The 56360-nt window shown below is 67.1% G+C and carries 52 protein-coding genes (1 of these 52 running past the window's edge); 21 read left to right on the plus strand and 31 right to left on the minus strand.

Annotated elements, in window-relative coordinates:
* Nucleotides 1–381: 381 nt before the first annotated feature.
* The 6 genes from GY40_RS21120 to GY40_RS21145 form a co-directional block, all read right to left on the minus strand.
* Nucleotides 382–1188 carry a class I SAM-dependent methyltransferase gene (locus GY40_RS21120; protein ID WP_038366631.1) on the minus strand — a complete coding sequence of 269 codons (807 nt, stop codon included), beginning with the start codon at nucleotides 1186–1188 and terminating at the stop codon, nucleotides 382–384.
* A gap of 113 nt (nucleotides 1189–1301) precedes the next feature.
* Nucleotides 1302–1751: an NUDIX hydrolase gene (locus GY40_RS21125; RefSeq protein ID WP_038366633.1), complete on the minus strand. Its 450-nt coding sequence runs from the start codon at nucleotides 1749–1751 to the stop codon at nucleotides 1302–1304.
* Nucleotides 1752–1984: 233 nt separating this feature from the next.
* On the minus strand, nucleotides 1985–2398 hold the full coding sequence (locus GY40_RS21130; RefSeq protein ID WP_038366636.1) for a c-type cytochrome: 414 nt from the start codon (nucleotides 2396–2398) through the stop codon (nucleotides 1985–1987).
* 120 nt (nucleotides 2399–2518) lie between these two features.
* A complete protein-coding gene (locus GY40_RS21135; RefSeq protein WP_051988372.1) occupies nucleotides 2519–3334 on the minus strand; it encodes an alpha/beta fold hydrolase in 816 nt (271 codons plus the stop codon).
* Between the two features lie 281 nt (nucleotides 3335–3615).
* Nucleotides 3616–4311 (minus strand): flavin reductase family protein, encoded by a 696-nt coding sequence (locus GY40_RS21140; protein ID WP_197062796.1) that lies wholly within the window; start codon nucleotides 4309–4311, stop codon nucleotides 3616–3618.
* Entirely contained in the window at nucleotides 4308–5015 is a 708-nt protein-coding gene (locus tag GY40_RS21145) for a GntR family transcriptional regulator (protein ID WP_038366639.1), read from the minus strand. The genes GY40_RS21140 and GY40_RS21145 overlap by 4 nt, the downstream gene beginning before the upstream one ends.
* A gap of 242 nt (nucleotides 5016–5257) precedes the next feature.
* Here GY40_RS21145 and GY40_RS21150 point away from each other — a divergent pair, with 242 nt between their 5' ends.
* From GY40_RS21150 to GY40_RS21180, 7 genes are all read left to right on the plus strand, one after another.
* Entirely contained in the window at nucleotides 5258–6826 is a 1569-nt protein-coding gene (locus GY40_RS21150; protein ID WP_038366642.1) for an ABC transporter substrate-binding protein, read from the plus strand.
* Nucleotides 6827–6955: 129 nt separating this feature from the next.
* Complete coding sequence (locus tag GY40_RS21155) at nucleotides 6956–7948, plus strand: ABC transporter permease (RefSeq protein ID WP_038366644.1); 993 nt, start codon at nucleotides 6956–6958, stop codon at nucleotides 7946–7948.
* Nucleotides 7938–8897: an ABC transporter permease gene (locus tag GY40_RS21160; RefSeq protein ID WP_038366647.1), complete on the plus strand. Its 960-nt coding sequence runs from the start codon at nucleotides 7938–7940 to the stop codon at nucleotides 8895–8897. Before GY40_RS21155 ends, GY40_RS21160 begins: the two co-directional genes overlap by 11 nt.
* 26 nt (nucleotides 8898–8923) lie before the next feature.
* Nucleotides 8924–10123 (plus strand): amidohydrolase family protein, encoded by a 1200-nt coding sequence (locus GY40_RS21165; RefSeq protein ID WP_038366650.1) that lies wholly within the window; start codon nucleotides 8924–8926, stop codon nucleotides 10121–10123.
* Between the two features lie 38 nt (nucleotides 10124–10161).
* Nucleotides 10162–11625: an amidohydrolase family protein gene (locus GY40_RS21170; RefSeq protein WP_038366884.1), complete on the plus strand. Its 1464-nt coding sequence runs from the start codon at nucleotides 10162–10164 to the stop codon at nucleotides 11623–11625.
* Nucleotides 11622–12611, plus strand: coding sequence for an ABC transporter ATP-binding protein (locus tag GY40_RS21175; RefSeq protein ID WP_038366652.1), 990 nt, complete (start codon nucleotides 11622–11624; stop codon nucleotides 12609–12611). The genes GY40_RS21170 and GY40_RS21175 overlap by 4 nt, the downstream gene beginning before the upstream one ends.
* Before the next feature lie 64 nt (nucleotides 12612–12675).
* Entirely contained in the window at nucleotides 12676–13638 is a 963-nt protein-coding gene (locus tag GY40_RS21180; RefSeq protein WP_051988396.1) for an ABC transporter ATP-binding protein, read from the plus strand.
* 4 nt (nucleotides 13639–13642) lie between these two features.
* Here GY40_RS21180 and GY40_RS21185 read toward each other — a convergent pair whose 3' ends face one another.
* The 8 genes from GY40_RS21185 to GY40_RS21220 form a co-directional block, all read right to left on the minus strand.
* The gene (locus GY40_RS21185) at nucleotides 13643–14074 is read right to left on the minus strand and encodes an OsmC family protein (RefSeq protein ID WP_038366653.1); all 432 of its coding nucleotides are present in this window, start codon (nucleotides 14072–14074) and stop codon (nucleotides 13643–13645) included.
* Between the two features lie 177 nt (nucleotides 14075–14251).
* Nucleotides 14252–15910, minus strand: coding sequence for an OFA family MFS transporter (locus GY40_RS21190; protein ID WP_038366656.1), 1659 nt, complete (start codon nucleotides 15908–15910; stop codon nucleotides 14252–14254).
* A gap of 95 nt (nucleotides 15911–16005) precedes the next feature.
* Nucleotides 16006–16263 carry a formate dehydrogenase subunit delta gene (locus GY40_RS21195; RefSeq protein ID WP_051988373.1) on the minus strand — a complete coding sequence of 86 codons (258 nt, stop codon included), beginning with the start codon at nucleotides 16261–16263 and terminating at the stop codon, nucleotides 16006–16008.
* Nucleotides 16260–17102, minus strand: coding sequence for a formate dehydrogenase accessory sulfurtransferase FdhD (fdhD, locus tag GY40_RS21200; RefSeq protein ID WP_038366658.1), 843 nt, complete (start codon nucleotides 17100–17102; stop codon nucleotides 16260–16262). The genes GY40_RS21195 and fdhD overlap by 4 nt, the downstream gene beginning before the upstream one ends.
* Nucleotides 17089–19971: a formate dehydrogenase subunit alpha gene (fdhF, locus tag GY40_RS21205; RefSeq protein WP_038366661.1), complete on the minus strand. Its 2883-nt coding sequence runs from the start codon at nucleotides 19969–19971 to the stop codon at nucleotides 17089–17091. The genes fdhD and fdhF overlap by 14 nt, the downstream gene beginning before the upstream one ends.
* Before the next feature lie 10 nt (nucleotides 19972–19981).
* A complete protein-coding gene (locus GY40_RS21210; RefSeq protein WP_038366663.1) occupies nucleotides 19982–21547 on the minus strand; it encodes a formate dehydrogenase beta subunit in 1566 nt (521 codons plus the stop codon).
* A complete protein-coding gene (locus GY40_RS21215) occupies nucleotides 21544–22020 on the minus strand; it encodes an NAD(P)H-dependent oxidoreductase subunit E (RefSeq protein WP_038366665.1) in 477 nt (158 codons plus the stop codon). The genes GY40_RS21210 and GY40_RS21215 overlap by 4 nt, the downstream gene beginning before the upstream one ends.
* A 227-nt stretch (nucleotides 22021–22247) precedes the next feature.
* Nucleotides 22248–23162, minus strand: coding sequence for a LysR family transcriptional regulator (locus tag GY40_RS21220; RefSeq protein WP_248311245.1), 915 nt, complete (start codon nucleotides 23160–23162; stop codon nucleotides 22248–22250).
* A 209-nt stretch (nucleotides 23163–23371) separates the two neighbouring features.
* Here GY40_RS21220 and GY40_RS21225 point away from each other — a divergent pair, with 209 nt between their 5' ends.
* Nucleotides 23372–24403: an LLM class flavin-dependent oxidoreductase gene (locus GY40_RS21225; protein ID WP_038366896.1), complete on the plus strand. Its 1032-nt coding sequence runs from the start codon at nucleotides 23372–23374 to the stop codon at nucleotides 24401–24403.
* A gap of 162 nt (nucleotides 24404–24565) precedes the next feature.
* On the opposite strand, the gene GY40_RS21230 is transcribed toward GY40_RS21225, so the two are convergent.
* Nucleotides 24566–25060: an Lrp/AsnC family transcriptional regulator gene (locus GY40_RS21230; protein WP_038366668.1), complete on the minus strand. Its 495-nt coding sequence runs from the start codon at nucleotides 25058–25060 to the stop codon at nucleotides 24566–24568.
* 227 nt (nucleotides 25061–25287) lie between these two features.
* Between GY40_RS21230 and GY40_RS21235 the strand changes: the two genes are divergently transcribed.
* The 5 genes from GY40_RS21235 (at nucleotide 25288) to GY40_RS21255 (ending at nucleotide 30929) form a co-directional block, all read left to right on the plus strand.
* Nucleotides 25288–26547, plus strand: a complete 1260-nt coding sequence (locus GY40_RS21235) for a 3-methyl-2-oxobutanoate dehydrogenase (2-methylpropanoyl-transferring) subunit alpha (RefSeq protein ID WP_051988398.1) — start codon at nucleotides 25288–25290, stop codon at nucleotides 26545–26547.
* Between the two features lie 4 nt (nucleotides 26548–26551).
* Nucleotides 26552–27568: an alpha-ketoacid dehydrogenase subunit beta gene (locus GY40_RS21240; protein WP_038366670.1), complete on the plus strand. Its 1017-nt coding sequence runs from the start codon at nucleotides 26552–26554 to the stop codon at nucleotides 27566–27568.
* Nucleotides 27568–28869, plus strand: coding sequence for a dihydrolipoamide acetyltransferase family protein (locus tag GY40_RS21245; RefSeq protein ID WP_038366673.1), 1302 nt, complete (start codon nucleotides 27568–27570; stop codon nucleotides 28867–28869). The genes GY40_RS21240 and GY40_RS21245 overlap by 1 nt, the downstream gene beginning before the upstream one ends.
* A gap of 10 nt (nucleotides 28870–28879) precedes the next feature.
* Nucleotides 28880–30277 carry a dihydrolipoyl dehydrogenase gene (lpdA, locus tag GY40_RS21250; protein WP_038366675.1) on the plus strand — a complete coding sequence of 466 codons (1398 nt, stop codon included), beginning with the start codon at nucleotides 28880–28882 and terminating at the stop codon, nucleotides 30275–30277.
* Between the two features lie 247 nt (nucleotides 30278–30524).
* Nucleotides 30525–30929: a DUF983 domain-containing protein gene (locus GY40_RS21255; protein WP_038366678.1), complete on the plus strand. Its 405-nt coding sequence runs from the start codon at nucleotides 30525–30527 to the stop codon at nucleotides 30927–30929.
* An 18-nt stretch (nucleotides 30930–30947) separates the two neighbouring features.
* Here GY40_RS21255 and GY40_RS21260 read toward each other — a convergent pair whose 3' ends face one another.
* Nucleotides 30948–32318: an aminotransferase-like domain-containing protein gene (locus GY40_RS21260; RefSeq protein WP_038366681.1), complete on the minus strand. Its 1371-nt coding sequence runs from the start codon at nucleotides 32316–32318 to the stop codon at nucleotides 30948–30950.
* Nucleotides 32319–32434: 116 nt separating this feature from the next.
* Between GY40_RS21260 and GY40_RS21265 the strand changes: the two genes are divergently transcribed.
* Nucleotides 32435–32818, plus strand: coding sequence for a nuclear transport factor 2 family protein (locus tag GY40_RS21265; protein ID WP_038366684.1), 384 nt, complete (start codon nucleotides 32435–32437; stop codon nucleotides 32816–32818).
* 19 nt (nucleotides 32819–32837) lie between these two features.
* On the opposite strand, the gene GY40_RS21270 is transcribed toward GY40_RS21265, so the two are convergent.
* The 6 genes from GY40_RS21270 to GY40_RS21295 form a co-directional block, all read right to left on the minus strand.
* The gene (locus tag GY40_RS21270) at nucleotides 32838–33569 is read right to left on the minus strand and encodes an amino acid ABC transporter ATP-binding protein (protein ID WP_038366686.1); all 732 of its coding nucleotides are present in this window, start codon (nucleotides 33567–33569) and stop codon (nucleotides 32838–32840) included.
* Nucleotides 33550–34203: an amino acid ABC transporter permease gene (locus tag GY40_RS21275; protein ID WP_038366689.1), complete on the minus strand. Its 654-nt coding sequence runs from the start codon at nucleotides 34201–34203 to the stop codon at nucleotides 33550–33552. Before GY40_RS21275 ends, GY40_RS21270 begins: the two co-directional genes overlap by 20 nt.
* Entirely contained in the window at nucleotides 34203–34895 is a 693-nt protein-coding gene (locus GY40_RS21280) for an amino acid ABC transporter permease (RefSeq protein ID WP_038366692.1), read from the minus strand. Before GY40_RS21280 ends, GY40_RS21275 begins: the two co-directional genes overlap by 1 nt.
* A gap of 81 nt (nucleotides 34896–34976) precedes the next feature.
* On the minus strand, nucleotides 34977–35780 hold the full coding sequence (locus GY40_RS21285) for a transporter substrate-binding domain-containing protein (protein ID WP_038366695.1): 804 nt from the start codon (nucleotides 35778–35780) through the stop codon (nucleotides 34977–34979).
* Nucleotides 35781–35870: 90 nt separating this feature from the next.
* Nucleotides 35871–36848 (minus strand): 2-hydroxyacid dehydrogenase, encoded by a 978-nt coding sequence (locus GY40_RS21290; RefSeq protein ID WP_038366698.1) that lies wholly within the window; start codon nucleotides 36846–36848, stop codon nucleotides 35871–35873.
* Between the two features lie 28 nt (nucleotides 36849–36876).
* Nucleotides 36877–37638, minus strand: coding sequence for a GntR family transcriptional regulator (locus GY40_RS21295; RefSeq protein ID WP_038366701.1), 762 nt, complete (start codon nucleotides 37636–37638; stop codon nucleotides 36877–36879).
* Nucleotides 37639–37820: 182 nt separating this feature from the next.
* On the opposite strand from GY40_RS21295, the gene GY40_RS21300 reads away from it, so the two are divergent.
* From GY40_RS21300 to GY40_RS21310, 3 genes are read left to right on the plus strand one after another with little or no spacing between them, the layout of a single operon-like run.
* Nucleotides 37821–39020 (plus strand): mandelate racemase/muconate lactonizing enzyme family protein, encoded by a 1200-nt coding sequence (locus GY40_RS21300; protein ID WP_038366704.1) that lies wholly within the window; start codon nucleotides 37821–37823, stop codon nucleotides 39018–39020.
* Nucleotides 39021–39031: 11 nt separating this feature from the next.
* Nucleotides 39032–39799: an SDR family oxidoreductase gene (locus GY40_RS21305; RefSeq protein WP_038366707.1), complete on the plus strand. Its 768-nt coding sequence runs from the start codon at nucleotides 39032–39034 to the stop codon at nucleotides 39797–39799.
* Nucleotides 39800–39831: 32 nt separating this feature from the next.
* Entirely contained in the window at nucleotides 39832–40320 is a 489-nt protein-coding gene (locus GY40_RS21310) for an Lrp/AsnC family transcriptional regulator (protein WP_038366710.1), read from the plus strand.
* A 138-nt stretch (nucleotides 40321–40458) separates the two neighbouring features.
* Here the strand turns inward: GY40_RS21310 and mgrA are convergent, their stop codons facing one another.
* From mgrA to GY40_RS21325, 3 genes are all read right to left on the minus strand, one after another.
* Complete coding sequence (gene mgrA, locus GY40_RS21315) at nucleotides 40459–41481, minus strand: L-glyceraldehyde 3-phosphate reductase (RefSeq protein WP_038366713.1); 1023 nt, start codon at nucleotides 41479–41481, stop codon at nucleotides 40459–40461.
* A 95-nt stretch (nucleotides 41482–41576) separates the two neighbouring features.
* Complete coding sequence (locus GY40_RS21320) at nucleotides 41577–43007, minus strand: aldehyde dehydrogenase family protein (RefSeq protein WP_038366716.1); 1431 nt, start codon at nucleotides 43005–43007, stop codon at nucleotides 41577–41579.
* 339 nt (nucleotides 43008–43346) lie between these two features.
* On the minus strand, nucleotides 43347–43784 hold the full coding sequence (locus tag GY40_RS21325; protein WP_038366719.1) for an Lrp/AsnC family transcriptional regulator: 438 nt from the start codon (nucleotides 43782–43784) through the stop codon (nucleotides 43347–43349).
* Nucleotides 43785–43911: 127 nt separating this feature from the next.
* On the opposite strand from GY40_RS21325, the gene GY40_RS21330 reads away from it, so the two are divergent.
* Nucleotides 43912–44970, plus strand: a complete 1059-nt coding sequence (locus GY40_RS21330) for an ornithine cyclodeaminase (RefSeq protein ID WP_038366722.1) — start codon at nucleotides 43912–43914, stop codon at nucleotides 44968–44970.
* 3 nt (nucleotides 44971–44973) lie between these two features.
* On the opposite strand, the gene GY40_RS21335 is transcribed toward GY40_RS21330, so the two are convergent.
* The gene (locus GY40_RS21335; RefSeq protein ID WP_038366725.1) at nucleotides 44974–46203 is read right to left on the minus strand and encodes a GTP-binding protein; all 1230 of its coding nucleotides are present in this window, start codon (nucleotides 46201–46203) and stop codon (nucleotides 44974–44976) included.
* Between the two features lie 121 nt (nucleotides 46204–46324).
* A complete protein-coding gene (locus GY40_RS21340; RefSeq protein WP_038366728.1) occupies nucleotides 46325–47212 on the minus strand; it encodes a LysR family transcriptional regulator in 888 nt (295 codons plus the stop codon).
* Nucleotides 47213–47356: 144 nt separating this feature from the next.
* Between GY40_RS21340 and ahcY the strand changes: the two genes are divergently transcribed.
* The 3 genes from ahcY to tsaE all read left to right on the plus strand — a co-directional run bounded on the left by ahcY (nucleotide 47357) and on the right by tsaE (nucleotide 53203).
* On the plus strand, nucleotides 47357–48775 hold the full coding sequence (gene ahcY, locus GY40_RS21345) for an adenosylhomocysteinase (protein ID WP_248311246.1): 1419 nt from the start codon (nucleotides 47357–47359) through the stop codon (nucleotides 48773–48775).
* 487 nt (nucleotides 48776–49262) lie between these two features.
* Complete coding sequence (locus tag GY40_RS21350) at nucleotides 49263–51647, plus strand: sensor histidine kinase (protein ID WP_248311247.1); 2385 nt, start codon at nucleotides 49263–49265, stop codon at nucleotides 51645–51647.
* Nucleotides 51644–53203 carry a tRNA (adenosine(37)-N6)-threonylcarbamoyltransferase complex ATPase subunit type 1 TsaE gene (gene tsaE / locus GY40_RS21355; RefSeq protein WP_038366734.1) on the plus strand — a complete coding sequence of 520 codons (1560 nt, stop codon included), beginning with the start codon at nucleotides 51644–51646 and terminating at the stop codon, nucleotides 53201–53203. The genes GY40_RS21350 and tsaE overlap by 4 nt, the downstream gene beginning before the upstream one ends.
* Before the next feature lie 150 nt (nucleotides 53204–53353).
* Here the strand turns inward: tsaE and GY40_RS21360 are convergent, their stop codons facing one another.
* The 4 genes from GY40_RS21360 to GY40_RS21375 all read right to left on the minus strand — a co-directional run.
* Nucleotides 53354–53668 carry an HPr family phosphocarrier protein gene (locus GY40_RS21360; RefSeq protein WP_038366736.1) on the minus strand — a complete coding sequence of 105 codons (315 nt, stop codon included), beginning with the start codon at nucleotides 53666–53668 and terminating at the stop codon, nucleotides 53354–53356.
* A 20-nt stretch (nucleotides 53669–53688) separates the two neighbouring features.
* Complete coding sequence (locus GY40_RS21365; protein ID WP_038366739.1) at nucleotides 53689–54090, minus strand: PTS sugar transporter subunit IIA; 402 nt, start codon at nucleotides 54088–54090, stop codon at nucleotides 53689–53691.
* A gap of 112 nt (nucleotides 54091–54202) precedes the next feature.
* Nucleotides 54203–54688, minus strand: a complete 486-nt coding sequence (locus tag GY40_RS21370) for an HPr kinase/phosphorylase (protein ID WP_051988375.1) — start codon at nucleotides 54686–54688, stop codon at nucleotides 54203–54205.
* Nucleotides 54678–56360, minus strand: the 3' portion of a protein-coding gene (locus GY40_RS21375) for a stimulus-sensing domain-containing protein (RefSeq protein ID WP_081925583.1). Its footprint extends 117 nt past the window's final position; 1683 of the gene's 1800 nt are visible here — the last part of the coding sequence; its start codon lies beyond the right edge, outside the window; it ends in the stop codon at nucleotides 54678–54680. The genes GY40_RS21370 and GY40_RS21375 overlap by 11 nt, the downstream gene beginning before the upstream one ends.

A 56360-nucleotide genomic window follows, 5' to 3' on the forward strand; every position in this document is an offset into this window, starting at 1 on the left:
CCTGGGGACACTACGATCCCTGTGCGAGGAGCTCGCTGGGAACGGCCGATGGCATCACGCCTTCGTCCCATGCCCGAGTAGACGCGACAAGGCGCTGAGCCGAACTGGCGTCGAAAGGGCTCGCGGCGAAGGATGGCTGCAGGCCCGGTAAGCGCGGCCCGGAGACTTAAGAACGCCGATAAGCGGAGCGCCACGGGGCGTGCGGAGGGTGGCTCAATCCCTCCGCGCCGCATCCTGGCTCAATGGAAGCGGCCTGATACCCAACCGCGCCTCGCGGCGCTCCGCTGCCCCTCGCTCGCGAACGAACGCCGCAAGGCGGGCGGGGTTTTGGCTCGCGCGGCAGGTTCGGCTTGCGTGGCAGGCATCGGCCATGCCGCCCTCTCAGGGCGAGATGCCCTGCACCGCCCAGGCGCGCGCCTCCAGCGTGATCGTGCCGTCCTCGGCGATCGGCAGCCTGTCCCGCAGCCTCTGCCGCAGGGACTCGCGCGCCGCCGGCGCCAGGCCGGCGTAATAGGCCGCAGCCGGCCCGGTGCCGAGCGCGAAGGGTTGCCAGAAATCCGCGAAGTCGCGGAACACGGTCGGGATCGTGATCGGCGCGCAGGTGACGTCGGTGAGCCCGGCGGCGAGCGCGAGCCCGGTCAGCCCCTCCTGGGTGCAGAAGGGGAAACGCCGGTCCTCGCCGAGATCGGCGGCTTGCGGGTCGAGCGCGGTCGCGGCGCTCCAGAAGGCGCGCAGGAACTGCACCCCGCCGCCCGGATAATCCCAGACATAGAAGCAGATCAGCCCGCGCGGCCGCACCACCCGGCGCATCTCCGCCAGCGCCTTCGCCCGGTCCGGCACGATATCGAGCACCAGCCCGGAGCCGACGGCGTCGCAGCTTGTATTCGCCACCGGCAGGGCCTCGGCGCTGCCCTTGCGGAAGCTGGCGCGGGGATTGGTGATGTGCTCGCGCGCTAGCGCCAGGAGGTCCTCCGAGGGGTCGATCGCGACGACGCTGACCGGCACGGTCAGGCCGAGCAGCGCCTCGGTGAGCGCGCCGCTGCCGCAGCCGACCTCGAGCCATTCGAAGCCGGGCAGGGGGTTCAGCCAGTCGATGAAGCGCGGCGCCAGCTCCCGGCTCCAGCGCGCCATGAAGCGCTCGTCAGTCTCGCCGGCCTGCCATGCGTCATGGCGCGTCTGGTCGGGCATTGCCGGCCTCCGCTTTTCTTTGTTCCGGATGGTGACGCTACGTCATTTTCGTTGAATGCGCCAGTAATCGTCAGGTCTCGGCGCTGTCATTCGGGGGCGATCGCCGCGGGCTTTCATGCCGCCAGGGCAGGCAGCGTCTCCAGCTTGCGGATGGCGGTGCTGAGCTCGGGCTCGTCGACGATGTCGGCGGCGTCGGCGAGCTTGAACCAGTGCAGGTCGCGCTGGTGCTGCTCGCGGAAGCTGCCGAGCTGCTTCTCGACCGTCAGCAGATAGAGCTTCACCTCGCAGAGTGCGAAATGGTCGCTCATCCGCTTCCAGTAGCTGTAGCGCCCGGCCGGCTCATGGCCGATGCGGCCGATCACGCCGGCTTCCTCATAAGCCTCGCGCGCAGCGGCGTCGTGGTCCTTGAGGCCCTTGATCGGCCAGCCCTTCGGCACGATCCAGCGGCGCGTCGTCCGCGAGGTCACGAGCAGGATCTCCATCGAACCGTCGGCGGCGCGGCGGATCGGCACAGCGGCGATCTGCGACCGCTTCTCTCCCGTTTTCCGCTTGGCCTTCTTCATCGGTGCGTGGAGACCTTTCCTAGGCAGCACATTTCTCCGGCTCCCGAATCGCGATGATCCGCCGGAGCGAATAAATATTGCATCCAATCGCGAAAATGGAAGAGGCGTTCTGTCATGGCCGGGGGATTACCGGCCCTGATCTGAGCGCATGCCGTCGTTTTTGTCCGGCGCCGCCTGCCGTGGCGTCGTGCAAGACAGGGGCTGATCGGAGAGCTGTGCGGCGAGGGGCGCCGTCAGAGCTTCTTGCCGTCCTTGTCGAACTGCTTGAGGAAGGCGATCAGGTCCTGGATCTCCTTCTCGCTGCGGATGCCGGCGAAGATCATCTTGGTGCCGGGGATCTTCGCCTTGGGATCCTTGATGTAATCCGCGAAGGTCGCCTCGTCCCAGGTCAGGCCGGAATTCTTGTTGGCGTTGGAGTAGCTGTAGCCCTCGGCCGCGCCGGAATGCCGGCCGATCACGCCGTTGAGCTCGGGCCCGACGAGATTGCGCGCGCCCTCGCCGATCTGGTGGCAGGCCCGGCATTTGTTGAAGGAGCGCTGGCCGGCCTCGAGATCCTGCGCGGCGGCGGGATGGGCGAGGAGCGGCAGGGCCAGAAGCGATGAGGTCAGGAAGGATACAGCGAGGAGGCGGGGCAGAACGGCGCGCATGGGTCTCGTCTTTCGGGGCCCGGCTTGCGGCCCGGGTCTTCCTTGGAACGGTTCCGGTTTAGCGTGGGCCGGCGCCGGGCCGATATGGGTCCTTTCGACGCGGCCGGGCGGGCGGTGCGCTCAGAGCTCGCCGATCCATTCCGCCACGGAGGCGGTGAAGATGTCCGGGCGCGACACCGGGAAGAGATGTCCGCCGGTTTCCATGATCGAGCGGCGGCAGCCGGGCAGGGCGGCGGCCAGCGCCTCCTGATGGTAGACCGGCACGACCATGTCGTCCCGCGCCCCCATCACCAGGATCGGCATCGGCAGGGCTTCGATATCCGCGGTGCCGTCGAAAGCGAGCAGTGCGTCGATGCGTTCGCGCATCACGGTCCGGGCGTGGTCGCTCACCGGCGCGGCCTCGATTGCGTCGTCATAGATGTGCCAGTTCGCCTCGATCCAGCGAGGCTGGTAGGCGCTGAGCACGGACAGGGCGGCGAAGCCCTGCGGAGCGCAGTCGAGGATGGCGCGCCGGGCACCGAACAGGGCGGTCATGTAGCGGCAGGCCTTGAGCCAGCTTCCGCTGAGGATGAGCCCGTCGAACCGGCCGGGCGCAAGCTTTGCCATCCCCTGCGCGATGCAGCCGCCGGTCGAATGGCCGAGCACGACGGCCCGGTCGAGCCCGGCCGCGTCGAGCACGGCGAGGCCGTCGCGGGCGAGCCTCTCGATGTCGCAGGGCGCCTCGCCGCGGCTGCTGCCGCCGATGCCGCGCTGGTCGAAGCGGATGATCTCGAAGGAGCGCCCGAGCGTCGCGGCGATGTTCGTCCAGAATCCGGCGGTGCCGCTGAGGCCGCTGACCAGCAGCAGCGGCTGGCCATGGCCCTCGCGGAAGCAATGGAGCGTGGCTCCGTCATCCGTCTCGGCCCGGAAGTCGATGATCTCGCTTGTCGTCGTCATGTCGTCACCCAACGGGCATGGCCCCGTGCCGCGCAGCAATGGCGCGGCTGCGCCGCCATGGTTCCGCCTTCCCCCTGTCGCGGTGCATCGCCCCGCTGTTCTTCGGCTGCGCTCCGAAGGGCGCTGCCGTCACGTCAGGTCAGGATGACCCATGCGGGCGGAGCCCGCCATGGCGTGAGCGCGAGGGGCGGGATGCGATAAATGCAAGGTCGATAGGTGGAGGACTAACCGTTGCGCGCCTGTTGCATGGCGAAGCTGCGCTTCGCCGCAGCACCGGCAGGTCAGTCTCGTCGATTCGCGGCGTCCGGATCGGTCCGCCAGGTCGCGAGCGGCATGGTCGGCAGATCGAAATAATCCCGCGTCGTCGCGTAGCCATGGCCGCCCATGCGGCCGACGGCGTCGAGCGCGACGGGGTCGACATGCAGGCGTTCGTCGACGGTATCGCCGCGGAAATGCGCATAGACGATCTCGCCCAGGATGATCTCGCGCGAGCTGCCGATGCCGAGCGTGGTGTGGTGGCGGCATTCGAAGGCGGCCGGCGCCTGGCCGATCCAGGGACAGGGCACCTTGATGCCGGGCATGGCGGTGAGGCCGGCCTCGGCGAGTTCGTCCGTGCCGGGCTCGAAGGGCACGGCGCAGATGTTCATGCCGGCGACCAGCGCGTCGGAGACGATGTTGACGGTGAAGGCCAGCGTCTCCCGGATGTTGCGGCCGGTATCCTTCTGCGCGCCGGTCGGGCGGTATTCGACGCCGAGAGCCAGGATCGCAGGATCGGCGGAGAGGCAGTTGAAGAAGGAGAAGGGCGCGGCATTGACCGTGCCCTGCGCATCGACCGTCGTCACCAGCGCGATCGGCCGCGGCACCACGGCGCCGATCAGCAGCTTGTAGCGTTCGCGCGGCGTCAGCTGCGCGAAATCGAAGGTGACGATGCCGGGGGCTTCCTCGGCCCGCGGCTGCACGGCCGGCGTCGCTGTCATGATGGAGTCAGTCCTTCGCTCAGGGCATAGGGGGCGAGCACGTCGCGGATGTCGCGCTCGATGCGGGGTGTCAGCAGCGCGCGGGTGACGACGGCGCGCAGGTGATGGTCCATCAGGTCGGCGGCGCGGGCGGCGTCGCCGTCGCGCAGGGCCTCGATCAGCTGGCGGTGTTCGGAGACGGCGCATTCCGAGGAATGCGGCCGGCCGTAGATCGCCAGGATCAGCGAGCAGCGCGACGAGGATTCCTGCACATAGCGCAGCAGCAGGGCGTTGCCGGTCATCTCGGCGAGCTTGATATGGAACTCGCCGGACAGGCGGATCGATTCCGGCCCGTCCTGCCCATGCGCCTTTTCTTCCTGCCGGACATGAGCTTCCAGCTCGGCCGCCTGCGCGGCGGTCAACCGCCCGGCGAGGTTCTCGGCGACGAGCCGCTCGAGCCCGCGCCGGACCTCGAAGACGTCGCGCGCCTCCTCCAGCGTCGGATAGGCGACGGAGGCGCCCTTGTTCGGCGTAAGCTCGACCAGCCCTTCCACCGAAAGGCGGTTGAAGGCCTCCCGCACCAGCGTGCGGCTGACTCCGAGCTGCTCGCCGATCGAATCCTCGGGCAGCTTCATGCCCGGTTTCAGCGCCTGTTCGATGATCGCGCGCCGAAGCGCCCTGTAGACGGATTGCGCACGCAATCCCGGCAGCCGTGACTCGCCCATATCGGCCTGTCCTCGCTTTGGTCTGACCTTGCTGGGGACCGTCAATGTCACGAGACGGGGCTCCGTTCCAGTTTGCGCTTGTGTTCAATAATCGCATACAATACGATCAAACAATCGTATGCAAGACTGAACATTAATCGCACACGAGATGGCGCGAAAAACGCCACGATGCGCACAGAGGTGGCAGTGACGACCGCGTGGCTTCGTTCCGGGCTGCGCCGAATGAAAAGGGGAGAGTGTCGATGAAGAAGGCCTGGTTGCTGGCGGCTGTTGCCGCTTTCGCGCTGAGCGGCGCGGCGGAGGCGAAGACGCTGAAATGGGGTGCGGGTCGCGAGATCGCCTCGCTCGATCCCTATTCCTTCGGCGAGACCTTCACGCTGTCGGTCCTGAACCACGTCTATGAAGGGTTGGTGCGCTACACCGGCGACCTCAAGATCGAGCCGGCGCTGGCCGAGTCCTGGGAGACGGTGTCGCCGACGGTCTGGCGCTTCCATCTGCGCAAGGGCGTGACCTTTCACAATGGCGACCCCTTCACGGCCGACGACGTCATCGCCTCGCTCGCCCGCGTCTCGGATGCCGCCTCGCCGCTGAAGGGCAATCTGCCGGCCTATAAATCCTCGAAAAAGATCGACGACCACACCGTCGAGATCGAGGTCGACGGTCCCTATCCGCTGCTGCTCAACGACCTCACCAACATCTTCATCTTCGACAAGAAGTGGCTGGAGGAGCACAACGCGCTGAAGCCGACCGATGTCGGCAAGGGCGTCACCGGCTATCCCACCGACCACGCCAACGGCACCGGCCCCTTCTCGATCGAGAGCCGCCAGCCCGACGCCAAGACGATCTTCGTCAGGAATCAGGGCTGGTGGGACAAGCCGCAGCACAATATCGACCGCATCGAGTTCGTCCCGATTGCCTCGGCCTCGACCCGCGTCGCGGCGCTGCTGTCGGGCGAGATCGACTACACCAATGTCGCGCCGCTGCAGGATCTGCCGCGCCTCAAGGCGTCGTCCGACGTCAAGGTGATGCAGACCAACGAATTGCGCTCGGTCTTCTTCGCCTTCAATCTCAAGGACCAGCTCTTCGAGAGCGATGTGAAGGGCAAGAATCCCTTCCAGGACATCCGGGTGCGCGAGGCGCTCTATCGCGCCATCGACATCGATGCGGTCCAGAAGCGCGCCATGCGCGGCCTCTCGCGCAACACCGGCGCGCTCATCGCGCCCGCCATCCCGGGCTATGAGCCGTCGCAGGACGAGCGTCCGCCCTTCGACCTGAACGCCGCCAAGAAGCTGCTCACCGAGGCCGGCTATCCCAACGGCTTCTCCTTCCAGATGAATTGCCAGAGCGATTCGCTGGTCAATGAGGAGGAGTTCTGCCAGGCGGTCGCCTCGATGTGGTCGCGCGCCGGCTTCAAGCCCAATCTCAGCATGGCGCCGCGCGCCCAGCAGACGCCGAAGCGCACCAAGGGCGATTTCGACGTCCTCTCCTTCGGCTGGGCCAACGAGCCGATGATCGACGCCTATTCCCTGCTCGTGCAGGTGATCCACTCCAGGACCGGCACGGCCGGCGTGTTCAACTGGGGCAACTGGGGCGATCCGAAGGTCGACGCGCTGATCGACAAGGCCGGCGTCGAGCTCGACAACGCCAAACGCATCGAATTGATGAAGCAGGCGCTCAAGCTGGTGAAGGAGCAGACCCTGTTCATCCCGCTGCACCAGCAGCCGATGGCCTGGGCGATGCGTGCCAATGTCGAGACCATGGTGCAGGCCTCCGACAACAAGCCGCGCCTGTGGCTGACCAAGCTGAAATGAGGCTGAACCGCCGCCGTCGTGGCCGGGCTTGACCCGGCCATCTCGGAAACGAGCCCTTCATCCGCCTGAGCTTCCCGGGTCTTCGCCAACGCGAAGCCCGGGAATGCCGCCGGAACCCAGGAGCCGCCCATGCCGGCCTTCCTCCTCAAGCGCTTCCTGAATGCCGCCGGCGTCATGCTCGCCGTGGCCTTCCTCGCCTTCCTGAGCTTCCGCTTCGTCGGCGATCCCGTCGAACTGATGCTGAACGAGCAGGCGAGCCAGCAGCAGCGCGACGAATTGCGGACCCGCCTCGGTCTCGACAAAGGCTTCGTGCTGCAATTCGCGACCTTCGTGAAGAACGCGGCCCAGGGCGATTTCGGCATCTCCTACCGCAATCAGCAGGATGTCTTCGCGCTCATCTCGGAGCGCTTCCCGGCGACCTTCGAGCTCGTCCTGGTCGCGACCTTCCTGTCGCTCGCCCTCGGTATCCCGCTCGGGGTCTACACCGCCATCCGACGAGAAAGCCTCCTCGCCAAGGCGCTGCAATTCGGCTCGGTGCTCGGCGTCTCGCTGCCGAGCTTCGCGCTCGGCATCATGCTGATCCTCGTCTTCTCGGTGACGCTGCAATGGCTGCCGGCCTTCGGCCGCGGCGAGGTGGTGAAGCTCGGCTGGTGGAGCACTGGTTTCCTGACGCCGTCGGGGCGCAAGGCGCTGATCCTGCCCGGCATTACCCTCTCGCTCTTCCAGATCACGCTGGTGATGCGGCTGGTGCGGGCCGAGATGCTCGAGACCATGCGCACCGATTTCATCCGCTTCGCGAGGGCACGCGGCCTGCCGGCCCGCTCGATCCATTTCGGCCATGCGCTGCGCAACTGCCTGATGCCGGTCATCACCGTCACCGGCCTGCAGATCGGTAACCTCATCGCCTTCGCCCTGGTCACCGAGACGGTGTTCCAGTGGCCGGGCATGGGCATGCTCTTCGTCCAGGCCGTCACCTTCGTCGATATCCCGGTGATGGCGGCCTATCTGATCATCGTCTCCTTCATCTTCGTCGCGCTGAACACCCTGGTCGACCTGACCTATGCCTGGGTCGATCCGCGCCTGCGCGAGGACGCGCTCTCGGGAGCCGCCAATGCCCGCTGAAACCGTCGCGACCGTCGCCAAACCTGCCGATGCCAAACCTGGCCGCATCCGGCGCTTTCTCGACAGCGACATCGGCTGGAGCTTCCGCAAGACGCCCGCCGCCTGGATCTCGGCGCTGGTGCTGACGCTGCTCATCGTCACGGCCTTCCTGGCCCCGCTGATCGCGGCGCAGAACCCCTATGATCTCTCGCAGATCTTCATCGACAAGGCCGAGATCCCGCCGATCTGGCAGGAGGGCGGCGAATGGCCCTTCCTGCTCGGCACCGACCCGCAGGGCCGAGACGTGCTCTCCGCCATCCTCTACGGCTCGCGCATCTCGCTGATCATCGGCTTTTCCGCCGTGGTCGTCTCGATGCTGATCGGCGTGTCCGTCGGGCTCGTCGCCGGCTTCCATGGCGGGCGCATCGACAATCTGCTGATGCGCCTCGGGGATACCGTGCTGTCGATTCCGACGCTCTTGATGGCGATCCTGGTCTCGGCGGTGTTCCGCGGCCTGCTGCCGCCGGAACTGCGCGACCCCTTCGCCGCGATGGTGCTGGTGCTTGCGATCTCGCTGACCAACTGGGTGCAGTATGCCCGCACCGTGCGCGCCTCGACCATGGTCGAGCGCCGCAAGGAATATGTGCTGGCCGCCCGCATCATCCGCGTGCCGGCGACGCGCATCATGCTCTGGCACATCCTGCCGAACACGCTGACGCCGGTCATGGTCGCGGCGACGCTCAATCTCGGCCTCGCCATCCTTTCTGAGGCGACGCTCTCCTTCCTGGGGGTGGGCATGCCGATCACCCAGCCTTCGCTGGGCACGCTGATCCGCATCGGCAACCAGTACCTGTTCTCCGGCTCCTGGTGGCTCGTCGTGTTCCCCTCGCTGCAGCTCGGGCTGATCGTGCTCTCGGTCAACCTGCTCGGCGACTGGCTGCGCGATGCGCTGAATCCGAAACTTCGCTGACAAGAAACCACGAGGAAATGCCTGATATGACCGCCTCCCTGCTGCTCAAGAATGTCCGCCCGAACGCCGGTGCTGCCCTCGACATCCTCATCGAGAACGGCCGCATCGCCCGCATGGCGAAGGACATCGCCGCGCCGGCCGGCGTGGCGGTCGAGCATGGGCGCGGCGAGATCGTCATCCCCGGCCTCGTCGAGGCGCACACCCATCTCGACAAGAGCCTCTGGGGCCAGCCCTGGTACGTCAACGAGGTCGGCCCGAAGCTGCTCGACAAGATCGACAATGAGCGCGAGAGCAAGAAGCGGCTGGATATCGAGCCGGCGCGCCAGTCGGCCCGGCAGTCGATCCAGTCCTCGCTGATGGGCACGACCCATATCCGCAGCCATGTCGACGTTGACACCGAGCACGGGCTCTGGGGCGTCGAGGGCGTGATGAAGACCCGCGACGACTACCGCGACATCGTCGACATCGAGCTCGTCGCCTTCCCGCAATCGGGCCTGCTGCGCCGTCCCGGCACGTTGGAATTGATGGACCAGGCGATGAAGGCCGGCTGCGAGATCGTCGGCGGCCTCGATCCCTGCGGCATCGACCGCGACCCCAAGGGGCATCTCGATGCCGTCTTCGCGCTCTGCCAGACATATGGCAAGCCGCTCGACATCCATCTGCACGAGCCCGGCGAGATGGGCGCCTTCTCGACGGAGCTGATCATCGAGCGCACCCGCGCGCTCGGCATGCAGGGCAAGGTCACGATCAGCCACGCCTTCTGCCTGGGCTCACCCGATCCTGCGCTGGTCGATCCGCTGATCGCGCAGCTCGCCGAACTCGACATCGCGATCATGACCACCGCCCCCTCGCGCAGCGCCGCTCCGCCGGTGAAGAAGCTGGTCGAGGCCGGCGTGCGCGTCTGCTCAGGCTCGGACGGCATCCGCGACACCTGGGGCCCCTATGGCAATGCCGACATGCTGGAGCGGGCGATGTTCGTCGGCCTGCGCAACAATTTCCGCCGCGACGACGAGCTCAGGATCGCGCTCGATGTCTGTACGCTCGGCGGCGCGCAGGTGATGGAGATCGCCGACTACGGGCTGGCCGAGGGCAAGGCTGCGGATTTCGTCATCCTGCCGGGCGAGACGCTGGCCGAGGCGGTCGTCACCCGCTCTCCAAAGCGCCGCGTCGTCAAGCACGGCAAGATCGTCGCCCGCGACGGCGTTTCGGTCAGGACCGCGCCGTGAGCCTCAAGCCGGCAAAGCGCCCCGAAGGCCGCATCCTCATGGCGGCGCGCTGGGTCGTCGGCCACAAGGACGGCCGCCATCGCCTCTACGAGAACGGCGAGGTGGTCTTCGAGGATGGCAGGATCGTCTTCGTCGGCCATGGCTTTCCCGGCGAGGTCAGCAGACGCGTCGACTACGGCAACGCCCTGATCGGGCCGGGCTTCGTCGATTGCGACGCGCTTTCCGATCTCGACACCACCATCCTCGGCTACGACAACCAGCCGGCCTGGAAGAAGGGCCGTGTCTGGCCGCGCAGCTATCTCGAGGCCGGACCTTACGAGATGTACAGCCGCGAGGAGCTGGCCTTCCAGAAGAAGCACGCCTTCGCGTCCCTGATCCGCAACGGCATCACCACGGCGCTGCCGATCGCCTCGCTGTTCTACCGCGCCTGGGGCGAGACGGTGCAGGAGTTCGAGGATGCCGCTGAAGCCGCGGCAGATCTCGGTCTGCGCGCCTATCTCGGCCCGGCCTATCGCACCGGCAACCAGCTGGTCGAGGAAGACGGCCGCATCGTCACCCATTACGACGAGGCGCGCGGCCTCGCCGAGCTCGACGCCGCGATCGATTTCGCGAAACGCCATGAAGGCGCCGCCGGCGGTCTGATCCGTGCCATGCTCGCGCCGGACCGCATCGAGACCTCGACGGCGGAGCTCTTGCGCCGCACGGCCGCAGCCTCGCGCGAGCTCGGTATTCCCGTCAGGCTGCATTGCTGCCAGTCGAAGATCGAATACGACCTCGTCCTCGCCCAGCACGGCATGAGCCCGCCGGAATGGCTGGAGAGCCTCGGCTTCCTCGGCGAGCGCTGCCTCCTGCCGCACGGCACCGTCGTCTCCGGCAGCCGGCTCGTCGACCGGCCCGGCCGCGATCTCGAGATCATCCGCGATTCCGGCGCGAGCATCGTCCATTGCCCGCTGGTCTCGGGCCGGCACGGCAATGCCATCGATCATTTCGGCCGCTACCGCGCGATGGGGCTCAACATCGCCATGGGCACGGATACGAGCCCGCCCGATATGATCATGAACCTGCAGATCGGCATGATCCTCGCCCGCACCATGGCCGGCAATGCCGGCGCCGTGCGCTCCGAGGATTATTACGATGCCGCGACCATCGGCGGCGCCGACGCGCTGCGGCGGCCCGATCTCGGCCGGCTCCAGCCGGGCGCCTGCGCCGACATCACCGTCTTCGAGCTCGACCGGCCCCATAGCGGGCAGGTCATCGACCCCATCCAGACGATGATGCTGACCGGCCATGGCCGCGACGTCTCGACCGTGGTGATCGACGGCTGCTTCGTCATGGAAAACCACATCATCCCCGGCATCGACGAGGCCGCCGACAACGCCCGCGCCCAGGCCCAGTTCGAGGGGCTGATGGCGCGCTATCCCGAACGCACTCTCGGACACCCGCCGATGAGCGAGATCTTCTCGTCGAGCTACGCCATCGAACGCAGCGAGGCCATCGCATGACCGCATCCGCCGCCGCGCCTTTGCTCTCCGTGCGCGACCTGCGCATCGTCTTCGACGGCCGCCACGGCCCGCTGACGGCGCTGGACGGCGTCTCCTTCGACATCGCGCCGGGAGAGATCCTCGGCGTGGTCGGCGAGTCCGGCGCCGGCAAATCTCTGACCGGCACGGCGGTGATCGGCCTGCTCGATCCGCCCGGCCGCATCGCCGGCGGCGAGATCAGGCTGGAAGGGCAGCGCATCGACAATCTGCCGGCGGAAAAAATGCGCCGCCTGCGCGGCCGTCGCATCGGCGCGATCTTCCAGGACCCGTTGACCTCGCTGCACCCGCTGCTCACGGTCGGCGACCAGCTCGTCGAGACCATCACCACCCATCTGCCGGTCGGCAAGGCGGAGGCGCGCAGGCGAGCGCTCGACCTGCTCAAGGAGGTCGGCATCCCCGCCGCCGAGATGCGCATCGACCATTACCCGCACCAGTTCTCCGGCGGCATGCGCCAGCGCGTCGTCATCGCGCTCGCGCTCTGCGCCGAGCCGGTGCTGATCATCGCCGACGAGCCGACGACCGCGCTCGACGTCTCCATTCAGGCGCAGATCACCACGCTGCTGAAGCGGCTCTGCCGCGAGCACGGCACGTCCATCATGCTGGTGACGCATGATATGGGCGTCATCGCCGAAACCGCCGATCGCGTCGCGGTGATGTATGCCGGCCGCATCGTCGAGATCGGCCCGGTCGAGGAGGTCGTGCGCCGCCCGCGCCACCCCTACACGGCCGGGCTGATGGCCTCGATCCCGAGCGTCCATGCCCGGCATGCGCAGCTCAACCAGATCGACGGCGCCATGCCGCGGCTCAACGCCATTCCGCCGGGCTGCGCCTTCAACCCGCGCTGCGGCCGGGCGGAGGGCGTCTGCCGCGAGCACAAGCCGGGCCTTCCGCCGGTCGCCCATGCGGCGGCCTGCCACTTCCCGCTGCAGGAGTTGGCCCATGCGTGATACCGTGACCACGCTCGAACGAGGGCAGGCCGTGCCGGAGATCGCGACCACCGCTACGGCGACCATGGACGACATCATCCTCGATGTCGCCTCGGCCTCCTGCCGCTTCGACGTCTCGGCGCCGACGCTCTCGCGGCTGTTCTCGAAGCAGCCGCGCCGCATCCTGCGTGCCGTCGAAAACGTCTCCTTCACGGTCAGGCGCGGCACGACCTTCAGCATCGTCGGCGAATCCGGCTGCGGGAAGTCGACCCTGGCGCGCATGGTCGTCGGCCTCCAGCGCCCGACGCAGGGGATGCTGAACTTCCGCGACATCCGCCGTGCCGATGGCACCATCGGCCCGCCGCGCGTGCAGATGATCTTCCAGGACCCCTATGCCTCGCTCAACCCGCGCTGGCGCGTCGGCGACATCATCGCCGAGCCGATCCGCGAATTGAAGCTGCGGCCGGACGCCGCGAGCACGAAAGACCGTGTCGGCGACCTGCTGGAGATCGTCGGCCTGTCGCGCAGCGATGCGAGCCGCTACCCGCATGCCTTCTCCGGCGGCCAGCGCCAGCGCATCTCGATTGCCCGCGCCCTCGCCACCGAAGCCGATTTCCTCGTCTGCGACGAGCCGACCTCGGCGCTCGACGTCTCCGTGCAGGCGCAGATCCTCAATCTGATGGTCAAGCTGCAGAAGGAACTGGGGCTGACCTATCTCTTCATCAGCCACAATCTTTCGGTCGTCAGGCACATGTCGGACGATCTCGCCATCATGTATCTCGGCCGCTTGGTCGAGGCGGGGCCGGCCGAGGAGGTCTTCAGCCGGCCGCGCCACCCCTATACCCGGCTGCTGCTCGACACGATTCCCGATGTCGAGCGGCCGAACCGCGAACGCCGGCCGATGTCGGGCGAGGTGCCGAGCCCGATCGACCCGCCGCCGGGCTGCAGCTTCAACCCGCGCTGCTCACGCGCCGCCGATCGCTGCCGGGCCGAACGGCCGGAGTTGCGGCTGATCGACGGCGTCGAGGTGTCCTGCCACTTCGCCTGAGGCGTCAGCTCACCAGCGTCGCGTCCAGCGTGATCGGCGCCTTCAGCACCTTGGAGACCGGGCAGCCGGCCTTGGCCTTGTCGGCCAGCGACTGGAAGGTCGCCTGGTCGGCGCCGGGCACCTTGCCCTTGAGGGTGAGATGGATCGCGGTGATGGCGTAGCCGTCGTCGAGCTTGTCGAGCGTCACCTGCGCCGTGGTGTCGAGCGCCTCGGCGGTCAGCTTGGCTTCGCCGAGGATCAGCGACAGCGCCATGGTGAAGCAGGCGGCATGCGCCGCGCCGAGCAATTCTTCCGGATTGCTGCCGGGCTTGCCCTCGAAGCGGCTGGCGAAGCCGTAAGGATAGTCCTTGAGCGAGCCTGTCTGCGTCGAGATCGCGCCCTTGCCGTCCTTGATGCCGCCTTCCCAATGGGCCGAGCCGGTCTTGTTGATCGCCATGACGCTGTCTCCTCTCGTGATCGAAGCTGGATGGCGGCATCCGGGGAGGCCGCCTTTCCACAACGGGCGAGAGCCTAGCAGGTTCATTGTCGGGACAGATGACGACGAGCCGGGAACGGCGAAGCCCGCACCGGTCTGCCGATGCGGGCTTCGCGTCATGGCTCCGCCGAACTCCGCCTAGCGGAACAGCGCCAGCGACTTCGACAGCGTGATCCAGACGCCCCAGGCGATCGGCAGGCCGACGACGGCCCAGGCGAGCAGGGCCGTGCCGTCAACACCGCCCTTGCCGATGCCGTAGGAGCCGTAATGCGCGGTCGCATTGGCATTGGCCGTGCGGGCCTGCAGCGCCGCGACCTCGGCATCCTTCATGAACCACTTCGCCGCGACCGGGCGGATCAGCAGGTTGCAGAGGAAGCCGAGCACCAGCATGCCGGCGAGGATGTACATGGTGCGGTCATAGACCTGCGCGCGCGGCACGCCGGCATTGATCTGCGCCTCGCGGATATAGTTCACCACGACAGGGCCGATGATGCCGGCAGTCGACCACGCCGTCAGCAGGCGGCCATGGATGGCGCCGACGAACTGCGTCCCGAACATGTCGGCGAGATAGGCCGGAACCGTGGCGAAGCCGCCGCCATACATCGACAGGATGATGCAGAAGAAGCCGACGAAGAGCGCCAGCGACCCGGCATGCGCCGCCCAGGGCGAAAGCGCGTAGAGCAGGATGCCGAGCCCGAAGAAGGTGGCATAGGTCAGCTTGCGGCCGAGCTTGTCCGAGAGCGAGGCCCAGAAGAAGCGCCCGGCGATGTTGAACAGCGAGAGCAGGCCGACGAAGGCCGCCGCGATCGTGGCGATCTGCGTCTTCTGCCCGGCGTCGAGCGCGGCGAAGCCGATCTCCGGCTTGCCGATCAGCGAACCCGCGAAAATCTCCTGCAACATGGGCGAGGCCATGCCGAGCACGCCGATGCCGGCGGAGACGTTGAGGCAGAGCACCGCCCAGATCAGCCAGAACTGCGGCGTCTTGTGCGCGTTCTGGAGATGGACATGGCCGGAGGTGATCATCGCGTTCTGCGTCGCCGGGGGCGTCCAGCCCTCCGGGCGCCAGTTCGCCGGCGGCACGCGGTAGCCGAAGGTGCCGGCCATCATGAAGACGAAATAGATCGCGGCCATCGCGACGAAGGTCTGCCAGACGCCGACCGAGGCCGGGGTCTTGAAGGTGTTCATCAGCATGTCCGCCAGCGGCGAACCGATCATCGCGCCGCCGCCGAAGCCCATGATCGCCATGCCGGTGGCCATGCCGCGCCGGTCCGGGAACCATTTCACCAGGGTCGAGACCGGCGAGATGTAGCCGAGGCCAAGGCCGATGCCGCCGATCACGCCGGAGCCGAGCCACATCAGCCAGAGCTGGTGCGTGTAGACGCCGAGCGCCGAGACCAGCAGGCCGCCGCACCAGCACAGCGTCGAGACGAAGGCCGCCTTGCGCGGACCGACCCGTTCGAGCCAGCCGCCCCAGATCGCAGCGGACGAACCGAGCAGGACGAAGAACAGCGTGTACATCCAGCCGAGATCGGCGACCTTCCAGTCGCAGGCGGTGGTGAACAGGGAACCGATCAGGCCGACATCCGCGGCGCAGGCGACGGGCTTGGTGATGCCGATCGCCTGGCTCAGCGGCAGCCAGAACACCGAGAAGCCATAGGCCATGCCGATGCACAGATGGATGCAGAGCGCAGCCGGCGGCACCAGCCAGCGGTTGAAGCCGGCCTTGGCGATGGTCCGTTCACGGTCGAGCAGGCCGATGCCGCCCCCGACCTGTCCGATATCCTGTGCGACACTCATTCCCCGGTTCCTTTCCCCATGGCTTCGCCGTTCGGGCCGGGTAGGGTCCCAGCTCGTTGTCATCTCTTGTCGCCGGCAGGACCGGCGTCTGGCTGCTAACCTCCGCGCCCCGGCCTGATCTTCGGCAGGGCTTGCCGCAGCAGGGGCGTGAGGTCCTCCGGCCGGTCGGCGAAGGCGGCGAGGAAGTCGCCGCGCATGCGTCCGGTCCAGAACTGGTTGATATGGTCGGCGACGGAGGCGGCCGCCTCCGCCTCCGGATAGGCCTTGAAGAAATCGGCGATCTGCCCGGCCATGCGCCGGAGCTTCTCGACGTTCTCGGCGTGGTGATCGGTGGTCAGGCCAGCCTCCGTCATCGGGCGATCGTCTCAGGCTTCGGCGCGAGCGCCCCGGTGAAGACGATGCAGCCGTCGCGCCGTGCCACGGCGGCCAGCGTCAGGCCGAGATGCCGGGCCCGCTCGATCGCGAGCGAGGTCGGCGCGGAGATCGCGACCAGCGTTCCCGCGCCGAAGATCGCGGCCTTCTCGACCATCTCGAAGGAGGCGCGGCTGGTGACGAGCAGGAAGCCCTCGCCGGCATCGGCCCCGGCGCGGAGCCGCGCGCCGATCAGCTTGTCGAGCGCGTTGTGGCGGCCGACATCCTCGCGTGCAGCCAGGATCGCGCCCGAGGCATCGCACCAGGCGGCGCCATGGACGGCGCGGGTCAGCTGGTTCAACGGCTGGTGCTTGTCGAGCGCGGCGAGCGCGGCCTCGATCGCCGTGGCGGATACGGCGCGTGAAGCCCGCGTCGCGGCATCGGCCATCGGAATTTCCTCGATGGTCTCGACCCCGCAGAGACCGCAGGAGGTCCGGCCCGAGAGATTGCGGCGCCGCGCCAGATGCTCGCGGAAGCGGCCCGGCGCCAGCTCGACCGTGACGATCACGCCCTCGTCCTTCGGCTCCACAGCGATGCCGCGAATCTCGTCCGCGCCGCGCACGATGCCCTCGGTCAGGCTGAAGCCGGTGACGAAATCCTCGAGATCGGACGGGCTCGCCATCATCACCGCATAGGGCATGTTGCCGTAGACGATGTTGATCGGCGTCTCGACCGCGACCTCGATCTCGCGCGCATCGTCCTGCGCCGCGCCGAAGCGCAGCGGCTGCGCCGTGACGGCGGCCGAGGCTGGCGGCTGGGCGTGCGGGTTATTCCGCGGCATCGGGCAGGCGCTCCGCGATCCGGCGCAAGGTCACGTCCTCCTCGAAATTCTTCTCCTGCCAGGCGGAATAAGCGTTCGTGCGCCGGACGTCGACGGCGGTGACCTTGTATTCCGGGCAGTTCGTCGCCCAGTCCGAATAATCCGTCGTGATGACGTTGGCGCCGGTCTTGGCGTGGTGGAAGGTGGTGTAAACCACGCCCGGCTGCATGCGCTCGGAGATCACCGCCCGCAGCGCGATGTCGCCCGAGCGGCTGGCGAGCGCGACGAGGTCGCCGTCGCGGACGCCGCGGCTTTCGGCGTCGAAGGGGTGGATTTCCAGCACGTCCTCGTCATGCCAGGCGCTGTTCTCGGTGCGCCGGGTCTGCGCGCCGACATTGTATTGCGAGAGGATGCGGCCCGTGGTGAGCAGCAGCGGGAAGCGCGGTCCCGTCCGCTCGTCGGTCGGGACATATTCGGTGATCATGAACTTGCCCTTGCCGCGCACGAAGCGGTCGACATGCATCAAGGGCGTGCCGGTCGGGGCCTTGTCGTTGCAGGGCCACTGCACTGAGCCGAGCTTGTCCAGCTTGTCATAGGAGACCCCCGCGAAGCTCGGGGTGAGCCGCGCGATCTCGTCCATGATCTCGCTGGGATGGCCATAGGCCATCTCGTAGCCCAGCGCGCGGGCCAGATCGATCGTGACCTGCCACTCGTCCTTGCCGGCGAGCGGCGCCATGACCTGCCGCACGCGGTTGATGCGCCGTTCGGCATTGGTGAAGGTGCCATCCTTCTCCAGGAAGGAGGCGCCCGGCAGGAAGACATGGGCGTATTTCGCCGTCTCGTTCAGGAAGATGTCCTGGATGACGACGCATTCCATCGAGGCGAGGCCCGCCGTGACATGCTTGGTATTGGGGTCCGACTGGGCGATGTCTTCGCCCTGGACATAGAGGCCCTTGAAGGTACCCTCGACCGCCTCGTCCAGCATGTTGTTGATGCGCAGGCCCTGTTCGGGATCGAGTGGCACGCCCCAGAGCATCTCGAAGACCTGCCGGGTCGAGTCGTCGGAGACGTGGCGATAGCCCGAGAATTCGTGCGGGAAGGAGCCCATGTCGCAGGAGCCCTGGACATTGTTCTGCCCGCGCAGCGGATTGATGCCGACGCCGTCGCGCCCGATATTGCCGGTCGCCATGGCGAGGTTGGCCATCGCCATCACGGTGGTCGAGCCCTGGCTGTGCTCGGTGACGCCGAGCCCGTAATAGATCGCGCCATTGCCGCCGGTGGCATAGAGCCGCGCTGCGGCGCGGACATCCGCCGCGGGCACGCCGGTATATTGCTCGCTCATCTCCGGCGAGTTCTCCTCGCGGGCGACGAAACGGGCCCAGTGTTCGAAATCGCCGAGATCGCAGCGCTCGCGCACATAGGCCTCGTCGATCAGCCCCTCGGTGACGACGACATGGCTGAGCGCATTGAGCAGCGCGACATTGGTGCCGGGGCGCAGGGGCAGGTGATAATCCGCCTTCACATGCGGCGACTGCACCATGTCGATCCGGCGGGGATCGGCGACGATCAGGCGCGCGCCCTGGCGGATGCGCTTCTTCATGCGCGAGGCGAAGACCGGGTGGCCGTCGGTCGGATTGGCTCCGATGACCAGGATGACGTCGGATTTGGCGACCGACTTGAAGTCCTGCGTGCCGGCCGAGGTGCCGAGCGTCGTCCTGAGGCCATAGCCGGTCGGCGAATGGCAGACGCGGGCGCAGGTATCGACATTGTTGTTGCGGAAGGCGGCGCGCACCAGCTTCTGGACGAGGAAGACCTCCTCATTGGTGCAGCGTGAGGAGGTGATGGCGCCGACCGATTCACGGCCGTATTGCGCCTGGATGCGCTTGAATTCGGAGGCCGCGTAGGTGATCGCCTCTTCCCATGACACTTCGCGCCACGGGTCGGTGATCTTCGCCCGGATCATCGGCTTGGTCATGCGGTCGGTATGGGTCGCATAGCCCCAGGCGAAGCGGCCCTTGACGCAGGAATGGCCCTCGTTCGCCTTGCCGTCCTTGTAGGGCACCATGCGGATGACGCGGTCGCCCTGCATCTCCGCCTTGAACGAGCAGCCGACGCCGCAATAGGCGCAGGTCGTCACCACCGAATGCTCGGGCTGGCCGTGCTCGATGACCTTGTTCTCCATCAGCGTCGCGGTCGGGCAGGCCTGCACGCAGGCGCCGCAGGAAACGCATTCCGAGCCCAGGAAATCGGTCGGCCCGGCCGCGACGCGTGAGTCGAAGCCGCGTCCGGTGATCGTCAGCGCGAAGGTGCCCTGCACCTCCTCGCAAGCCCGCACGCAGCGATTGCAGACGATGCATTTCGACGGGTCGTAGGTGAAGTACGGGTTGGAGGTGTCCTTCGCGAGCCAGTTCTCGTTGGCGAGGCCGTCCTTGCCCTTGGCGAAGACGTGGTTCTCGCCCTCATAGCCGTAGCGCACCTCGCGCAGGCCCACCGCGCCCGCCATATCCTGCAATTCGCAATCGCCATTGGCCGAGCAGGTCAGGCAGTCCAGCGGATGGTCGGAGATATAGAGCTCCATCACGCCCTTGCGCAGGCCGGAGAGGTTCTCCGACTGGGTGCGGACGACCATGCCCTCTTCGGCCGGCGTGGTGCAGGAGGCAGGCGTGCCGCGCCGCCCCTCGATCTCGACGAGGCAGAGCCGGCAGGAGCCGAAGGGTTCGAGCGAGTCGGTGGCGCAGAGCTTCGGGATCTTGGTGCCGAGGCTCATGGCGGCGGCCATCACCGAGGTGCCCGCAGGGACCGTGACGCTCTGGCCGTCGATGGTCAGCGTCACCGTCTTCTCGGAGAGCCGGATCGGCGTGCCGTAGTCGATTTCCTTGATCAGGCTCATCGTGGCCTCCTCACTCGGCCGCCAGGGGCAGCGGAGGACGGTCGAAATCCTCAGGGAAATGGTTGAGCGCGCTCAGCACCGGCATGGGGGTCAGGCCGCCCATGGCGCAGAGCGAGGCGTCGGTCATCAGCTTCGAGAGATCCCGCAGCACGGCGATGTTCTTGGGAACCTCAGCGCCGGCGATGATGCGGTCCATCGTCTCGACCCCGCGCGTCGCGCCGATGCGGCAGGGCGTGCACTTGCCGCAGCTTTCCTTGGCGCAGAATTCGAAGGCGAAGCGGGCCTGCCTGGCCATGTCCACGCTGTCGTCGAACACGACGATGCCGCCATGGCCGAGCATCGCCCGCATCGCTGCGAGCGCCTCGTAGTCCATCTGCACGTCGAGCTGCCCGGCCGTGAGATAGGCACCGAGCGGCCCGCCGACCTGCACGGCCCGGATCGGCCGGCCGGACAGCGTGCCGCCGCCCATATCCTCGATGATCTCGCGCAAGCTGATGCCGAAGGCGAGTTCGATCAGCCCGCCGCGCCTGACATTGCCGCCGAGCTGCACCGGCAGCGTGCCGCGCGAGCGGCCCATGCCGTAATCCGCATAGGCCTGCGCGCCATGGTCGAGTATCCACGGCACGGCGGCGAAGGAGAGCACGTTGTTGACGACGGTCGGCTTGCCGAACAGGCCCTGCAACGCCGGTAGCGGGGGCTTGGCCCGGACGATGGCGCGCTTGCCTTCGAGGCTTTCCAGCAGCGAGGTCTCCTCGCCGCAGATATAGGCGCCGGCGCCGAGCCGCACTTCCAGATGGAAGGCGTGTTCCGAGCCCAGAATCGAGGCGCCGATCAGTCCGGCGGCTTCGGCCTTCAGAATCGCGCGCTGGAGCATGCGATGAGCGTGCGGATATTCCGAGCGAAGATAGATATAGCCGCGCGTCGCCCCGACCGCGATCGCAGCGATCGTCATGCCCTCGATGACGAGATAGGGGTCGCCCTCGAACAGCATGCGGTCGGCAAAGGTGCCGCTATCGCCCTCGTCGGCATTGCAGACGATATATTTCTGCTCCGCCTTGGCGTCGTGGACGGTTTTCCACTTGATCCCGGTCGGGAAGCCCGCGCCGCCGCGTCCGCGCAAGCCGGAGGCCTTCACGGCCTCGACGATCTCGCCGCCAGTGAGCGCCAGCGCCTTCTCCAGCCCCTTGAAGCCGCCATGGGCGCGGTAATCGGCGATCGAAAGCGGGTCGATGACGCCGACGCGCTCGAAGGCGAGCCGCTGCTGGCGCTTCATCCAGTCGAGTTCTTCGGTCTTGCCGAGGCGCAAGGCGTGAGCGCCGCCCGAAGCGAAGCCGGCATCGAACAGCGACGCGACGTCCTTCGCCGCGACCGGCCCGTAGGCGATGCGGCCCTCGTTCGTCTCGACCTCGACCAGCGGCTCCAGCCAGAGCATCCCGCGCGAGCCGTTGCGGACGATCTCGACGGAAAGCCCGCGCGTCGTCGCTTCGCTGGCGATCGCCTGCGCGACGGCTTCCGCGCCGACCGACAGGGCGGCGGCGTCGATGGGAACGAAGATGCGGACCGGTGCGGCGCTCATGAATGCGCCTTTCCGTGCTGGCAGAGCCCGGCGATGCGGGCGGCATCGACGCGCCCGATCAGTTCGCCATCGACCAGGGCCGAGGGCCCGAGCGCGCAATTGCCGAGACAATACACCGTTTCGACAATGGCGTCGCCGGCATGATGGTCATCGACCGCGATGCCGTGCTTGGCCGAGAGCTCTTTGACGACCGTCTCGCAACCCAGCGCTTGGCAGGCCTCGGCCCGGCAGAGCTTAACGATGCGGGCCGGCTGCGGGGCGGTCTTGAAGTCGTGATAGAAGGAGATCGCGCCATGGACCTCGGCACGCGACAGGTTCAGCGCTTCCGCGATCAGCGGCACGGCCTGCGGATCGACATAGCCGAACTCGTCCTGAAGGGCGTGCAGCATCGGCAGCGTGGCGCCTTCCAGATGCGCCAGCCCCGCCACGATCATGCGCGCACTGTCCTGATCCCAGGCCGGATAAGCCGCCATCTTTCCTCCATAGGCCCGGTTCGCCGGACGCTCGTTAGGAGAAGGGTGGTTGAAACTGGAATGATTTCAAATCGATTCTTTCGAATGCGTGATAGTTTTTAGCTATCAAAATACGCGATATGGGTGCGCGTCCGCCATACCGCGGGTTTGTCAGCCTCCAAAAATTCTCCGGAGAGGCCATTTTGCGCCGCACAATGCTGCGCCGCTTCTAATACGATAGGCAAAGTCTATCGCACGATGGGCCGCCGTGGGAGCCCGGCATCGGTGACCGGCTTCGTCATCATCAGGAGGTTGCGCGCGAGCGGCGCCACCGGCTGCCGGTCCGCCACGATCAGCCCGATCGTGCGCTGCGCCTCCGGCTCGACCAGCGACAGCGCCCGCGTGCCGAGCGGCACGCCGAAGAATTCCAGCAATTGCAGCGAGACGATGCTGGAGACGCCCTGGATGCCGGCATGCGAACAGAGGTTGAAGATCGAGTTCGTCTCGATCATCGGGCGCGGCGCCGTGCCGACCGAGCGGAAGATGCCGTCGATGATGCGCCGGTTCTGCATGTCGCCTGTGAGCAGGCAGAGCTTCTGCTCGGCGGCCTCGGCCCAGGTGATGGTGTCGCGCGCGCCGAACGGCCCGTCCTCGCGCGTCAGCAGCACATAGGATTCCTGATAGATCGGCTTCGAGATCACCCGGTCGAGCGGCTCGTTGTCGAGATAGGTCAGTCCGACATCGAGCTCGAAATCGTCGATACCCTGCTGGATCTCCTGCGAGGTCAGCGACAGCACGGTGAGAGACACCGCCGGATAGCGCTCCGAGAAGGGCGCGGTGATATGGGCGATCATCGGCAGCGCGGTCGGGATCGCGCCGAGCCTGATGCGGCCGGAGACGCCCTCGCGCAGCTCCGCGATCGAATCCTTCATCACCTCGGCCTCGGCCAGGATGCGCCGGGCATGGGCGAGCACGACCTCGCCTTCCTTGGTGAAGCCCTGGAAACGCCGCCCGCGCTCGACGATCATCACGCCGAGCTCTTCCTCGAGCTGCACGATCGCGGCCGAGAGCGTCGGCTGCGAGACGTGGCAGGCCTCGGCCGCGCGGCGGAAATGTTTTTCGCGCGCGAGCGCGTCGAGATAAACCAATTGGCGAATGATCATGGCGTCGGCTCGGAGGCGGCCGAGAGCGCCGCGCGGCAGAGCATCGGCATAGCGGCGGCCGGTTGCAAGCGGGGCGGTTGCAGCCCTGCAAACAGGCTGTTGCTGTGAGGGCAACGCCTCGAGAATTGCGCTGCAGCAACCCCGACCCTAACTGCGGGGAGCCGGGATGGCCGGCAGGCAAAGGGTCGCGTCGCGGCCTCGGGATGATCATGGCACAGGACCTGGAATTCGGACTCGACACTTTCGGCGACGTCACCAACGGGGCGGACGGCAAGCCGCTGCCGCATGCGCAGGTGATCCGCAATCTCGTCGACGAAGCCGTCCTGGCCGATCAGGTCGGCATCGATTTCATCGGCGTCGGCGAGCATCACCGGGCCGATTTCGCGGTCTCTTCGCCGGAGACGGTGCTGGCCGGCATGGCCACGCGCACCAGCCGCATCAAGCTGGGCTCGGCCGTCACCGTGCTGAGTTCGGACGATCCGATCCGCGTCTTCCAGCGCTTTTCGACGGTCGATGCCCTCTCGAACGGGCGCGCCGAGGTCATCCTGGGCCGCGGCTCCTTCACCGAATCCTTCCCGCTCTTCGGGCTCGACCTGCGCGATTACGAGAAGCTGTTCGAGGAGAAGCTCGACCTCTTCGCCGGCCTGCTGCCGCAGGAACCCTTGACCTGGCAGGGCTCGATCCGGCCGCCGTTGAAGGACCAGCTCGTCTATCCGCCGGTCGAGAACGGCCCGCTCAAGACCTGGATCGGCGTCGGTGGCAGCCCGGAATCGGTGGTGCGCGCGGTGCGCTACGACCTGCCGTTGATGCTCGCCATCATCGGCGGCGACCCGCTGCGCTTCAAGCCGTTCGTGGACTTGTACCATCGCGCCTATGGCCAGATAGGCAAGCCGGCGAAGCCCGTCGGCGTGCATTCGCCGGGCTATGTCGCGGCGACGGACGAGCAGGCCAAGGAGGAGTTCTTCCCGGCCTACAAGCAGATGCGCGACCGCATCGGCGCCGAGCGCGGCTGGCCGCCGATGGGCCGGGACGAGTTCGAGCAGGAGGTCGCGCGCGGCTCGCTCTATCTCGGCTCGCCCGAGACGGTGGCTCGCAAGATCACTGCTACCGCCAAGGGGCTCGGCATCGCCCGCTTCCAGCTGAAGTACAGCGCCGGGCCGCTGGCGCATGAGAAGGCGATGGAGTGCATCCGGCTCTACGGCGAGAAGGTCGTGCCGCTGGTGCGGGAGATGCTGGTCTGAAGGCGTTCTTCTGACGATTCCTCCGTGGTCATCCCGGGCGGAGCGCAGCGAAGACCCGGGATCCATGCCTGAACCTTCCTCGGAAGCGCTCCGGAATGGATCCCGGATCGACGCGGCTTCGCCGCTTGTCCGGGATGACCGCGCAGGGGGTGCGTAAGGGGTTTACGGCGCCTTCAGCGGATCGACCGACAGCGTCCGCTTCAGCACCCTCAGCCCGAAGGTCGTCCGCGTCTGCCTGACGCCGGGAATGCGGTAGATCGTCCCGCGCAGGAAGCGCTCATAATGGTCGGTGCCGCTGACCACGACCTTGGCGAGATAGTCGTATTCGCCGGTGACCAGATGCGCCTCGACCACCTCCGGCGCCTTCACCAGCGCCTCGGCGAACTGGTCGAGCACCTTGTCGTCATGCTTGTCGAGCGTGATCTCGACGAAGACGACATTGTTGTAGCCGAGGGCCTGATGGTCGAGCAGGGCGACGTATTTCTCGATGACGCCGGCCTCCTCCAGCCGCTTCACCCGCGTCCAGCAGGGCGAGGGCGAGAGGCCGACCTTTTCGGCCAGGGCCTGGGTGGTCAATCGCCCGTCTTCCCGCAATGCAGCAAGAATCTTGCGATCGATCGGATCGAGAGCAGGACTCTTCTGGCTCTTTTTATTCATCGGGTGATCGTTCTGGGTTTTGGCTACAAGTCAGAATGATCTTCTGCCACGCTTCCGGGATGCCGGCAAATTCGGAAGGAACCTCCGGGGCGGTGGAGCTAGCGTTGGTTGCAAGGGGAACGATTGCCGGCGGCTGCGGTCGCAGGGCATGGCAGCGCCGTTGACGGAACGCCTTGCCGGACGCCGGCAAAGGCGGAATGCTGGCGGCGACAGGGATGGAGGCGCTCATGAGCAGCGACAAGGCAGGCCAGGCGCCGGCAGTAACCCAGCCACTGCAGTTCCATGTCCCCAAACCAGCGAGCCGACCCGGCGAGAAGCCAGACTTCTCCCATGTCGTGATCCCGAAGGCCGGCTCGGTCGCGCGCCCGCCTGTCGATGTCGACCCCAAGGACATCCGCGATCTCGCCTATTCGATTATCCGCGTCCTCAATCGCGAGGGCGAGGCGGTCGGCCCCTGGGTGCCCGATCTCTCGCAGGAGGACCTGATCCGCGGCCTGCGCCACATGATGACGCTGCGCACCTTCGACGGGCGCATGCAGATGGCGCAGCGCCAGGGCAAGACCTCGTTCTACATGCAGCACACTGGTGAGGAGGCGGTGAGTTGCGCTTTCCGTATCGCGCTCCAGCCCGGCGACATGAACTTCCCGACCTATCGCCAGGCCGGCCTGCTGATCGCGCACGACTACCCGCTCGTCGACATGATGTGCCAGATCTACTCGAACGAGCGCGACCCGATGAAGGGCCGGCAATTGCCGGTGATGTACTCCTCCAAGGAGCACGGCTTCTTCTCGATCTCCGGCAATCTCGCGACGCAATATGTCCAGGCCGTCGGCTGGGCGATGGCCTCGGCGATCAAGAACGACACCCGCATCGCCGCCGCCTGGATCGGCGACGGCTCGACCGCGGAATCGGATTTCCACGCCGCGCTGGTTTTCGCCTCGACCTACAAGGCCCCGGTCGTCCTCAACGTCGTCAACAACCAGTGGGCGATCTCGACCTTCCAGGGCATCGCGCGCGGCGGCTCCGGCACCTTTGCCGCAAGGGGCCTCGGTTTCGGCATCCCGGCGCTGCGCGTCGACGGCAACGATTACCTTGCGGTCTATGCCGTCGCGCAATGGGCGGTCGAGCGCGCCCGCCGCAATCTGGGTCCCACGCTGGTCGAATACGTCACCTATCGCGCCGGTGCCCATTCCACCTCGGACGACCCCTCCGCCTACCGCCCCAAGCACGAATCCGACGATTGGCCCTTGGGTGACCCGCTGATCCGCTTGAAGCAGCATTTGATCGCGGTCGGTGCCTGGTCCGAGGAACGCCACAAGCAGGCGGAAGCAGAAATCCTCGCCACCGTCATCGCCGCGCAAAAGGAGGCCGAGAGCTTCGGTACCCTGCATTCCGGCGGCAAGCCCTCGGCGCGCGACATCTTCGAGGACGTCTATGCCGAGCTGCCGCCGCATCTGCGCCGCCAGCGCCAGCAGATCGGAGTCTGACCCGATGGCACGCATGACGATGATCGAGGCGATCCGCTCCGCCATGGACGTCTCCATGGGCCGCGACGACGATGTCGTGGTCTTCGGCGAGGATGTCGGCTTCTTCGGCGGCGTCTTCCGCTGCACCCATGGTTTGCAGCAAAAATACGGGGTGTCCCGCTGCTTCGACGCGCCGATCAGCGAGGCCGGTATCGTCGGCACCGCGATCGGCATGGCGGCCTATGGCCTGAAACCCTGCGTCGAGATCCAGTTCGCCGACTACATGTACCCGGCCTATGACCAGATCGTCTCGGAAGCGGCTCGGCTGCGCTACCGTTCGGCCGGCGACTTCACCTGTCCGATGGTGATCCGCATGCCGACCGGCGGCGGCATCTTCGGCGGCCAGACCCATAGCCAGAGCCCGGAAGCGCTCTTCACCCATGTCTCCGGCCTGAAGACGATCGTTCCCTCCAACCCCTACGACGCCAAGGGTCTGCTGATCGCCGCGATCGAGGACCCCGACCCGGTGATCTTCCTGGAGCCGAAGCGGCTCTATAACGGCCCCTTCGATGGCCATCACGACCGTCCGGTCACGGCCTGGTCGAAGCATGAGCTCGCCGAGGTGCCGGAGGGCCATTACACCGTGCCGCTCGGCAAGGCGGTGACGCGTCGCGAGGGCTCGGCCGTCACCATCCTCGCCTATGGCACCATGGTCCATGTCGCTCTGGCGGCGGCCGAGGATACCGGCATCGATGCCGAGGTGATCGACCTTCGCACGCTCGTCCCGCTCGATCTCGAGGCGATCGTCGCCTCGGTCCAGAAGACCGGCCGCTGCATCGTGCTGCACGAAGCGACCCTCACTTCCGGCTTCGGCGGCGAACTCGCGGCACTCGTGCAGGAACACTGCTTCTACCATCTGGAGGCGCCGGTGATGCGCGTCACCGGCTGGGACACGCCCTATCCGCATGCGCAGGAATGGGACTACTTCCCCGGCCCCGCCCGCCTCGGACAGGCGCTGCTAGACATCATGGAGGCACGCTGATGGTCGAGCGCATCATCAAGCTGCCGGATGTCGGCGAGGGCATCGCGGAAGCCGAACTCGTCGAGTGGCACGTCAAGGTCGGCGACATCGTCCGCGAGGACGATCTGCTCGCCGCCGTGATGACCGACAAGGCGACGGTCGAGATTCCCTCCCCGGTCGAGGGCGAGGTCACCTGGGTCGGCGCCGAGGTCGGCGACACCGTCGCGATCGGCTCGGCCATCGTGAAGCTGAAGGTGGCGGGCGCTGAAGGCGCGGTGGCTGAAGAGCCTGCCGAGGAAGCGCCTGCCGAGAAGCCGGCTCCGGTCGCACCAGCGCCCAAGGCGGAGAAGCCTGCTGCATCGGCAGCTCCCGTCAAGCCGGCAGCACCGCCTCCGCCGCCGCCGAAGGCCGTGCGTGCGGACGCCGCCCCCATCCAGCGCCGCGCTCCGGGCGAGAAGCCGCTGGCTTCGCCGGCCGTACGTCTGAAGGCGCGCGAGGCCGGGGTCGACTTGCGTCAGGTCCAGGGCACGGGCCTTGCCGGTCGCATCACCCATCAGGATATCGACGCCTTCTTGTTGCGCGGCCCGGAGCCGGCGCGTGGCGGCGGGCTCGTCGAGCAGAGCGCCGTCACCGAGGTGAAGGTCGTCGGCCTGCGCCGCCGCATCGCCGAGAAGATGGCGCTGTCGAAATCGCGCATCCCGCACATCACCATCGTCGAGGAGATCAACGTCTCGCCGCTGGAGGATTTGCGCGCCACGCTGAACAAGAAGCCGACGCCGGAGCGGCCGAAGCTGACGCTTTTACCCTTCCTGATGCGCGCCATGGTCAAGGCGCTGGCCGAGCAGCCGGCGCTGAACGCGCTCTATGACGACGATGCCGGCATCGTGCGCCAGCATGCCGCGATCAATATCGGCATCGCCACGCAGACGCCGACCGGCCTGATCGTGCCGGTGGTGAAGCATGCCGAGGCGCGCGATCTCTGGGGCTGCGCCATCGAGCTCGCCCGCCTCGCCGAGCGCGGCCGGCAGGGCACCGCGACGCGCGACGAGCTCACCGGCTCGACCATCACCATCACCTCGCTCGGCGCGCTCGGCGGCATCGCGACGACGCCGGTGATCAACTATCCGGAGGTCGCCATCGTCGGCGTCAACAAGATGGTCGTGCGTCCGGTCTGGGACGGCACCACCTTCGTGCCGCGCAAGATGATGAACCTCTCCTCCAGCTTCGACCATCGCGTCATCGACGGTTGGGACGCGGCCGTCTTCGTGCAGCGGCTGAAGGAACTGCTGGAGAACCCGGCCACGCTCTTCGTGGATCTATGAGGAGCACGCCATGACCGAAATCACCTGCAAGCTCCTCGTCATCGGCGCCGGCCCCGGCGGCTATGTCTGCGCCATCCGTGCCGGTCAGCTCGGCATCGACACCGTCATTGTCGAGAGCACCAAGCTCGGCGGCTCCTGCCTCAATGTCGGCTGCATCCCCTCCAAGGCGATGATCCATGTCGCCGAGGAGTTCGAGAAGGCGGCGGAAGCCGCCGCCGGCAAGATGCCCTTCGGCCTGACGGCGGCCGAGCCGAAGCTCGACCTGAAGCAGGCGGTGGCCTGGAAGGACGGCATCGTCCAGCGCCTCAACAACGGCGTCGCCGGCCTGCTGCGCAAGGCCAAGGTCAAGATCGTCCATGGCCGCGCCCATTTCCGCGACGGCAAGACGGTCGTCGTCGAGACCGAGACCGGCCCGAAGACGATTCAGGCCGAGGCCATCGTCATCGCCACCGGCTCCGCCCCGGTCGAACTGCCTTTCCTGCCCTTTGGCGGCAATGTCATCTCCTCGACCGGCGCGCTGGCGCTGACCGAGGTGCCGAAGCGCCTCGTCGTCGTCGGCGGCGGCTATATCGGGCTGGAGCTGGGTACGGCCTTCGCCAAGCTCGGAGCCAAGGTCACGGTCGTCGAGGCGCAGGACAAGATCCTGCCGCTCTACGATGCCGAGCTGACAGGCCCGATCTCCAAGCGCCTGACCGCGCTCGGCGTCGAGGTGCTCACCGGCGCCAAGGCGCTCGGCCCTACGCCCAAGGGCGATGGCCTGCGCATCGAGACCGCGGACGGCAAGGAGCGGGCGCTGCCGGCGGACAAGATTCTGGTCACGGTCGGCCGCAAGCCGGTCACCGATGGTCTCGGCCTTGAAAACCTCGTGCTAGACATGGATGGCCGCTTCATCCGTATTGGCGAGCGCTGCGAGACGGCGATGCGCGGCATCTACGCCATCGGCGACGTCACCGGCGAGCCGATGCTGGCGCATCGCGCCATGGCGCAGGGCGAGATGGTGGCGGAGATCGTCGCTGGTCTGCCGCGTGCCTGGGACAAGCGCGGCATCGCGGCGATCTGCTTCACCGATCCCGAGATTGTCTCGGTCGGCCTCTCGCCAGACGAGGCCAAGCGCGCCGGCCACGAGCTCAAGATCGGCCAGTTCCCCTTCGCCGCCAATGGCCGGGCCATGACCCGCCATGCCGAGGTCGGCTTCGTGCGCGTGGTGGCGCAGGCCGGCAGCGATCTCGTGCTCGGCATCCAGGCGGTGGGGCAGGGCGTCTCGGAACTCTCGGCGGCTTTCGGGCTGGCCATCGAGATGGGTGCGACGCTGCAGGATATCGCCGGCACGATCCACGCCCATCCGACGCTCGGCGAGGCCTTCCCGGAAGCCGCGATGAAGGCGCTGGGCCACGCGCTGCATATTTGAGCGGGTCGATTTCGCAGGGTCCCCGTCGTCATGCTCGGGCTTGACCCGAGCCTCTCTTGCCGGAGGAGGTTCCCACGCCTCGCTTCCAGAGATTCTCGGGTCAAGCCCGAGAATGACGCCCGTCTTAACCCCGCGACCGATCCGCGCAGGCAGCCAGCTAAGATGCATACAATCTTGACATTGTCTGCATCGAAGACGATCTGAGGGGCGACGCCGAGCGAACGGCGCCGTCCCGAGGAGACGTTCCATGTCCGGCGAGCATTGGCCGCCACTCTCTCCGCTCCAGACCGGCCTGCGCGGCCGCTGCCCGCGCTGTGGGCAGGGCAAGATGTTCGAGAGCTTCCTGAAGCTGAAGCCGAAATGCGAGGTCTGCGGCCTCGACTATTCCTTCGCCGACCCGGCCGATGGTCCGGCCTTCTTCGTGATGATGTTCGTCTGCATCCCCGCGGCGGCTTTCCCGCTCTGGCTGGAATTGAACTACAACCCGCCGACCTGGGTGCATCTCGTCACGACGCTGCCGTTGATCCTGCTGACCTGCATCCCGCCCTTGCAGCCCTTGAAGGGCTGGCTCGTCGCCTCGCAGTTCTTCCACAAGGCCGAGGAAGGGCGCCTCGCGGCTCCCGCCACGCCGAAGGACAGCCCCGCCGCCTGACCCGGCCATTGGCTCGGCTCAGGCCGGCGCACGTTCCCCGGCGATGATTCCGGCGAGCAGGCGCAGCGCCTCGGCAAGGCGCGCGCGCTCGGGTACGGCTCCGAGCGCGACCCGGATCGCGTCCGGCACCTGTTCGCCCGTCGCGAACGCATCCGAGGCCATCACGCCGAGCCCTGCCTGACGCGCGCTCTCGATCAGCCGGTGCCGGTCCCGATGCGGCGGTAGCGGCTGCCAGAGATGCAGCGCGTGCGGATGCGCTTGCATCGAGGCAGGCAGGATCGAACGCGCCAGCGCCTGCCGCTCGGCCGCCTCGCGGCGCACGCCGTCGAGCAAATCCTGCGCGGCACCGATCCTGATCCAGTGGGCGGCGAGAGCCGTCATCAAGGGAGCCGGCATCAGCGCGGCGGCCCGCAACGCAGCAACAAGCCCGTCGCCCTCGATACCGTCGGGGAGCACGACGAAGGCAGTGCGCAGGCCGGGGGTGAGCACCTTCGACAAGGTCGCGACATGCCATGTCCGCTCCGGGGCCAGCACGGCGAGGGGCGGCGGTGTATCACCCGCAAGCAGGCTGTAGGGGTCGTCCTCGATCAAGGTGAGGTCGAGCTTGCGCGCCATGGCTGCGATCTCCTGCCGCCGTCCGAGTGGAACAGTCCGGCAGGTCGGGTTGTGCAGCGTCGGCGTCAGGCAGAACAGCCGGGCACCGGAACGGCGGGCGGCTTCCTCCAGCGCCTGCGGCAAGGGGCCATCGCCGTCCTCCGCCACCGGTGCAATGGCGAGGCCGCGCCGGCGGGCCGCGTCGATCTGGCCGGGATAGGCGAGCGGTTCCATCAGGACGGTGTCGCCGGGGGCGGCGAGCATCTGGAACAGGGCGGTGAGTGCGGTCTGGGCGCCGGGTGCCACCACGATCCTTTGCGGCGGCAGGGCACCCAGCAAAGGCGCAAGCCAAGCCGCGCCGGCCGCGCGCTCCGCCAGCGAGCCGCCCCCGGCATGGTAGTTCATCAACTGGTCGGCGTTGCTGCGCGCCAGCAACTCGGCGATGCCGCGTTCCATCATCTCGCCCAGCCGCACGCCTTTTGGCGCGGGCGGGATCGTCATGCTCAGGTCGAGCGGCGGGCCGGCCTCTTCCTGCCGGGTCGAGATGAAGGAGCCGCGCCCCGTCACCGCATCGAGCAGCCCACGCTCGCGCGCCTCGCCGAAGGCGCGGGTCACGGTGGTGAGGTCGACCTCGAGGAGTTCGGCCAGTTTCCGCTGAGGCGGCAACCGGTCGCCGGGCCGCAGGCGTCCATCCGAGACAGCCCGCTCGATCAGCCCGACGATTTGCAGGTAGCGCGGGCCGGCAGCGGGGTCTAGCTCACCGAGCCATGCCGGCATTGTCGCGGCTTGCACCATGGCTGATCCTTCATGCCATACATTCTTGCTATTGTATGCGTCGATAGCGCAGTCGCTGCTGACAAGCCAGTGCCTCCGCCCTTGCGAGAACGAGGGCCTCTCTCTGGAGAAGAGCTATGCCCGAGCGTTCGCGTGTCGAGGATTTCATCGCGGCCGTTGTCGGAGGCGATCATGTCGCGGCGATCCGCGATTTCTACTGGGAAGACGCTTCCATGCAGGAGAACATGGCCGAGCCACGGCGCGGCCGGGATCTGCTGATGGAGCATGAGGCGCGGGCGCTCGCGCGCCTTGAGCGCATGCACACCCATCCGCCGCGCGCCGTGCTGGTCGATGGCGACCGGGTGGTCGTCCACTGGACCTTTGACGCGACGGGCAAGGACGGTGTCACGCACCGGCTCGACGAGCTTGCGATCCAGCGCTGGCGCGGCGACCGCATCGTCGAAGAGCGCTTCTTCTACGATACGGCCACGGCCTGGAGGCCGGTCGAGCCGGTGCCATGACGGGCGTGGCCGCCGAGGCTCAATGCGCGCCGGCGCTGACGAAGGCCTTGAGCTCCGGCGTCTGCGGGTTGGCGAAGAGCTCCTTCGACGGACCCTGCTCCCAGATCTTGCCCTGATGCATGAACACGGTGGTGTTCGCGACCGTGCGGGCGAAGTTCATCTCGTGGGTCACGAGCAGCATGGTCATGCCGCCCTTGGCGAGCTTCTCCATGACGAGCAGCACCTCGCCGGTCAGTTCCGGGTCGAGCGCCGAGGTGACTTCGTCGAACAGCATCACCTTCGGCTTCATCGCCAGCGAGCGGGCGATGGCGACGCGCTGCTGCTGGCCGCCGGAGAGATTGTCCGGATAGCTGTCGAACTTCTCGGACAAGCCGACCTGCGCCAGCACCTCCTTGGCCAGCGCCAGCGCCTCGGCCTGCGGCACGTCCTTGGTGATGCGCGGCGAGAGCATGATGTTCTGCCCGACCGTGAGGTGCGGGAACAGATTGTAGCTCTGGAACACGATGCCGACATCCTTGCGCAATTCGCGCAGCTTCTTCGGATCCTGCGTCGTCAGGTGCCCGGCGACCTCGATCTTGCCGGCATGGAAGCTCTCGAGCCCGTTGATGCAGCGCAGCAGCGTCGACTTGCCCGAGCCGGAGCGCCCGATGATGGCGACCACCTGGCCGGCCTCGACGCTGAGCGAGACGCCCTTCAGCACCTCCAGCGAGCCGAAGCGCTTGTGGATGTCTTCAATGAGAACGGCTGGCATTCATCACCTTTTCGAGATGGCGGCTGAGCCGGGACAGTGGGAAGCAGATCGCGAAATAGATCAGCGCGACCAGGCTGAAGATCTGGAAGGCCTGATAGGTCGCGTTGTTGACCAGCATGCCGGCGCGCATCAGGTCGACGAAGCCGACGACCTGGACGATCGAGGTGTTCTTCACGAGCTGGACGAGGAAGCCGACCGTCGGCGGCAGTGAAATCCGGACCGCCTGCGGCAGGATGACATGGCGGTAGGTCTGCGCCGTCGTATGCGCCAGCGAGGCCGAGGCCTCCCATTGCTGGCGCGGCACGGATTCGATCGATCCGCGCCAGATCTCGGCGAGATAGGCGGAGACGTAGATCGACAGCGAGGCCGAGGCCGCGAGGAAGGGCGGCAGTTCGATGCCGAGCGCCGAGAGCCCGTAATAGCTCATGAACAGCACCATCAGCACCGGGATCGACTGGATCACCAGGATGTAGCTGGCGGCGAAGCGGCGCAGCCACCGGAGCCGCGACAGACGCATGATCGCGAAGACGCCGCCGATGATGCTGCCGATGAAGAAGGCGATCGCGGTGAGAGCCAGCGTCCAGCCGGCGGAGCGCAGGATGAAATAGGCCTCGGGCCAACCGAAGGTCTGCATCAGGCGGCCTCCCCATGCGCTTCGGTGAGCCGGGCAAGGCCCGACACCTGCGGGAAGAGCTTCCGGCCGAGCCAGTTCAGGAAGAGTTTGAAGGAGAGCGCCAGCACGAGGTAGAGCACGGTGACGACGATATAGGTCTCGAACGAGCGGAACGTGTCTTGCTCGATGATCGCCGCCGTTCCGGACAATTCCTGCACCGAGACGAAGGAGCAGATGCTGGAGGCCAGCATCATCAGCACGAACTGGCTCGACAGCGCCGGCCAGACGCGGGCGAAGGCCGGCTGCAGGATGACATGCTTCAGCACCTGCCATTTGGTCATTGCGAGCGCGAGACCGGCCTCGATCTGCGATTTATGGATGGAATCGACGCCGGCCCGGATGATCTCGGTGGCGTAGGCGGCGAGATTGAGCGTCATCGCCAGAACGGAGGCTTCGAGCCCGTTCAGGCGGATACCCAACTGCGGCAGCCCGAAGAAGATCATGAAGAGCTGCACCAGGAAGGGCGTGTTGCGCATCAGCTCGACATAGGCGTCGACGAGATAGCCGGCCCAGCTGCCCGCCAGGCTGCGCAGCGCGGTCATGCCCGTCGCCAGGACGAGGCCGAGCGCGATCGCGACGAAGGACAGCGCGATCGTGAGCCAGACCCCGTGCAGGATCATCGGCCATTTGGAAAGGACGTCTTGGAAGAGCAACGGCGCGCTCCTTCGGCCTGCGAGGTCGAGGGTCGCCGGCGCGCGCTCAGGCGCGCCGGCAGGTCCGATCGGAGGGTTGGATCAGAAGGTCGGCAGCGGCGGCAGCGGGCTGCCGACCCACTTCTGCGCGATCGCGTCGAGCTCGCCGTTCTGTTTGACGTAGTAGATGAAGTTGTTGAGCCACTGGCGCAGCTCCCAGGCGTCCTTGCGCATGGTCATCGAGTTCGGCTGCACGCCGAACACGAACTTCAGCTCGGTCTCGGTCTCGCCGCGCGCCTTCATGGCGGCGTTGGCCTGGGCGTCGGGGCCGGCGATGGCCTCGACCTGGCCGGAGAACAGCGCCTGCATGGTGGTGGCGTCGTCCTCGAAGCGCAGGATGGTGAGGTTCAGCTCCTTCTCGCGGCTGGTGAACTCGCGCTCGACGCTGGAGCCGCGGTTGACGCCGACCTTGCGGCCCTTGAGGTCGTCCCAGGTTTTGATGGCGACGTTCTTCTTGGCATAGATGCCGGTCTGGAAGGCGCTGTAGGGGATGGAGAACATCACCGCCTTGGCGCGCTCGGGCGTGGGCGCCAGCGTGGCGACGAGGAAGTCGACCTTGTTGGCCTCCAGCGCCGGGATGCGGGCCGGCGGGGTGAGCTGCACCATCTCGACCTTGACGCCGAGATATTTGCCGATCAGCGCGATGACGTCGGCGTCATAGCCGATGGCGTTGCCCTGCGAGTCGACCGAGCCATAGGGCGGGGCGCCGATCAGCACGCCGATCTTCACCGAGCCGCGCTTGATGATGTCGGTGATCGACTGGGCCGAGGCCTGGCTCGCCGCGAACATGCCGGCGCCGAGCGCGAGAGCCACGCCGGCGATCTTGATACGCTTGAGGATATTCACTGGACGTCTCCCGTTGTGGTGCATTCGCGCTGATTGGTCCCCGGCTTCTTGTGGCCGGTTGATGGGCGAGAAGTGGTTATGCCTCTCGGTTCACTGTCCCCTTCGGACGACGTTCTCCAGCGGCTCGCCGGAGAAACGGCGCCTGATGTTACCAGCAATGACCGCCTGGCGCCGCCGGATCGTTCCGCTGGTCCAGCCGGACATATGCGGGGTCATTAAAACGTTTGAAAGCTCGTGGAAAGGCAGTTTCGACGGCAGCGGCATGGCATCCCCAGCCTGTGGATAACGGTACCAGGTGTCGATGATCGCGCCGCCGATGCTGCGGCTCTTCAGGGCGTCGTAAAGCGCCTCTTCGTCGATGGTCGGCCCGCGCCCGACATTGACCACGACGGCGTCAGGACGCATCGCCGCGAAGGCTGCGGCGCCGACGATGCCCTTGGTCTCCTCCGTCAGCGGCACCGAGACGACGACGACATCGACCGAGCCGCAGAAGGCAGCGAGCTGGTCGAGGGTGAAGGCGCGGTCGACGAGGGGCGAGGGCGCGACCGGGCTTCGGTTGGCGACATGCACCTGCATCTCGAAGGCCTTGGCGCGGGCGGCGATCGCCTTGCCGATATGGCCGAAGCCGAGGAGGCCGATGGTCCGGCCGGCGATCTCGTCATGCACCCGCTCCGGCGCGCCGGCCCAATAGGCCCAGTCGCCCTGGCGCAGCCGCCGGTCGGCATCAGTGAGCGGGATCGCGCGGGCGAGCAGGGCGCTCATCACATATTCCGCGATGGCCTGCTCGTGGCCGAAGCAGTTGCACACGGCGGCGGAAGCCGGCAGCAGGTCGAGATTGACGGCATCGTAGCCGGCGCCCGGCACATGGAAGAGCTTGAGCCCCGCCGGCACCGGCAGGCTCGCGTCGAACTTCACGCCGATGATGGCCTGCGCCTGCGCATAGGCCGCCTGCTCCGCCTCGGTCTCCAGCACATCCGGCAGCAATTGGATTTCGGCCGGCCCGCCGAGAAGATCGGCGAAACCGTGGCTGAAGCTGGCGGCGTTCTCGCCGTGGAAGATGATGCGCATGGTCTCGGATGTCCGGCGGTTCGGGAGTTTAGCGGGGCAGCAGCGGCTCGACGCTGCAGTCGAGCAGGGAGGGATCGATGTTCTCCTCCATCTCGTCGAACATGGTGTCGACGAAGGCGATCAGCTTTTCGGAGGCGGCGATGGCGCGCTCGGCCTGCGACGAGGCGATGCCGTTGAGCAGGGCGAGATGGTGGTCGATGGTCCCGTCCAGATTGTGCTGGCCGGGCATGTAGCTGTGATGGATGAAGCCGATGCGTCGGAAGATGGTGTGCAGCGGCCTCAGCGTATGCTCGAGGAAAGGCTCGCCCGCCGCCGCCAGGATCATCTGGTCGATGCGCCGGTCGAGGCTGTTGAATTCGGCGAGCGTCAGCTCCTCGCGGCGGTCGCGGAGCAGCCGGGCCATATGCAGCATCTGGTTGCGGTGGGTCGGCCCGGCGCGCTCGGCGGCTAGCCGCGCGACGAAGCGCTCGAGATCGCCGCGCAGCTTGAGCAGCACGCGTTCGCGCGCCAGGTCGATCGGCGCGATCTGGAGCCCATGCCGGGGGCGAATATTGATCAGCGTGTCCGCCGCGAGCCGGTTGACGGCGTGGTGGACGGGGGTGCGGCCGAAGCCGGTCAGATCCTGCAGATCCTGCATCGTCAGCAGGCGGCCGGGCTTGAGCTGGCAATCGATCAGCATCGACTCGATGCGTTCATAAGCCAGTTCGAAGAAGTTCAGGCGGTTGCGGCGCGGCAGCGGCTCGAGCGCATCGAGCTCGGCGAGCTTCGGCTCCTCCTTGCGTCTTGCCATGTTTCCTCCGCAGCGGGCTCTTGCCGGCCCATGCTTGCCGGCGACGATAAACATGTTGTGATATTTTACAAGCGCTCTTATGGTCGGCACGCTCCGTCGCCATCCTAGGCCGACGGAAGCGCGGGTAAAGGATGGGAGGGCACGACCAAAGTCGAAGCCAGCCCTCGCCAGGGAGGCGGACTTTGAAAATCACAGCGATCGAGACGTTGCGGACCGAGGAGTTCGCCAATGTCCTCTGGGTGCGCGTGCACACCGATGCGGGGGTGATCGGCCTCGGCGAGACCTTCTACGGCGCGGCCTCGGTGGAGGCCCATCTCCACGACACGCTCGCCATGCGGCTCCTCGGCAAGAACCCGCTGCATATCGAGGCGCTACACAAGGAGATGACCAACCTGCCGATGGCGCAGGCCTCGACGGGTGCGGAATCGCGCGCGACCTCGGCCGTCGACATCGCGCTCTGGGACATCTTCGGCAAGGTCTGCGGCCAGCCGGTCCACCAGATGCTGGGCGGCCTCTGCCGCGACAAGCAGCGCATCTACAACACCTGTGCCGGCTATGGATATGTCCGCTCGCACAACATCAAGCCGGTCTCGACCTGGAATTTCGGGCACTCCGAGGGCCCCTATGAGGACCTGCACGGCTTCATGACCCGTGCCGACGAGGTCGCCGAAAGCCTGCTCGAAAGCGGCATCACCGCGATGAAGATCTGGCCCTTCGATCCCCCGGCGATCGAGAACCAGGGCCTGTTCATCACGCCCGACCAGATGCGCAAGGCCTGCGAGCCCTTCGAGAAGATCCGCAAGGCCGTCGGCGACAAGATGGAAATCATGGTCGAGTTCCACTCGCTCTGGAACCTGCCGACCGCGATCAAGATCGCCCGCGTGCTCGAGCAATACGAGCCGAGCTGGTATGAGGATCCGATCCGGATGAACTCGCCGCAGGCGCTGGCCGAATTCGCCCGCTCGACCACCGTTTCGGTGACCGCGAGCGAGACGCTGGGCTCGCGCTTCCCCTACAAGGACATGCTCGACCGCGACGCGATGCATGTCGTGATGGCCGATCTGTGCTGGACCGGCGGGCTCACCGAGGGCCGCAAGATCGCGGCGATGGCGGAGACCTATCACCGCCCCTTCGCGCCGCATGACTGCATCGGCCCGGTCGGCTTCATCGCGGCGATCCACGCCTCCTTCAGCCAGCCCAATACGCTGATCCAGGAATCGGTACGCGCCTTCTACACCGGCTGGTACAAGGAGCTGGTCACCGAGATGCCGCGGATCGAGGGGGGCTATGTCTACCCGATGGAGGCTCCGGGCCTCGGCGTCGAATTGCTGCCGGCGGTGTTCGAGCGCTCGGACCTGACGGTCCGCCGCTCCAGCCTGTGAGGGAAGGCGCTATGACCAATCCCCTCTTCGATCTCACCGGCCGCACGGCCCTCGTCACCGGTTCTTCTCGCGGGCTCGGCCGCGCCATGGCGGAGGGGCTGGCGGCGGCCGGCGCCCGCATTCTCGTCAACGGCACGGATGCGGAACGGGTCGCGACCGCCGTCAAGGAGATGCGTCAGGCCGGCCATGAGGCCGATGCCGCGCCCTTCGACGTCACCTCCGAGGATGAAGTCGTCAAGGCCTTCGCCGGCTTCGACGCCGCCGGCATCGCCGTCGACATCCTCGTCAACAATGCCGGCATCCAGTTCCGCAAGCCGATGGTCGAGCTGGCGACGGCCGATTGGCAGCGGGTCATCGACACCAACCTGACCTCGGCCTTCGTCATCGGCCGGGAAGCCGCGAAGCGCATGATCGCGCGCGGCCACGGCAAGGTCATCAACATCGGCTCGCTGACCTCAGCGCTGGCCCGGGCCACCGTCGCGCCCTATACGGTCGCCAAGGGCGGCATCAAGATGCTGACCCAGGCGATGGCCGCCGAATGGGCCGAGCACGGCATCCAGGCCAATGCCATCGGTCCCGGCTACATGCTGACCGACATGAACCAGGCGCTGATCGAGAACCCGACCTTCGACGCCTGGGTCAAGGGCCGCACCCCGTCGAAGCGCTGGGGCAAGCCGGAGGAACTGATCGGCGCCGCCGTCTTCCTCGCCGCGCCGGCCTCCGACTACGTCAACGGCCAGATCATCTATGTCGATGGCGGAATGCTCGCCGTCCTGTAGAACGGCGGAGACTGATCCGCCGGAGGACAAGGATGGCCCGCCCGCGCCTCGATGCGCTCGACCGCAAGATCATCGCGGAATTGCAGACCAATTCGCGCCTCTCGGTGCAGGAATTGGCCGAGCGGGTCGGCCTCTCCGCCTCGCCCTGCGCGCGGCGCATCCGCATCCTCGAAGAGGCGGGCGTCATCCAGGGCTATGCCGCGATCATCGACCAGACCAAGGTCGGCCTGCCGATCAGCGTCTTCGTCTCGATCAGGCTGGAACGCCAGCGCGAGGACGAGCTCGACCGCTTCTCGCAGGCGGTGGCGCGCTGGCCCGAGGTGGTCGACTGCTATCTGATGACCGGACAGCGCGACTATCTGCTGCGCATTGTCGTGCGCGACCTGCCGGCCTATGAGCGCTTCCTCAAGGACAAGCTCACCCGCCTCGACGGCGTTGCCTCGATCGAGTCGAGCTTCGCGCTGGGCCAGGTGAAGCGTTCCAGCGCCCTGCCGATCGCGGCGGCGCCGGAGGAGGATTAGGCTCGCTTCTCGCCGCTTGTCATTCCGGACAAGCCGCGAAGCGGCGCCGATCCGGGATCCATGCCTGAACCGTTCCGGAATGGATCCCGGGTCTCCCCCCGGTCGCCCGGGATGACCCGCGGGGGAGGCGAAGGCGTTCTACCGCTCCGCCGAAGCCGCCCAGATATTGATCCCGCCATCGACGGCATGCCGGTCGATCGCGGCCAGTTCTTCGGCCGAGAACTCGGGGTTCTTCAGCGCCGCGACGCAATCCGTCACCTGTTCCGGCCGGCTCGCGCCGATCAGGGCCGAGGTGATGCGCCCGCCGCGCAATACCCAGGCGATTGCCATCTGGGCGAGGCTCTGGCCCCGCGCCCTGGCAATCTCGTTCAGCGCCGCGATGTGCTTGATGTTGTCGTCGCTGAGGAAGCCCTCGCGGAAGGACGGCGCCTTCTTGTCGGCGCGGCTGCCGGCCGGCACACCCTTCAGGTACTTGTCGGTCAGCATGCCCTGCGCCAGCGGCGAGAACACGATCGAGCCGATGCCCTCCGCATCGAGCGTGTCGAGCAGGCCGTCCTGCTCGATCCAGCGGTTGAGCATCGAATAGCTCGGCTGGTGGATCAGGCAGGGCGTGCCGAGCCGGCGCAGGATCGCGACCGCCTCCTGCGTCCGCTTCGAATTGTAGGAGGATAGGCCGACATAGAGCGCCTTGCCCTGGCGCACGATGGCATCGAGCGCGCCCATCGTCTCTTCCAGCGGCGTGTTCGGGTCGAAGCGGTGCGAGTAGAAGATGTCGACATAGTCGAGCTTCATCCGCTTCAGGCTCTGGTCGAGGCTGGAGATCAGGTATTTGCGGCTGCCCCATTCGCCATAGGGGCCGGGCCACATCCGGTAGCCGGCCTTGGTCGAGATCACCAGCTCGTCGCGATAGCCGGCGAAGTCCTGGCTGAGAATCTCGCCGAAGGCGGTTTCGGCAGAGCCTGGGGGCGGACCGTAATTATTGGCGAGGTCGAAATGGGTGATGCCGAGATCGAAGGCCGTGCGGCAGATCTCGCGCATATTGGCACGGGCACCGGTCTCGCCGAAATTCTGCCAGAGGCCGAGCGAAAGCGCCGGCAGCATCAGTCCGCTGCGGCCGCAGCGGTTGTAGCGCATCGCGTCATAGCGGTTGGGATTGACCATGACTCAAGCCTCTCAATCGATTGAATGGCGGATAAGATGAAGGCCCGGTGGCATTGCGTCCACCGGGCCTCGTTGTCTATCGGGTCGCGATCCGATCAGGCCGCGGCGTAGCCGACCGTGCCCTTGATCTCGAGGAACTCCTCGAGGCCGAAATCGGCGTATTCGCGGCCGTTGCCGGACTGCTTGTAGCCACCGAAAGGCGCGCCGGCGTCCCAGGCCGGGTAGTTGATGTAGACATTGCCCGAGCGCATCTGCGAGGCGATCTTGCGGGCGCGCTCCTGCGAACCGGACTGGACATAGGACGCCAGGCCGTAGGGCGTGTCGTTGGCGCGCGAAACCACCTCGTCGTCGCTCTTGTAGGGCAGGATCGACAGCACCGGCCCGAAGATTTCCTCGCGGGCGATGGTCATCTCGTCGGTCACGCCGCCGAACACGGTCGGGCGGACATAGTAGCCGCGATTGAGCCCCTCCGGACGGCCCGGGCCGCCGGTGACCAGCGTCGCGCCTTCCTTGATGCCGGCCTCGATCAGCCGCTGGATCTTCTCGTACTGGACCTCGCTGACGACCGGCCCGAGGAAGACGCCGTCCGCGGAGGGAGCGCCGACCTTGAGCGGCTCGGCCACCTGCTTGGCGATGGCAAGCGCCTCCTCATGCAGCTTCTCCGGCACGAACATCCGGGTCGGCGCGTTGCAGGACTGGCCGGAGTTGCGCATCACGCTCTCGACGCCGAGCTTCACCGACTTCTTCAGGTCGGCATCGTCCAGGATGATATTGGCCGACTTGCCGCCGAGCTCCTGGTGCACGCGCTTGACCGTGTCCGCCGCCGCCTTGGCGACGAGAATGCCGGCCCGCGTCGAGCCGGTGAAGGAGACCATGTCGACGCCCGGATGGCGCGAAATGGCCTCGCCGACCGTCGGGCCGTCGCCGTTGACGAGGTTGAACACGCCCTTAGGCACGCCGGCCTCGTCCATCGCCTCGGCGAAGATGATGGCGTTGAGCGGGGCGATCTCGGAGGGCTTCAGCACCATGGTGCAGCCGGCGGCGAGCGCGGGCGCGACCTTGCACATGATCTGGTTGAGCGGCCAGTTCCACGGCGTGATCATGCCGACGACGCCGATCGGCTCCTTGGCGATCAGGGTGGTGCCGCGCAGCTCCTCGAACTCGAAGTTTTCGAGGGTCTCGATCATCTTGGCGAGATGGGCGGTGCCCATCGCGGCCTGCGCGCGATGCGCTAGCTCCTTCGGCGCGCCCATCTCGCGCGACAGGATGTCGGCGATGGCGTCGTAGCGCTTCTTGTAGGCCTCGGCGAGGCGGCGCATCAGGGCGAGGCGCTCGGCCTTGGAGGTCGCGGCGAAGGCCGGGAAGGCGGCGCGTGCGGCCGCGACGGCCTTGTCGACATCGGCCTGCTCGCCGAGCGCGATGGTGGCGAAGACCTCCTCGTTCGACGGATCGATCACGCCGAGCGTGCGGTTGCCCGAGGGCTTCACCCACTGGCCGTCGATATAGAATTCGAGCTCATGCGCCATGGTCTGGTCTCCTGCCTTGTCTTGGCTCGGGCGCGCGGACAGCCTGCCGGAAGCGGCTGGCGATCGATGCCCCGAGCGGGAACTGTCGGTGTCGGATGCGAACGGGCCGCCTTGCGCGATCATGCATCGCCGGCCGCCATCGACGCTGTATCTGACGGGGCATAACGTTAGGGGGCGGATCCGCGCCTGTCACCGGGTGCCGCGCCGCGTTTGCGGATGGCGGCCATGCAGTGGCGCTTCTTGTGCGAGGACGTGCCGGGCCTGTTCTTCACGAGAACCACCGCGTCATCCCGGGTCTACGCTTCGCTTCGCCCGGGATGACGGTGGAGATGAGTGTGCTCAGAGCCGTGCCTTGACGCTGCGCGGCGTCGCCAGCAGCAGGCTGGTCTCGCTGTTGGTGACGCCGGGGATCAGGCGGATGCGCCGCAGCACCTGGTCGAAGGCGATCAGGTCGGAGGTGCCGAGCTCGACCACGAGGTCCCAGTTGCCGTTGGTGGTATGGATGCTGGAGACCTCGCTGAAGCCGGAGAGCGCGGTGATGACCGCATCGGCCGCTTGGCCGGCGATCTCGATCATGGTGATGCCGCGCACCGGCAGGTCGATCGCATCCGAGCGCAGGATCACGGTGAAGCCGATGATCTCGCCCGACTGCTCCAGCTTCTCCAGCCGCGAGCGCACCGTCGCCCGCGTCAGGCCGAGATCGGTGGCGAGGTCCGATATGCTGCGGCGCCCGTCATGGCGCAGCAGGGTGATGAGGCGCTGGTCGATATCATCCATTGATCAGAATGGATAATCGACTTTATCGATCCGATCAATATCGGCGCCGATCAGGTCGATCTGGCTTCTATCGCCTGCCGCTGAAAACACGGAGAATGGCTCCTCCATAAGAACAGCGCGGGGACTCATGATTCAGCAGCTCAACGTCGTGCCCTTCGTCAGCGTCGACCACATGATGAAGCTGGTCCATGCGATCGGCATCGAGCGGATGCTGTCCGACATCGCGGCTTATATCGAGCAGGATTTCCGGCGCTGGGAGATCTTCGACAAGACGCCGCGCATCGCCTCGCACAGCCTCGAAGGCGTGATCGAATTGATGCCGACCAGCGACGGCAAGCTCTACGGCTTCAAATACGTCAACGGCCATCCCAAGAACATGAAGGCCGGCTTGCAGACGGTCACCGCCTTCGGTCTGCTCTCCGATGTCGCGACCGGCTATCCGGTCCTGCTTTCGGAGATGACCATCCTGACGGCATTGCGCACGGCGGCGATGTCGGCGGTGGCGGCCAGACACCTCGCGCCGAAGAACGCGGCGACCATGGCGATCATCGGCAACGGCGCGCAGTCCGAGTTCCAGGCCTTCGCCTTCCGCGCCCTGCTCGGCATCGAGAATCTGCGGCTCTATGACGTCGATCCGGCCGCAACCGAGAAATGCGCCCGCAACCTCGCGCGCCGCGGTTTCAGGATCACCCGCTGCGCCACCGCGATGGAAGCGGTCGAGGGCGCGGAGATCGTGACCACCGTCACCGCCGACAAGCAATACGCCACGATCCTGACCGACAACATGGTCGGCGCCGGCATCCATATCAACGCAGTCGGCGGCGATTGCCCCGGCAAGACCGAGATCCACCGCGACGTGCTGCTGCGGTCCTCGATCTTCGTCGAGTATCCGCCCCAGACCCGCATCGAGGGCGACATCCAGCAGCTCGATCCCGACCACCCGGTCGAGGAACTCTGGAAGGTCATCGCCGGGGAGGCTCAAGGCCGCACCGATTCCAGCCAGATCACGCTGTTCGACTCGGTCGGCTTCGCCATCGAGGATTTCTCGGCGCTGCGCTATGTCCATGAGCGCATCCGCGAGGCCGGCACCTATGTCGATCTCGACCTGATCGCGGACCCCGATGATCCGCGCGACCTCTTCGGCATGCTGATGCGGGCTGCGCCGAGTTCGGCCGCGGCGGCCTGAGGTTTAGGCCGCGTCGCGATCCCAACGCGGAAACGGGTCTTCCAGCCCGAGCAGCGCCTGCGTCAGCCCGGTCGCCGGGCTGCCGGTCAGGCAGGAATCGAGCTCGGCGCGGATCGCCGCCTCGTCCATCTCCGGCCCGCCGATGAAGACCATTTCCTGGCGCCGGTCGCCCCATGTCGGCGACCAGTGCTTGCGCATCAGCGACTGGAACTCTTCCGAGCGCGGCCAGCGCTCCCGCGGTACCGCCGCCCACCAGCGCCCCATCGCTTCGGTGCGGGTGATCCGCCCGGCCAGCGAGTATTCGCCGACCCAATGCGGCCGGCTTGCCAGCCAGAAATGTCCCTTGGCCCGGATCACGCCCGGGAGGCGCTGAGCCATGAGCTCATGCAGCTTCAGCGGATGGAACGGCCGGCGCGCCCGGTAGACGAAGGAGCGGATGCCGTATTCCTCGGTCTCCGGCACATGGTCGCGGAAGCCATAGAGCTCCTTGTGCCAGAGGGGATGGGTCTGCGCCTTCTCCTCGCTGTAGAGCTTCGTATCGAGCAATCGGTCGAGCGGCACGCGGCCGAAATCGGCCTCGACGATGCGGGCATCGGCATTGAGCCCGCGCACCACCTGCCTGACCCTCTCCAGCTCTTCGGCCGAGACCTCGCTCGCCTTGTTGATCACCACGACATCGGCGAATTCGATCTGCTCGACCAGGAGATCGACCAGCGTGCGCTCATCGCCTTCGCCGGCCGTCTCGCCACGATCGCCGAGGAAGTCGCGGCTGTCATAGTCCTTGAGCAGGTTGAGCGCGTCGACCACCGTCGCCATCGTGTCGAGCCGGGCGACATCGTCGAGCGAGCGGTCCTCTTCGTCGCGGAAGGAGAAGGTCGCGGCGATCGGCAGGGGCTCGGCGATACCGGTGCCCTCGATCAGCAGGTAATCGAATTTGCGCTCCTCGGCGAGGCGGCGCACCTCGCTCAGCAGATCGTCGCGCAATGTGCAGCAGATGCAGCCATTGCTCATCTCGACCAGGCTCTCCTCGGTCTTGGAGAGGTTGGCCCCGCCCTCGCGCACGAGATCGGCGTCGATGTTCACCTCGCTCATGTCGTTGACGATGACGGCGACGCGCCGGCCCTCGCGGTTGTTCAGGATGTGATTCAGCAAGGTGGTCTTGCCGGCGCCAAGGAAGCCGGAAAGGACCGTGACCGGCAGGCGCCGGTCGAGGAGGAGAGAAGATGCGGCCATCGGAAGGAGCCCGGTTGGGACAAAGGATAATTTGTTACAGTATAACATTTCATCCCTGTCAACTGAGGCGCCCTCCGTCGTGAGTGGCTTGTCCTTGTCCGAAGGCTCGGGGGAGGGGCGTTCAGACGGCCGGCGGCGCTTGCGCGAGGTCGAAGAAGGCTTTCGCCGCCTTGGAGAGATAGCGTTCCTTGTGGCGCAGCACGAAGAAATGCCGCTTGGGCAGAGCGATGGCGACGGTGGCGAGCCGGCTGGCGGCGATGGCATTGGCCGCGACGAGCCGCGAAATCGCCGTCGCGCCGGCGCCGGCCGCGACGGCGGAGCAGATGGCTTCGTTCGAGGGCAGCTCCAGCGCGACAGTAAGATCATCCGGCGCAAGGCCGAGCCCCGGCAGCGCCGCCTCGAACATGGCGCGCGTGCCGGAGCCGGGCTCACGCAGCACCCATGGCCCTTGCCGCAAGGCCTCGGAGGCGGGTGGCTGCCCTGCCCAGGAATGTCCGGCCGGCACGACGATCACCAGCTCGTCCTCCGCCACGGCGGTCACGGCGAGCGTCGGATCGTCGATCGCGCCTTCGATGAAGCCGAGATCGGCCGCGCCGTCATGGATCGCGGCCGTGACGGTCTCGGTATTGTCGATGCCCAGGCTCACGGTGATGCCGGGATGGACGGCACGGTAGCGCTGGATCAGCGGCGGCAGCCAATAATTCGCCACGGTCTGGCTCGCCATCAGCGAGAGCGCGCCGCGCGACAGTCCGGCGAGGTCGGTGAGCACGGCCTCGGCAGCGGCGGCTCGCGCCAGCACGGCGCGTGCCTCGGCGAGGAAGAGCCGCCCGGTATCGGTGAGGGCGATCCGCCGGCCGATCCGGTCGAACAGCTTGGTCGCGTAGCGCGCTTCCAGCGCCGCGATCGCCGAGCTGACCGCCGATTGCGTCAGGTTCAGGGCGCGGGCGCCTTGCGTCAGATGCTCCCGTTCGGCGACGGCGACGAAGATGCGGAGCTGTTCGAGCGTCATCAGCCGATCTTACAGCCCGATCGAAAAAACTCAGCCTCTCAGGATGGGTCGCGAGGATCGATGTCGAAAACGATCATATAAAGACATCTTTATATCTTTGATTGCCTTCCGCCGCTGGCACTGCTAGAGAGCCGCCATCATTCAGTGAGCGATTGGAGCTTCCCCGTGTCGCAGGACTACATCGTCAAGGACATCTCGCTTGCGGATTACGGCCGCAAGGAAATCAACATGGCCCAGGACGAGATGCCGGGCCTGATGGCGATCCGCGCCGAGCACAAGGGCAAGGCCCCGCTCAAGGGCGCGCGCATCGCCGGCTGCCTGCACATGACCATCCAGACCGCCGTGCTGATCGAGACGCTGAAGGAACTCGGCGCCGATGTGCGCTGGTCGTCCTGCAACATCTTCTCGACCCAGGACCACGCCGCCGCCGCGATCGCCGCGACCGGCACCCCCGTCTTCGCCATCAAGGGCGAGACGCTGGAAGAGTATTGGGAGTACGTGCTGAAGACCGCCACCTGGGGCGACGGCGGCACGCCGAACATGATCCTCGACGATGGCGGCGACCTGACCATGCTGATCATCCTCGGCGCCGAGGCCGAGGCCGGCAAGGCCGAGTTCCTCGACAAGCCCGGCAATGAGGAAGAGACGATCTTCTTCGCGCTGATCAAGCGCCAGCTCAAGGCCAATCCGGGCTGGTTCACCAAGACCCGCGCCGCGATCAAGGGCGTCTCCGAGGAGACCACCACCGGCGTGCATCGCCTCTACGAACTGGCCAAGGCCAATCGCCTGCCGTTCCCGGCGATCAACGTCAACGACAGCGTCACCAAGTCGAAATTCGACAACCTCTATGGCTGCCGCGAGTCGCTGGTCGACGCCATCCGCCGCGGCACCGACGTGATGATGTCGGGCAAGGTCGCGGTCGTCGCCGGTTATGGCGACGTCGGCAAGGGCTCGGCCGCCTCGCTGCGCCAGGCCGGCTGCCGCGTGCTCGTCACCGAGATCGACCCGATCTGCGCCCTGCAGGCGGCGATGGAAGGCTATGAGGTCGTGACGATGGAAGACGCTGCCCCGCGCGGCGACATCTTCTGCACGGCGACCGGCAATCTCGACGTCATCACCGTCGACCACATGCGCGCGATGAAGCACCGCGCCATCGTCTGCAATATCGGCCATTTCGACTCGGAGATTCAGGTCGCCGGCCTGAAGAACTTCAAGTGGGACAACGTCAAGCCGCAGGTCGACGAGGTCGAGTTCCCCGACGGCAAGCGCATCATCCTGCTCTCGGAAGGCCGCCTGGTGAACCTCGGCAACGCCACGGGCCACCCGTCCTTCGTGATGTCCTGCTCGTTCTCGAACCAGACGCTCGCCCAGATCGAGCTCTGGAACCACCACGCGAACTACCAGAACAACGTCTACACCCTGCCGAAGCATCTCGACGAGAAGGTCGCGGCGCTCCATCTCGCCAAGGTCGGCGCCAAGCTCACCAAGCTCAATGACGCCCAGGCGAAGTACATCGGCGTGCCGCAGGCCGGGCCGTTCAAGCCCGAGCTCTACCGCTACTGACAGCAGCGCAGCGGCAAGAACGACGAGGCCCGGCGCAAGCCGGGCCTTTTTTCGGTCTGACGATGCCTTCGGAATAAAACAAGAACACAACTAATAGTGGTTTCTGGGCATAGAATATCTAGACCTTGATGCGGGTGCGCCTCCTTCGAGTGCGCCTCGAAAAACTCTCCGTTTACCTGCGATTAAGCACTTCCTGACGGAGTCAGGCGACGATTACAGTGGGGCTGATTCGGGGTGCCGCGACGGCGCGGCTCCCGGTTCAAGCTCTATAGTGATTGGCGTGGTGGCGCGCGTGGATCGGCCGCCGGGGAGGGTGTAACGCCCGGCTCCGCGATACCGATTCCGACGAGACCGGCGATGTTGGCGGCCGCCCGGCCGCCCAAGAGGCGACAGACGCGGAATGAGACGTGCGAGGCGACAGGGACGAGGTGGCGGCTGGCGTCCAGGCGGGCTTCTGCCCGCATTGGCCCTGCTTCCCGTGCCTGCCATGGCCCAGAGCGACCTGCTGTCGCCGGCCAAGCTCGATACGGTGAGCACCGGCGCGCTCTCCATCATCCTGGCGGGTCTTGCCGTCTTCGCCACGACGACATCCCTCGTCTATGTCCGCGAGCGCACGCGCTGGCAGCGGCGCGAGGCCAGGCTCGCGAGCGAGCTGGAGGCGGCGCGCGGCCATCAGGAGCGGCTTTCCATCCTGCTCGCCGCCGATCCGCAGGTGGTCGCGAGCTGGAACGGGCGCGACGCACAGCCGGTCTTCGAGGGCGATAGCGGCTTCCTCGGTGCGCCCGGGGCGGCGCTGGCGCTGGCCTATGGCAGTTGGGCGACGCCGACCGACGCCAAGCGGCTGGAACTGGCCACCGACGCGCTGAAGGAGCGCGGCGAAGCCTTCAGCTTCACGATCCGCAGCAAGGCCGGGCCTTTCGTCGATATCGAGGGCCGGCCCGTCGCCGGGCGCGCCGTCATCCGCTTCCGCGAGGTCACCGGCGAGCGGGCGCAGGTGATGACGCTGCGCAGCGAGCTGGAGCGGGTCACGGGAGACCATGCGGCGCTGTCGAGCCTGCTCGCCGGGCTGCCTCACCCCGCCTGGATGCGCGATGCCGACGGGCGTCTGCTCTGGGTCAACGCCGCCTATGCAGGGGCGGTCGAGGCCGGCGATGCAGCGACAGCCGCCAAGAGCGGGATGGAGCTGCTCGATCGCAACGAGCGCGAGGCGGCGGCGCGTGCGCGCCGCGAGGGCAACCCCTTCGCGATCCGCACTCCGGCCATCGTCGCCGGCCAGCGCCGGACGCTCGACGTCGTCGAATTGCCGACCGCGACCGGCTTCGCCGGCCTGGCCACGGATATGAGCGAGCTGGAAGCGGTGCGCAACGATCTGCAGCGCCAGATGGACGCCCATGTCCGCACGCTCGACCGGCTGAAGACGGCGGTGGCGGCCTTCGACGGCACGCAGCGGCTGCTCTACCGCAATGCCGGCTTCGACGCGCTCTGGTCGCTCGATCCGGCCTTCCTCGACGGCCAGCCGACCGATGGCGAGATCCTCGACCGCCTGCGTGCCGAGCGCCGCTTGCCCGAACTCGGCGACTACCGGAGCTGGAAAACGGGCGTTCACGCCGCCTATACCGCCACGCGCGCGAACGAGGATTGGTGGTACCTGCCCGACGGGCGCACCATACACGTCGTCTCCAGCCCCAACCCGCAAGGCGGCGTCACCTATCTCTATGACGACGTCACCGAACGCTTCACGCTGGAATCGCGCTTCAACGCGCTGACCCGTACCCAGCGCGAGACGCTGGATTCGCTGCGCGAGGGCGTCGCCGTGTTCGGTTCCGACGGGCGCCTCAAGCTCTCGAACCCCGCCTTTGCCCAATCCTGGCGCATCGACGCCGACCTGCTCGCCAGCGGCCCGCATATCGACGAGGTGGTCGGGCTTTGCCGGCCGCTCTTCCCGCAGGACGAGGTCTGGCGCGAATTGCTCAGCACCGTCACCGGCGTGCGCGATGCGCGCGAGGATTATCGCTGCCGGATCGAGCGCCGCGACGGCACCGTGCTCGATATGGCGGCCGCGCCGCTGCCCGACGGCGCGACGCTGATCTCCTTCGCCGACGTCACCGCCAGCGTGAATGTCGAGCGGGCGCTGACCGAGAAGAACGACGCGCTGGAGAAGGTCTCGCGGCTGCGCGAGGACTTCGTCCACCACGTCTCCTACGAACTGCGTTCGCCGCTGACCAACATCATCGGCTTCGCCCAGCTTCTTGGCACCGAGACCGTCGGCGCGCTCAACGAGAAGCAGCGCGACTACACCTCCCATATCGTGCGCTCCTCGGGCGCGCTGCTCGCCATCATCAACGACATCCTCGACCTCGCCACCATCGACAATGGTGCGCTGACGCTCGACATGCAGGATGTCGACGTCGCCGACACCATCGCGCAGGCGGCGGCCGGGCTTCAGGACAGGCTGACCGACAGCAAATTGTCGCTCAAGGTCGAGATCGATCCGCGCACCGGGCCGCTGCGGGCGGATGGCAAGCGCCTGCGGCAGGTGCTGTTCAACCTGCTCTCCAACGCGATCGGCTTCTCCTCGCCCGGCCAGACCATCGGCGTCAGGGCGACGCGGCAGGGCGGCGACATCCGCCTCACCGTCACCGATCAGGGCCGCGGCATCCCCGCGGAGGTCAAGGAGAAGGTGTTCGAGCGCTTCGAAAGCCATTCTCTCGGCTCGACCCATCGCGGCGTCGGCCTGGGGCTCTCGATCGTGCGCTCGATCGTCGAGCTCCATGGCGGCCATGTCGAACTTGACTCCACGCCGGGGCAGGGCACGCGCGTCACCGCGATCTTCCCGGCTCAGGGCCTGCCGCTCTCGGACGCTGCCGAATGACCGAGGAAGCCCGCGCGGCCGGCACGCACCGGCTCCTGCTGGCGAATGAGGCGGCGACGATACGCCTCGCCGCCGATATCGCCGCCATCGTCAAGCCCGGCGACATCGTCGCGCTCTCCGGCCATCTCGGCTCGGGCAAGTCGCTGATGGCGCGCGCCATCCTGCGCGAGCTCGCCGGCGACCCCGCACTGGAGGCGCCGAGCCCGACCTTCACCCTCGTGCAGAGCTACGAGACGCCGCGCGGCCCGGTCCTGCATGCCGATCTCTATCGCGTGCGCTCGCCGGACGAGCTCGACGATCTCGGCCTTGTCGAGGACGTCGACCAGGCGGTGATGCTGGTCGAATGGCCCGACCGCGCGGGCGGGCGCCTGCCGGCCGGGCGGCGCCTCGACATCCTGCTCGACATCGATCCCGACAATCCGGAAACCGGCCGCATCGCCGATCTCTCCGGCGGCGTGCTCTGGAAGCAGCGCCTCGCTATCGCGGTCGCGGCGCGCAAGCTCATCGACGGCGCCGGCTGGGGCGAGGCACGGCGCGACTTCATGCTCGGCGACGCCTCGACGCGCGCCTATGAGCGCCTGACACGGCCGGGCGGCGAGACCGCCGTGCTGATGATCTCGCCGCCGCGCCCGGACGGACCGCCGATCCGCATGGGCAAGCCCTACAGCGCGATCGCGCATCTGGCCGAGACCATCGACGCCTTCGTCGCGATGGATCGCGGCCTGCGCTCGCTCGGCTATTCCGCCCCCGAGATCCTGGCCGAGGATCTGGCCGGTGGGCTCCTGCTGATCGAGGATCTCGGCGCGGAGGGTGTGCTCGATGCGGAGGGCCGGCCGATCCCCGAGCGCTACGAGGCCACGGCCCGGCTGCTCGCCGACCTGCACCGCCACACCCTGCCGACGATCCTGCCGGTGGCCGAGGGCCACGACCACATCATCCCCGAATACGACCGGCAGGCGCTGGCGATCGAGACCGAGCTGATCCTCGAATGGTATGCTCCGCATATCGCCGGGGTGACGCTGCCGGCCGTGACGCAGGCTGAGTTCGGCCGCATCTGGAACAAGCTCTTCGACGAGATCCTCGCCGCACCCGCGACCTGGACGCTGCGCGACGTCCATTCCCCCAACCTGATCTGGCTGGACAAGCGCGAGGGGCTGGCGAAGCTCGGCCTGATCGATTTCCAGGACGCGGTGCTGGGCCATCCCGCCTATGACCTCGCCGCGCTCGGGCAGGATGCGCGCGTCGACGTGCCGGCTGCGCTCGAACTCAGGCTGCTCGCGGCCTATGGCTCGGCCCGCCGGGCGGACGTGCCCGATTTCGACCTCGCCGGCTTCGCCCGCGCCTATGCGATCCTCGGCGCGCAGCGTAACACCAAGATCGCCGGCATCTTCGCCCGCCTCGACAAGCGCGACGGCAAGCCGGGCTATCTCAAGCACCTGCCGCGGATCGAGGCCTATCTGCGCCGCAATCTCGAGCACCCGGCCCTTGAGGAGCTCAAGGGCTGGTACCAGGCGCATATGCCGAGGCTGTTCGAGGAGCCGGGCGAAGCTGTCTGAAGGTCGGGGTCCGGTACCCGTGACAGGGCGTCATTCTCGGGCTTGACCCGAGAATCTCTGGAAACCAGGCAGGGAGCCTTCTGCGGCAGGAGATGCCCGGGTCGAGCCCGGAGCATGGCGGCGCGAACCGGGCAGAGCCCGTTCAGCGCCTCACTCGCCCTCGCCGAAGCGGTCGGCGATCAGCTCGCTCAGCGCCTGCAGCGCCTCGCCTGCCTCCGGTCCCTGGGCGACGATGGTGATGGTCGAGCCGATGCCGGCGCCAAGCGTCAGCACGCCCATGATCGAGGTCGCGCCGACCGTCTCGCCGCAGCGGCTGACCGTGATGTCGGCCTCGAAGCGGGCGGCGCATTGCACGAATTTCGCCGTGGCGCGGGCGTGCAGCCCCTTCTTGTTGATGATCTGGAATTCGCCGTAGCGGGCGCCGGCGGGAATCTCGGTCTCGGGGCAGTCGCAGTCTTCTTCCATTCCGCCCTTCCTGCTCGCCCTTATTTGCCGGCAAGAACCCGGCTGGCGACGGTGATGTATTTGCGGCCCGCATCCTGCGCGCTCGTCACCGCTTCGTCGAGGCTCTTCTCCTCGCGCACGCTGGCGAGCTTGATCAGCATCGGCAGGTTGACGCCGGCGACAACATCGACGCGACCCGGCTCCATCACCGAAATGGCGAGGTTGGAAGGCGTGCCTCCGAACATATCGGTGAGGATGACGACGCCGCGACCGCCCTCGACCTGCTCGACGGCGGCGATGATGTCGCGGCGGCGACTTTCCATGTCGTCATCGGGGGCGATGGCGATGGTCGCCAGGTTCGCCTGGGGGCCAACGACATGTTCGAGGGCCGCGCGGAACTCCGTCGCCAGATGCCCATGAGTCACGAGGACCAGTCCGATCATTCAATCCAGCACCGGAGAGCGCCCATCGGCGCCCGGACAAGGTGGCGGTTTATGCGGCAGGTGCGAGACAATCGCAAGGGACTCGCCGCCGAAAACGCCGAAATCATGGCCTTCACGCCTGGCCTGTGAACAAGTCGAGCGCGGTGAGCACCAGCCGCTCGTCGCCGACACGTCCCGCCACGCGCAACCGCGGCAGGTCGATCCCGCACAGGTTGTCCACCAGCTCTTCCGGTTCCGGCATGCGCGCCGGCTCCTCGCCGATCAGATCGACGAGCAGCCTGACGACGACGGCCGGCGTTGCCGGCTCCGGCGTCAGGCCGAGGCCGCGGCGCTCGACGATGCCTTCCAGCGGCGCGACCGCCCGGGCCACCAGCCGGTCGCCTCTTGCCGTCAGGGCGGTGCGATCATCGGCCACGAGCCGGCCGAAGCGGCCGGCCTGGCCGGCCAGCGCGATCAGCGCGAGCGCCAGCGTCGACTTGCCGCTGCCGGCAGGGCCGCGCAGCAGGATGCCGGCCTCGCCGATGGCGACGGTGGTCGCATGGACGCGCGTCTCGCCGGCCCGGTGGGGGGGCGGCTTCCCCCCCGGATCAGGAAGCATGCTGATAGGCGGCCGGCAGCCGGACGATGAAGCGGGCGCCGAGCCGCGGCGTCTCGCCGCCCGGCTCCGCCGGTCCGAGCCGGTTCTCGGCCCGGATCGAGCCGCGATGCGCCTCGACGATCTGGCGCGAAATCGACAGGCCCAGCCCCGAATTCTGGCCGAAGCCCTCATTCGGACGGTCGGTGTAGAAGCGCTCGAAGATGCGCTCCAGCGCATGCGGCTCGATGCCCGGCCCTTCGTCCTCGACGGTGACGAGCACGTCGTTGGCGACACGCGAGAGCATGACGCGCACCGTGCCCTCCGACGGCGAGAAGGAGCGGGCGTTGTCGATGAGATTGACCATGACCTGCCCGATCCGCGAATCGTGCCCCATGACGAGGAAGGCGTCGGCGCCGGGGCGCTGGCTGCGCCGCTCAGCCGAGAGCTCGATCTTCGCCTGCCCCTCGCGGCGCGTCTCGTTCTGGATCGTCACCACGGCCTCCAGCACCTGCGCGACATCGACCGGAGCAGAATCGTTGCGGGCGAGTTCGGCATCGAGGCGGGAGGCGTCGGAGATGTCGGAGATCAGCCGGTCGAGACGGCGCACATCGTGCTGGATGACCGAGAGCAGCCGCCCGCGCGAATCCTCCGTCTTGGCCCGCGGCAGCGTCTCGACGGCGCTGCGCAGCGAGGTCAGCGGATTCTTGAGCTCATGGGCGACATCGGCGGCGAAGCTCTCGATCGCCTCGATGCGGCTGTAGAGCGCCTTGGTCATGTCGCGCAGCGAGCCGGACAAATGGCCGATCTCGTCATGCCGGCTGCCGAAATCAGGGATCTGCTCGCGCGACTTGACGCCGCGCCGCACGCGCTGGGCTGCGTCGGCGAGCTTGCGGATCGGCTCAGCGATCGTGCCGGCGAGCAGGACCGAGAGCACGATCATCACGCCCGCCGCCACGGCGAAGACCTGGAAGATGGCAAAGCGCTCGGCGGCGATCACCGCGTCGATGTCGCCCCCTTGCGTCGAGAGCAGCAGCGCGCCCTTCACCGCCCGGAAGCGTTGCACCGGCACCGCGACCGAGACGATGGTCTGGCCGCGCGTGTTGACGCGCACAACGCTCGCCGGCGCCCCGTTCAGGGCGCGCGCGACCTCCGGATAGGACTTGCCGTTGGCGTTCTCGAAATCGTCATAGGTCGGCACATCGGCCCGGCCGAGCCGGTTGCGCAGCATGTTCCAGGTGCGCTCCAGCAGCGGCGGCTCGTCGGGCTCGCCGACGCGCGGCAGGTCGAGGCGCAGCACGTCGCCGCGCGAATAGAGGCCGCGCGAGTCGATGGTGAGGAAGCCCTCTTTGTCGTAGACCCGCGCCCGCGTCTTCGTCGGCGTCACCAGGCGGCGCAGGAGGGGCGCGACCTTCTCGGGATTGATCGAGAAGTCGAGCGGATCATCGGCGATGCCGGCGCTTTCGCCGGCCTGGAGCTGCAGCAGCTTGTCCGGATCGATGGTGATCGTATCGGTCTCGACCGTGGCCGAGGCCGCAATCGCTCCGGCGATGATCTCGCCCTGCGTCAGCAGGCTCTGCACGCGCGCCTCGATCAGGCCTTCGCGGAACTGGTTGAGATAGAGGAAGCCGAGCAGCAGCGCGAAGAGGCCGCCGAGATTCAGCACGACGATGCGTCGCGTCAGGCTGGACGCCGC

It is taken from the genome of Allobosea sp. UNC402CLCol (assembly GCF_000745475.1).
GTDB classification, from domain to species: Bacteria; Pseudomonadota; Alphaproteobacteria; order Rhizobiales; family Beijerinckiaceae; genus Allobosea; species Allobosea spartocytisi.

Coding starts and splice junctions, on each gene's coding strand:
- GY40_RS21195 (WP_051988373.1), bottom strand. CDS start 16,263: ATGACGGAGGCTGGCCTGACCACCGATCACCACGCCGAGAACGTCGAG.
- GY40_RS21230 (WP_038366668.1), bottom strand. CDS start 25,060: ATGAATAAAAAGAGCCAGAAGAGTCCTGCTCTCGATCCGATCGATCGC.
- GY40_RS21370 (WP_051988375.1), bottom strand. CDS start 54,688: ATGCTTCCTGATCCGGGGGGGAAGCCGCCCCCCCACCGGGCCGGCGAG.
- GY40_RS21350 (WP_248311247.1), top strand. CDS start 49,263: ATGGCCCAGAGCGACCTGCTGTCGCCGGCCAAGCTCGATACGGTGAGC.
- GY40_RS21135 (WP_051988372.1), bottom strand. CDS start 3,334: ATGACGACGACAAGCGAGATCATCGACTTCCGGGCCGAGACGGATGAC.
- GY40_RS21175 (WP_038366652.1), top strand. CDS start 11,622: ATGACCGCATCCGCCGCCGCGCCTTTGCTCTCCGTGCGCGACCTGCGC.
- GY40_RS21140 (WP_197062796.1), bottom strand. CDS start 4,311: ATGACAGCGACGCCGGCCGTGCAGCCGCGGGCCGAGGAAGCCCCCGGC.
- GY40_RS21325 (WP_038366719.1), bottom strand. CDS start 43,784: ATGGATGATATCGACCAGCGCCTCATCACCCTGCTGCGCCATGACGGG.
- lpdA (WP_038366675.1), top strand. CDS start 28,880: ATGACCGAAATCACCTGCAAGCTCCTCGTCATCGGCGCCGGCCCCGGC.
- fdhF (WP_038366661.1), bottom strand. CDS start 19,971: ATGAGCCTGATCAAGGAAATCGACTACGGCACGCCGATCCGGCTCTCC.
- GY40_RS21155 (WP_038366644.1), top strand. CDS start 6,956: ATGCCGGCCTTCCTCCTCAAGCGCTTCCTGAATGCCGCCGGCGTCATG.
- GY40_RS21125 (WP_038366633.1), bottom strand. CDS start 1,751: ATGAAGAAGGCCAAGCGGAAAACGGGAGAGAAGCGGTCGCAGATCGCC.
- GY40_RS21275 (WP_038366689.1), bottom strand. CDS start 34,203: ATGCAGACCTTCGGTTGGCCCGAGGCCTATTTCATCCTGCGCTCCGCC.
- GY40_RS21160 (WP_038366647.1), top strand. CDS start 7,938: ATGCCCGCTGAAACCGTCGCGACCGTCGCCAAACCTGCCGATGCCAAA.
- GY40_RS21365 (WP_038366739.1), bottom strand. CDS start 54,090: ATGATCGGACTGGTCCTCGTGACTCATGGGCATCTGGCGACGGAGTTC.
- GY40_RS21225 (WP_038366896.1), top strand. CDS start 23,372: ATGGCACAGGACCTGGAATTCGGACTCGACACTTTCGGCGACGTCACC.
- GY40_RS21330 (WP_038366722.1), top strand. CDS start 43,912: ATGATTCAGCAGCTCAACGTCGTGCCCTTCGTCAGCGTCGACCACATG.
- GY40_RS21240 (WP_038366670.1), top strand. CDS start 26,552: ATGGCACGCATGACGATGATCGAGGCGATCCGCTCCGCCATGGACGTC.
- GY40_RS21260 (WP_038366681.1), bottom strand. CDS start 32,318: ATGGTGCAAGCCGCGACAATGCCGGCATGGCTCGGTGAGCTAGACCCC.
- GY40_RS21150 (WP_038366642.1), top strand. CDS start 5,258: ATGAAGAAGGCCTGGTTGCTGGCGGCTGTTGCCGCTTTCGCGCTGAGC.
- GY40_RS21270 (WP_038366686.1), bottom strand. CDS start 33,569: ATGCCAGCCGTTCTCATTGAAGACATCCACAAGCGCTTCGGCTCGCTG.
- fdhD (WP_038366658.1), bottom strand. CDS start 17,102: ATGCCGCGGAATAACCCGCACGCCCAGCCGCCAGCCTCGGCCGCCGTC.
- GY40_RS21190 (WP_038366656.1), bottom strand. CDS start 15,910: ATGAGTGTCGCACAGGATATCGGACAGGTCGGGGGCGGCATCGGCCTG.
- GY40_RS21180 (WP_051988396.1), top strand. CDS start 12,676: ATGGACGACATCATCCTCGATGTCGCCTCGGCCTCCTGCCGCTTCGAC.
- mgrA (WP_038366713.1), bottom strand. CDS start 41,481: ATGGTCAATCCCAACCGCTATGACGCGATGCGCTACAACCGCTGCGGC.
- GY40_RS21210 (WP_038366663.1), bottom strand. CDS start 21,547: ATGAGCGCCGCACCGGTCCGCATCTTCGTTCCCATCGACGCCGCCGCC.
- GY40_RS21360 (WP_038366736.1), bottom strand. CDS start 53,668: ATGGAAGAAGACTGCGACTGCCCCGAGACCGAGATTCCCGCCGGCGCC.
- GY40_RS21245 (WP_038366673.1), top strand. CDS start 27,568: ATGGTCGAGCGCATCATCAAGCTGCCGGATGTCGGCGAGGGCATCGCG.
- GY40_RS21130 (WP_038366636.1), bottom strand. CDS start 2,398: ATGCGCGCCGTTCTGCCCCGCCTCCTCGCTGTATCCTTCCTGACCTCA.
- GY40_RS21305 (WP_038366707.1), top strand. CDS start 39,032: ATGACCAATCCCCTCTTCGATCTCACCGGCCGCACGGCCCTCGTCACC.
- GY40_RS21265 (WP_038366684.1), top strand. CDS start 32,435: ATGCCCGAGCGTTCGCGTGTCGAGGATTTCATCGCGGCCGTTGTCGGA.
- GY40_RS21290 (WP_038366698.1), bottom strand. CDS start 36,848: ATGCGCATCATCTTCCACGGCGAGAACGCCGCCAGCTTCAGCCACGGT.
- GY40_RS21320 (WP_038366716.1), bottom strand. CDS start 43,007: ATGGCGCATGAGCTCGAATTCTATATCGACGGCCAGTGGGTGAAGCCC.
- GY40_RS21145 (WP_038366639.1), bottom strand. CDS start 5,015: ATGGGCGAGTCACGGCTGCCGGGATTGCGTGCGCAATCCGTCTACAGG.
- GY40_RS21255 (WP_038366678.1), top strand. CDS start 30,525: ATGTCCGGCGAGCATTGGCCGCCACTCTCTCCGCTCCAGACCGGCCTG.
- GY40_RS21120 (WP_038366631.1), bottom strand. CDS start 1,188: ATGCCCGACCAGACGCGCCATGACGCATGGCAGGCCGGCGAGACTGAC.
- GY40_RS21165 (WP_038366650.1), top strand. CDS start 8,924: ATGACCGCCTCCCTGCTGCTCAAGAATGTCCGCCCGAACGCCGGTGCT.
- GY40_RS21220 (WP_248311245.1), bottom strand. CDS start 23,162: ATGATCATTCGCCAATTGGTTTATCTCGACGCGCTCGCGCGCGAAAAA.
- GY40_RS21215 (WP_038366665.1), bottom strand. CDS start 22,020: ATGGCGGCTTATCCGGCCTGGGATCAGGACAGTGCGCGCATGATCGTG.
- GY40_RS21185 (WP_038366653.1), bottom strand. CDS start 14,074: ATGGCGATCAACAAGACCGGCTCGGCCCATTGGGAAGGCGGCATCAAG.
- tsaE (WP_038366734.1), top strand. CDS start 51,644: ATGACCGAGGAAGCCCGCGCGGCCGGCACGCACCGGCTCCTGCTGGCG.
- GY40_RS21170 (WP_038366884.1), top strand. CDS start 10,162: ATGGCGGCGCGCTGGGTCGTCGGCCACAAGGACGGCCGCCATCGCCTC.
- GY40_RS21310 (WP_038366710.1), top strand. CDS start 39,832: ATGGCCCGCCCGCGCCTCGATGCGCTCGACCGCAAGATCATCGCGGAA.
- GY40_RS21295 (WP_038366701.1), bottom strand. CDS start 37,638: ATGGCAAGACGCAAGGAGGAGCCGAAGCTCGCCGAGCTCGATGCGCTC.
- GY40_RS21340 (WP_038366728.1), bottom strand. CDS start 47,212: ATGACGCTCGAACAGCTCCGCATCTTCGTCGCCGTCGCCGAACGGGAG.
- GY40_RS21335 (WP_038366725.1), bottom strand. CDS start 46,203: ATGGCCGCATCTTCTCTCCTCCTCGACCGGCGCCTGCCGGTCACGGTC.
- GY40_RS21235 (WP_051988398.1), top strand. CDS start 25,288: ATGAGCAGCGACAAGGCAGGCCAGGCGCCGGCAGTAACCCAGCCACTG.